46 protein-coding genes and 1 riboswitch are annotated in these 54613 nt (G+C 67.1%); of the genes, 21 read left to right on the forward strand and 25 right to left on the reverse strand.

The window, feature by feature from the left end; all coding sequences use genetic code 11:
* Positions 1–165: 165 nt before the first annotated feature.
* The 22 genes from ileS to ACIBW7_RS27235 form a co-directional block, all read right to left on the reverse strand.
* Positions 166–3297, reverse strand: coding sequence for an isoleucine--tRNA ligase (ileS, locus tag ACIBW7_RS27130; protein WP_397050999.1), 3132 nt, complete (start codon positions 3295–3297; stop codon positions 166–168).
* A gap of 294 nt (positions 3298–3591) precedes the next feature.
* On the reverse strand, positions 3592–3792 hold the full coding sequence (locus tag ACIBW7_RS27135) for a hypothetical protein (protein ID WP_040688662.1): 201 nt from the start codon (positions 3790–3792) through the stop codon (positions 3592–3594).
* Between the two features lie 87 nt (positions 3793–3879).
* Positions 3880–4743 carry a DivIVA domain-containing protein gene (locus ACIBW7_RS27140; RefSeq protein WP_397051002.1) on the reverse strand — a complete coding sequence of 288 codons (864 nt, stop codon included), beginning with the start codon at positions 4741–4743 and terminating at the stop codon, positions 3880–3882.
* Positions 4744–4823: 80 nt separating this feature from the next.
* Positions 4824–5114, reverse strand: coding sequence for a YggT family protein (locus ACIBW7_RS27145; RefSeq protein WP_040688811.1), 291 nt, complete (start codon positions 5112–5114; stop codon positions 4824–4826).
* Positions 5115–5203: 89 nt separating this feature from the next.
* Positions 5204–5980 carry a cell division protein SepF gene (sepF, locus tag ACIBW7_RS27150; protein ID WP_387294952.1) on the reverse strand — a complete coding sequence of 259 codons (777 nt, stop codon included), beginning with the start codon at positions 5978–5980 and terminating at the stop codon, positions 5204–5206.
* Between the two features lie 105 nt (positions 5981–6085).
* Positions 6086–6835 carry a YggS family pyridoxal phosphate-dependent enzyme gene (locus ACIBW7_RS27155; RefSeq protein ID WP_397051004.1) on the reverse strand — a complete coding sequence of 250 codons (750 nt, stop codon included), beginning with the start codon at positions 6833–6835 and terminating at the stop codon, positions 6086–6088.
* Positions 6832–7557: a peptidoglycan editing factor PgeF gene (pgeF, locus tag ACIBW7_RS27160; protein WP_397051006.1), complete on the reverse strand. Its 726-nt coding sequence runs from the start codon at positions 7555–7557 to the stop codon at positions 6832–6834. Before pgeF ends, ACIBW7_RS27155 begins: the two co-directional genes overlap by 4 nt.
* Before the next feature lie 38 nt (positions 7558–7595).
* Positions 7596–8834 carry a cell division protein FtsZ gene (gene ftsZ, locus ACIBW7_RS27165; protein WP_397051008.1) on the reverse strand — a complete coding sequence of 413 codons (1239 nt, stop codon included), beginning with the start codon at positions 8832–8834 and terminating at the stop codon, positions 7596–7598.
* A gap of 322 nt (positions 8835–9156) precedes the next feature.
* Positions 9157–9849, reverse strand: coding sequence for a cell division protein FtsQ/DivIB (locus tag ACIBW7_RS27170; protein WP_397051010.1), 693 nt, complete (start codon positions 9847–9849; stop codon positions 9157–9159).
* Between the two features lie 6 nt (positions 9850–9855).
* Positions 9856–11295: a UDP-N-acetylmuramate--L-alanine ligase gene (gene murC, locus ACIBW7_RS27175; protein ID WP_397051641.1), complete on the reverse strand. Its 1440-nt coding sequence runs from the start codon at positions 11293–11295 to the stop codon at positions 9856–9858.
* A gap of 92 nt (positions 11296–11387) precedes the next feature.
* Positions 11388–12515 (reverse strand): undecaprenyldiphospho-muramoylpentapeptide beta-N-acetylglucosaminyltransferase, encoded by a 1128-nt coding sequence (gene murG, locus ACIBW7_RS27180; RefSeq protein ID WP_397051012.1) that lies wholly within the window; start codon positions 12513–12515, stop codon positions 11388–11390.
* Positions 12512–13990, reverse strand: coding sequence for a putative lipid II flippase FtsW (ftsW, locus tag ACIBW7_RS27185; RefSeq protein ID WP_397051014.1), 1479 nt, complete (start codon positions 13988–13990; stop codon positions 12512–12514). The genes murG and ftsW overlap by 4 nt, the downstream gene beginning before the upstream one ends.
* On the reverse strand, positions 13987–15432 hold the full coding sequence (gene murD, locus ACIBW7_RS27190; protein ID WP_397051016.1) for a UDP-N-acetylmuramoyl-L-alanine--D-glutamate ligase: 1446 nt from the start codon (positions 15430–15432) through the stop codon (positions 13987–13989). Before murD ends, ftsW begins: the two co-directional genes overlap by 4 nt.
* Before the next feature lie 49 nt (positions 15433–15481).
* A complete protein-coding gene (gene mraY, locus ACIBW7_RS27195) occupies positions 15482–16558 on the reverse strand; it encodes a phospho-N-acetylmuramoyl-pentapeptide-transferase (RefSeq protein WP_397051018.1) in 1077 nt (358 codons plus the stop codon).
* The gene (gene murF / locus ACIBW7_RS27200) at positions 16555–18147 is read right to left on the reverse strand and encodes a UDP-N-acetylmuramoyl-tripeptide--D-alanyl-D-alanine ligase (protein WP_397051020.1); all 1593 of its coding nucleotides are present in this window, start codon (positions 18145–18147) and stop codon (positions 16555–16557) included. The genes mraY and murF overlap by 4 nt, the downstream gene beginning before the upstream one ends.
* The gene (locus ACIBW7_RS27205; RefSeq protein WP_397051023.1) at positions 18144–19832 is read right to left on the reverse strand and encodes a Mur ligase family protein; all 1689 of its coding nucleotides are present in this window, start codon (positions 19830–19832) and stop codon (positions 18144–18146) included. The genes murF and ACIBW7_RS27205 overlap by 4 nt, the downstream gene beginning before the upstream one ends.
* A 113-nt stretch (positions 19833–19945) precedes the next feature.
* The gene (locus tag ACIBW7_RS27210; protein WP_397051643.1) at positions 19946–21877 is read right to left on the reverse strand and encodes a peptidoglycan D,D-transpeptidase FtsI family protein; all 1932 of its coding nucleotides are present in this window, start codon (positions 21875–21877) and stop codon (positions 19946–19948) included.
* 2 nt (positions 21878–21879) lie between these two features.
* Complete coding sequence (locus ACIBW7_RS27215; RefSeq protein ID WP_397051025.1) at positions 21880–22701, reverse strand: hypothetical protein; 822 nt, start codon at positions 22699–22701, stop codon at positions 21880–21882.
* Complete coding sequence (gene rsmH, locus ACIBW7_RS27220) at positions 22698–23675, reverse strand: 16S rRNA (cytosine(1402)-N(4))-methyltransferase RsmH (protein ID WP_397051027.1); 978 nt, start codon at positions 23673–23675, stop codon at positions 22698–22700. The genes ACIBW7_RS27215 and rsmH overlap by 4 nt, the downstream gene beginning before the upstream one ends.
* A 208-nt stretch (positions 23676–23883) precedes the next feature.
* Complete coding sequence (gene mraZ, locus ACIBW7_RS27225) at positions 23884–24315, reverse strand: division/cell wall cluster transcriptional repressor MraZ (protein ID WP_036535307.1); 432 nt, start codon at positions 24313–24315, stop codon at positions 23884–23886.
* Between the two features lie 448 nt (positions 24316–24763).
* A complete protein-coding gene (locus ACIBW7_RS27230) occupies positions 24764–25186 on the reverse strand; it encodes a DUF3040 domain-containing protein (protein WP_040688643.1) in 423 nt (140 codons plus the stop codon).
* 122 nt (positions 25187–25308) lie between these two features.
* Entirely contained in the window at positions 25309–25749 is a 441-nt protein-coding gene (locus tag ACIBW7_RS27235; protein WP_397051646.1) for an SAV_6107 family HEPN domain-containing protein, read from the reverse strand.
* A gap of 150 nt (positions 25750–25899) precedes the next feature.
* Between ACIBW7_RS27235 and ACIBW7_RS27240 the strand changes: the two genes are divergently transcribed.
* From ACIBW7_RS27240 to ACIBW7_RS27260, 5 genes are all read left to right on the forward strand, one after another.
* Positions 25900–26517 (forward strand): GNAT family N-acetyltransferase, encoded by a 618-nt coding sequence (locus tag ACIBW7_RS27240; protein WP_397051029.1) that lies wholly within the window; start codon positions 25900–25902, stop codon positions 26515–26517.
* A complete protein-coding gene (locus ACIBW7_RS27245; protein ID WP_397051031.1) occupies positions 26514–28082 on the forward strand; it encodes a phytoene desaturase family protein in 1569 nt (522 codons plus the stop codon). Before ACIBW7_RS27240 ends, ACIBW7_RS27245 begins: the two co-directional genes overlap by 4 nt.
* 467 nt (positions 28083–28549) lie before the next feature.
* A complete protein-coding gene (locus ACIBW7_RS27250; RefSeq protein ID WP_397051033.1) occupies positions 28550–29554 on the forward strand; it encodes a carotenoid biosynthesis protein in 1005 nt (334 codons plus the stop codon).
* A 27-nt stretch (positions 29555–29581) separates the two neighbouring features.
* Positions 29582–30325 carry an LppM family (lipo)protein gene (locus ACIBW7_RS27255; RefSeq protein ID WP_397051648.1) on the forward strand — a complete coding sequence of 248 codons (744 nt, stop codon included), beginning with the start codon at positions 29582–29584 and terminating at the stop codon, positions 30323–30325.
* Between the two features lie 95 nt (positions 30326–30420).
* Entirely contained in the window at positions 30421–31482 is a 1062-nt protein-coding gene (locus tag ACIBW7_RS27260; protein ID WP_397051650.1) for a glycosyltransferase, read from the forward strand.
* Between the two features lie 77 nt (positions 31483–31559).
* Here ACIBW7_RS27260 and ACIBW7_RS27265 read toward each other — a convergent pair whose 3' ends face one another.
* Complete coding sequence (locus ACIBW7_RS27265) at positions 31560–32273, reverse strand: hypothetical protein (RefSeq protein WP_397051035.1); 714 nt, start codon at positions 32271–32273, stop codon at positions 31560–31562.
* Between the two features lie 332 nt (positions 32274–32605).
* Positions 32606–32699: riboswitch (SAM riboswitch) on the forward strand.
* A 9-nt stretch (positions 32700–32708) separates the two neighbouring features.
* Between ACIBW7_RS27265 and ACIBW7_RS27270 the strand changes: the two genes are divergently transcribed.
* The 12 genes from ACIBW7_RS27270 to ACIBW7_RS27325 all read left to right on the forward strand — a co-directional run bounded on the left by ACIBW7_RS27270 (position 32709) and on the right by ACIBW7_RS27325 (position 46268).
* Positions 32709–33704, forward strand: coding sequence for an amino acid ABC transporter permease (locus ACIBW7_RS27270; RefSeq protein WP_397051037.1), 996 nt, complete (start codon positions 32709–32711; stop codon positions 33702–33704).
* The gene (locus ACIBW7_RS27275; RefSeq protein ID WP_397051039.1) at positions 33701–34486 is read left to right on the forward strand and encodes an amino acid ABC transporter ATP-binding protein; all 786 of its coding nucleotides are present in this window, start codon (positions 33701–33703) and stop codon (positions 34484–34486) included. The genes ACIBW7_RS27270 and ACIBW7_RS27275 overlap by 4 nt, the downstream gene beginning before the upstream one ends.
* A 19-nt stretch (positions 34487–34505) precedes the next feature.
* Complete coding sequence (locus ACIBW7_RS27280; protein ID WP_397051041.1) at positions 34506–35480, forward strand: ABC transporter substrate-binding protein; 975 nt, start codon at positions 34506–34508, stop codon at positions 35478–35480.
* Positions 35481–35484: 4 nt separating this feature from the next.
* Entirely contained in the window at positions 35485–36612 is a 1128-nt protein-coding gene (locus ACIBW7_RS27285) for an LLM class flavin-dependent oxidoreductase (RefSeq protein WP_397051043.1), read from the forward strand.
* Positions 36609–38228 (forward strand): ABC transporter substrate-binding protein, encoded by a 1620-nt coding sequence (locus tag ACIBW7_RS27290; protein ID WP_397051045.1) that lies wholly within the window; start codon positions 36609–36611, stop codon positions 38226–38228. Before ACIBW7_RS27285 ends, ACIBW7_RS27290 begins: the two co-directional genes overlap by 4 nt.
* A gap of 2 nt (positions 38229–38230) precedes the next feature.
* Positions 38231–39235, forward strand: coding sequence for an ABC transporter permease (locus ACIBW7_RS27295; RefSeq protein ID WP_397051047.1), 1005 nt, complete (start codon positions 38231–38233; stop codon positions 39233–39235).
* 89 nt (positions 39236–39324) lie between these two features.
* On the forward strand, positions 39325–40197 hold the full coding sequence (locus tag ACIBW7_RS27300) for an ABC transporter permease (RefSeq protein WP_397051049.1): 873 nt from the start codon (positions 39325–39327) through the stop codon (positions 40195–40197).
* Entirely contained in the window at positions 40194–41888 is a 1695-nt protein-coding gene (locus tag ACIBW7_RS27305) for a dipeptide ABC transporter ATP-binding protein (protein WP_397051052.1), read from the forward strand. The genes ACIBW7_RS27300 and ACIBW7_RS27305 overlap by 4 nt, the downstream gene beginning before the upstream one ends.
* A gap of 61 nt (positions 41889–41949) precedes the next feature.
* Complete coding sequence (locus ACIBW7_RS27310; protein ID WP_397051054.1) at positions 41950–42756, forward strand: DUF1684 domain-containing protein; 807 nt, start codon at positions 41950–41952, stop codon at positions 42754–42756.
* Positions 42753–43904 (forward strand): LLM class flavin-dependent oxidoreductase, encoded by a 1152-nt coding sequence (locus ACIBW7_RS27315; RefSeq protein ID WP_397051056.1) that lies wholly within the window; start codon positions 42753–42755, stop codon positions 43902–43904. The genes ACIBW7_RS27310 and ACIBW7_RS27315 overlap by 4 nt, the downstream gene beginning before the upstream one ends.
* 894 nt (positions 43905–44798) lie before the next feature.
* Entirely contained in the window at positions 44799–45257 is a 459-nt protein-coding gene (locus ACIBW7_RS27320) for an SRPBCC family protein (protein WP_397051058.1), read from the forward strand.
* 435 nt (positions 45258–45692) lie between these two features.
* Positions 45693–46268 carry a nuclear transport factor 2 family protein gene (locus ACIBW7_RS27325; protein WP_397051060.1) on the forward strand — a complete coding sequence of 192 codons (576 nt, stop codon included), beginning with the start codon at positions 45693–45695 and terminating at the stop codon, positions 46266–46268.
* A 552-nt stretch (positions 46269–46820) separates the two neighbouring features.
* On the opposite strand, the gene ACIBW7_RS27330 is transcribed toward ACIBW7_RS27325, so the two are convergent.
* Entirely contained in the window at positions 46821–47876 is a 1056-nt protein-coding gene (locus ACIBW7_RS27330) for a methylenetetrahydrofolate reductase (protein WP_397051062.1), read from the reverse strand.
* A gap of 177 nt (positions 47877–48053) precedes the next feature.
* On the opposite strand from ACIBW7_RS27330, the gene ACIBW7_RS27335 reads away from it, so the two are divergent.
* From ACIBW7_RS27335 to ACIBW7_RS27350, 4 genes are all read left to right on the forward strand, one after another.
* Positions 48054–49196 carry a polyprenyl synthetase family protein gene (locus ACIBW7_RS27335; RefSeq protein ID WP_397051064.1) on the forward strand — a complete coding sequence of 381 codons (1143 nt, stop codon included), beginning with the start codon at positions 48054–48056 and terminating at the stop codon, positions 49194–49196.
* A 24-nt stretch (positions 49197–49220) separates the two neighbouring features.
* Positions 49221–50804, forward strand: a complete 1584-nt coding sequence (crtI, locus tag ACIBW7_RS27340; RefSeq protein ID WP_397051066.1) for a phytoene desaturase family protein — start codon at positions 49221–49223, stop codon at positions 50802–50804.
* A 64-nt stretch (positions 50805–50868) separates the two neighbouring features.
* A complete protein-coding gene (locus ACIBW7_RS27345) occupies positions 50869–52587 on the forward strand; it encodes an alpha-(1->6)-mannopyranosyltransferase A (protein ID WP_397051068.1) in 1719 nt (572 codons plus the stop codon).
* On the forward strand, positions 52584–53522 hold the full coding sequence (locus tag ACIBW7_RS27350) for a phytoene/squalene synthase family protein (protein WP_397051070.1): 939 nt from the start codon (positions 52584–52586) through the stop codon (positions 53520–53522). The genes ACIBW7_RS27345 and ACIBW7_RS27350 overlap by 4 nt, the downstream gene beginning before the upstream one ends.
* A gap of 231 nt (positions 53523–53753) precedes the next feature.
* Here the strand turns inward: ACIBW7_RS27350 and ACIBW7_RS27355 are convergent, their stop codons facing one another.
* Entirely contained in the window at positions 53754–54122 is a 369-nt protein-coding gene (locus tag ACIBW7_RS27355; protein WP_040688576.1) for an Rv2175c family DNA-binding protein, read from the reverse strand.
* Positions 54123–54613: the final 491 nt, after the last annotated feature.

Consider the following 54613-nt stretch of genomic DNA (forward strand, 5'->3'; position numbering starts at 1 on the left):
TGGGTGGGGGGTGTTTGTGCCCCACCACAACCGCTAAACAAAATCTTGGGGTTTTTTTAAAAAAAACATATTCCGCCCGCGGGGGGGGGCCCGGGGGGGGGGGGCGCCCCCCCCCCCCCCCCCCGACTGCCGTTCGCACGACGGTGCTCCAGCCGAGCCGCCGCGTCAGACCTTCGCGATCGACACCCGCACGCCACCGACGATTTCGGCGGCATCCGCGCCCGGATCGCCGAAAGTCAGCTCGGTGGCGAGGATTTCGCCCGCGATGAGATCGCGATGGGTCTGCGCCCAGACCTGCCTATCGGCGGGCACCGCGAGCACCACGGTGATGCGATCGGATACGTCCAGCCCCAGGGACTTTCGCGTCTCCTGCAGATCGCGGATCACATCGCGGGCCCAGCCCTCGGCCTCGAGCTCCTCGGTCACCACCGAATCGAGCACGACCAAGCCGGCATTGCCGGGCAGGGCCGCGGTGGACTCCGGCTCGGCCGCGACCAGGCGCTGGGAGTACTCCTCCGGCAGCAGCTCGATGCCCGCCGCGGCGACCACACCGGCGGCGTTCTCGGACCATTCGCCCGCCTTCACCGCCTTGATCACCGTCTGCACATCCTTGCCGAGGCGCGGGCCTGCGGCGCGAGCGTTCACGACCAGCTCGAAACGGCCGTGCACGGCGACATCGGTAGTCAGGTCGACCTTCTTGACGTTCACCTCGTCAGCGATGATGTCGGCGAACGGACGCAGCCGCTCGGCATCGGGCGCGGCGATGGTGACCTCGGCCAGCGGCAGGCGCACCCGCAGATTCTGCGCCTTGCGCAGGCTCAGCACCGTCGAGCAGACCACCCGGACCTCGTCCATGGCGGCGACCAGATCCGGATCCTCCGGCAGCTCTCCCTCCTTGGGCCAGTCGGCCAGGTGCACCGACTGCTCGCCGGTCAGCCCGCGCCAGATCACCTCGGAGATCAGCGGCAGCAGCGGCGCGGCCAGCCGGGTGATGACCTCGAGCACCGTGTGCAGGGTGTCGACCGCATCCTTGTCCTCCTCCCAGAAGCGCGAACGCGACCGGCGCACATACCAATTGGTGAGCGCGTCGGCGAAGGTACGCAATTCCTCGCAGGCGCCTGCGATGTCGTAGACCTCGAGCGCCTCGGTCATCACATCCCGGGTCGCGGCCAGCTTGGCCAGGATGTAGCGGTCCAGCACATGTGGCGAATCCGTGCGCCACACACCCGTTTTCGAGGCGTAGAGCTGCAGGAAGGTCCACGCGTTCCACAGCGGGCGCAGCGCATGGCCGACCCCCTCACGGATGCCGCGCTCGGTGACGATGAGATTGCCGCCGCGCAGGATCGGCGAACTCATCAGGAACCAGCGCATCGCATCGGAACCGTCCCGGTCGAACACTTCGTTCACATCCGGGTAGTTGCCCTTGGACTTGCTCATCTTCAGTCCGTCGTCACCGAGCACGATGCCGTGCGCGGCAACGGTTTTGAAGGCCGGACTGTCGAACAGCGCGGTCGAGAGCACGTGCAGGTTGTAGAACCAGCCGCGGGTCTGCCCGTTGTACTCGACGATGAAGTCGCCCGGGAAGTGGCTGTCGAACCACTCCTTGTTCTCGAACGGGTAGTGCACCTGGGCATACGGCATCGAACCCGATTCGAACCAGCAGTCCAGCACCTCCGGCACCCGGCGCATGGTCGACTTACCGGTCGGATCATCGGGATTCGGCCGGGTCAGCTCATCGATCATCGGCCGGTGCAGATCGGTCGGGCGCACGCCGAAGTCACGCTCCAGCTCGTCGAGCGAGCCGTACACATCGGTGCGTGGGTAAGCGGGATCATCGGAGACCCACACCGGGATCGGGCTGCCCCAGTACCGGTTGCGGCTGATGTTCCAGTCTCGGGCACCCTCGAGCCACTTGCCGAACTGTCCGTCGCGGATGTGTTCGGGCACCCAGGTGATCTGCTTATTCAGCTCGACCATTCGGTCGCGGAACTTGGTCACCGCGACGAACCAGGACGGCACCGCCATGTAGATCAGCGGCTGACCGGAGCGCCAGCTGTGCGGGTAGGAGTGCTCGATCGTCTCGTGCCGCAGCAGTTTTCCGGCCGCCTTGAGATCCTTGATGATCGCCGGATTGGCGTCGAAGACCATCAGGCCCTCGTACGGCGGCACCATCGAGGTGAACTTGCCGCCCGGATCCAGCGGCTGCACGATCTCGATGCCGTTGGCGGTGGCGACATCCATATCCTCCTCACCGAAAGCCGGTGCGAGGTGCACGATTCCGGTGCCGGAGTCGGTGGTCACGTAGTCGGCGGTCAGCACGCGGTGCGCGTTGGGATGACCGAGGAAGAAGTCGAACGGCGGTGCGTAGGACAGACCCGCGAGGGCGGCACCGTCGAACTCGCCGAGCACCTCGGGCTCATTGCCGAATTCGCGGGCGTAGTGCGAGACCCGTTCGGCAGCCAGCAGGTAGCGCTTACCGTCGGTGCCGCGCACCAGCACGTAGCGCACATCCGGATGCACCGCGATCGCGAGGTTCGACGGCAGCGTCCACGGCGTGGTGGTCCAGATGAGTGCGTTCGCGCCGTCGAGTTCGTGCAGCGGATGCTCGCTCGGCACGCTCAGCACCATATCGACGGTGACGGCCGGATCCTGCCGCATCTTGTAGGCGTCGTCGAGTCGGCTTTCCTGATTCGACAGCGGGGTCTGCTCGTACCAGCTGTAGGGCAGCACCCGGAAGCCCTGGTAGATCAGGCCCTTGTCATACAGCGACTTGAACGCCCACATCACCGACTCCATGAAGTCGAGATCCAACGTCTTGTAGTCGTTGTCGAAGTCGACCCAACGGGCCTGACGCGTCACATAATTACGCCATTCCCCGGTGTAGCGCAGTACCGAGGATTTACAGGCCGCGTTGAATTCCGCGAGCCCCATGGCATCGATCTGTGATTTGTCCGTGATACCGAGCTGCTTTTCCGCTTCGATTTCCGCGGGCAGTCCGTGACAGTCCCAGCCAAAACGTCGATCGACCTGCTTGCCGCGCATCGTCTGGAAACGCGGGACCACATCCTTGACGTACCCGGTGAGTAGATGTCCATAATGTGGCAACCCGTTGGCAAACGGCGGCCCGTCGTAGAAGACGAACTCCGCTGCTCCCGAACGGTTCTCGATGCTGGCGCGGAAGGTATCGCCGGTAGCCCAGGCGTCGAGTACCCGACGCTCCAGGTCAGGGAAGGATGCCCCGCTGCCAGCGCCCAGATCGACGCGCGGGTATGCGCTGCTGGAAGGTTCGTCCGCCATCGCGGATACGTCTCCTCGTGCCGCCGCGCCGTGGCGCGTATGTGTCAGCACGGGGACGATGACGACGCCGGTTGCGTCGAAACCGCGGTACCACCCCGCTTGTCCGGGCGGTGCGCCGATCCGCGCGACCAACCAGGACCTCTCGTTTCGAGCTGTGACGGGCTCACCCGTTCGGTTCTACTGAGTGCGGCCAGCGCACCGTTCTTCCGAAGACTCCCCGGTGATGGCCGGATCTACGCCGATTACATGTTTGATTCTAACCAGGACGGTCAAACCAGTTTGTCGGGCCCACGATTACCGTTTGGCATGCCGACCAGGTGGCGGCGCGGCATCGCCATCGGAGCTGCGCATAGAAAGCGCGCTCACCAGCAACAGCACAGCGCCCACGATACAGATGAGGATGCACCCCCATGCCCACAGCACCGACCCGGTGGTCAGCGCGGCCACTAGCAGGGCGAACCCGATCGCCGCAAGGACGAGCGTCAAGACGAGCATATTGACCCCCTAGGCATGCCAGGCGGCTCGGCGTACCTCTAGCTACTTGAACAGCAACTACAGCAGAGATATCTCTCTACTACGAGATTACTTGGCGCCCTTGGCGAACGAGGCGGGAGCGAGATTGTTCGCGGTATTGGCGTCGACGAAGGCCTCGCCGCCGTCCACCGGCACCGCCGAGCCACGGTTCTCCAACTCCTCGAGCTGGGACTCCAGATACGACTTCAGCCGCACGCGGTATTCCCGCTCGAAGGTCTTGAGCTGCTCGATCCGGCTCTCCAGCACGCTGCGCTGCTGGGTGATGGTGGCCATGATCTCGGTGTGCTTGCGCTCGGCATCGGCCTGCAGCGCATCGGCCTTCTCCTTGGCCTGCCGTAGCTGGTTGTCCGAACGGGTCTGGGCGTCCGACAGCATCGCGTCCGACTTCTGCCGCGCATCGGCGATCATCGCTTCCGAGCGGGTTCGCGCATCACCGACCAGGCGTTCGGAATTGGCCCGCGCATTCGAAAGCAGGTTCTCCGCTTCGAGCTTCGCATCGCTGGTCAGCCGGTCCGCCATCTCCTGGGCGAGACTGAGCACCTTGGCCGCCTGCAGGTTCGCATCGGCGCTCGGCGCATCCTTGGCTACCGGTGCCGCGACCGGCATCGGAGGCGGCGGCGGGGCCTGCTGCACCGGCGGCTTGATGGGCTCGGGTGGGGGCGGCGGCGCTTGCTGGACCGGCCCTTTCACTGCGGCGGCATTGGCCGGACCGCGATTCTTCTTGGCGTCGGCCAGTTCCGCATCGAGTTCGGCAACCCGCTGGCGCAGGTCAGCGTTCTCCTCGATCAGACGCGAGAGCTCCTGCTCCACGAGATCCAGGAAGGCATCTACTTCATCCTCGTTGTAGCCGCGCTTCCCGATCGGCGGTTTGCTGAACGCGACGTTGTGCACATCGGCTGGGGTCAGCGGCATGGAAGGATCCCTTCGCGCGTCTTTTGGAGATCTAGCAGATCTAGCAAGCTATCTTCTCGGTTCATTCTGTCACACCAGGGCTACCCGTCGGCGTGGCCGCCCACAAACGTCATCGAGATGAAGACGACGAAAAGCAGGACCATAATCGACAGATCCAGCCGAATTCCTCCCAATGACACCGGTGGTATCAGCCGCCTCAGGAGTTTCACCGGAGGATCGGTGATCGTGAAGATCACCTCGAGGATGACGACGACGAAGCCGCTCGGGCGCCAGTCTCGGGCAAAGCTGCGGATGAACTCAACGATCACTCGGCTGATCAACAACAGCCAGAAGATGAACAGTACGAAGTACAGCACCGCAAACAAGGCCACGACCTCACTCTGCCCCAAAATCCGCGTCGCGCAAAATGACCACACCGCCCCATACGCAACGGGTCTAACAGAACCCCCGGATCACAGCGCTATTTCTGGTTGTAGAAGCCGGTTTCGGCGATCCTGCGACGTTCTTCGGCCGAGACATCGACATCGGCCGGTGAGAGCAGGAACACTTTGGTCGCGACCTTGTCGAATGAGCCACGCAGCGCGAATGCGAGGCCGGCGGCGAAGTCGACCAGCCGCTTTGCGTCGGCATTGCTCAGATCGACCAGGTCCATGATCACCGGATTGCCCTCGCGGAAGCGCTCACCGATGATGCGGGCCTCGCTGTAGTCGCGCGGGCGCAGCGTCGTGATCTTGGACAAGGGACCTCCGTCCTCGAAGATCCCCGGCCGGCGGGCGGGCGCGGGCTCGGGGCGCACGCGCTCCTCCAGTCGCCGCTCCTCGGCCTCGGGATCGACGGCGAGCGCACCCCTGGTGGCTCCCCGCAGCATCGGCGCATTACCGCCCGCGCGGAATCGGGACGCGCCAGGCGCGGCATCGATCCTGGTGGGACGCGGCCGCGCGTCATAGCGGTCGTCCACATAGGGCTCGTCGACATAATCGTCGCGCCGAGACACCGGGTATCCCGCCTTGTACGGCGACTTGTACGCCGGCTCAGGGTAATCCGGCTCATCGTCGTAACGGTCTTCGGCATAGCGGTCCGCGCCGTAACCGGCGCGCTCGGAATAGTCACGGGGCCGGGGACGACGTGAGCCGCGCTCGTCCACACCCCGGGGGGCCGGCTCGGCGACATAGTCGTCTTCGTAATCCTCGAGCGGAACCATGCCGAAGTACGCCTTGAACTTGTGCAGCGTGCTCATTTCATAGACCTTCCTTCGGCCCCGGTGGCGGCCGGGTGTTGAAGTCTTGCTCAGTCCTCTCCAGTCCCAGCATATGTGTCGAATGTGACTGATGAGGTTTCTTTGCTACGCCGAGGTTATCGGTCGAGCGCCCATCAAGGCGGTACCGACACGCACACAGGTAGAACCGTGTTCGATCGCCGATTCCAGATCACCCGACATGCCAGCGGAGAGTTCGGTCGCTTCCGGATGGTCCGCGCGGATCAGCGAGTACAAATGTGCAAGGCGTGCAAAAGCATCGTCGGGAACGGCGTCGAGCGGGGGAATCGCCATCAGGCCCGCGAGCTGCAGTCCCGGCGCGGTGGCTACCCGATCGGCCAGTGCCGCAAGATCTTCCGGAGCGACGCCACCGCGACCCGGATCCTCGTCCAGGCTAACCTGTATCAAGACGCGAACCGGTTCGCCGCGCTCCTCAGTGTCCAAGGCAGCCCGCGCCGCGGTGTCAAGGGCCGTTGCCAAGCGTTCGCTGTCGACCGAGTGCACCGCATGTGCCCAGCGCGCGACGATCCGAGCCTTGTTGCGCTGCAGCCGACCGATCATGTGCCAGCGCACATCCGCGAGGTCGGCCAGTTCGGCGACCTTCGCGGTGGCCTCCTGCTCTCTGGACTCGCCGAATTCCCTGCAGCCCAAGCGATGCAGGATGGCGATATCGGTGGCCGGGAAGAACTTCGTCACGGGCAGCAGCCGCACCGAGTCCGGATCACGCCCGGCCGCATGACAAGCCGCGCCGATTCGCTTGTTCAGATCGGCGAGATTCGCCGCGAGTTCGGCGGTCCGGCCGTCCATGGCCTCGGCCGCAATGGATTCCGTACTCATGCGTCCGCCTGTATCCAGATGACACCGGCCATGCGCCCGGTCGGTGCGCCGCGGCGATGACTGAACAGCGTCTTGTCCTCGATCGTGCAGCGCGGATCGGTGGCCACCCCGCCGATTCCAGCTTCGGTGAGCTGCCTGTTGATTCCGGCGCGCAGGTCGAGTCCGGGTGTGCCGCGCACGGTGGTCGTCGCACTGCCGGGCAGATGCGCCTCGACATCGGCGCGCATCGCGGCGGGCACCTCGTATTGACGGCCCGATGCGGCCGGACCGAGGAAGGCGCCGATCCGCTCGATGCGGGCGCCGGCCGAAACCATCGCGTCCAATACCCGCGGCACGATGCCGATGCGCGCACCGATTCGCCCGGCGTGCACGGCCGCGATCACCCCTGCTTCGTCGTCGGACAGCAGGATCGGTACGCAGTCCGCGGTGAGCACCACCAATGCCAGCCCCGGCACGGTCGTCACCAATGCGTCGGTGGCGGGCACCGGCGCATCCCGTGGCCCATCGATGATTTCGACATTGCGCCCGTGGATCTGTTCCATCCACACGAGCCGATCCGGTGTCAGGCCGATACCCTCGGCCAGCCGGTCCCGGTTCCGCTGAACGGTCGCCGGGTCGTCCCCCACATGATCCCCGAGATTGAACGAATCGTATGGCGGCGCCGAGAAACCGCCCGCTCTGGTGGTCGTCACTCGTCGAACGGTCAATGTCGGCGCTGTCATACCTCCGAGCCTAGTAGCGCTCGGAGGGTTGAGCCTTCCTACCGACGCATGAACGACGGCACGTCGACATCGTCGTCGTCATCGGAATCCGGCGGCTCGATATGCGAGCGCGTATTGTGCGTTGCCGTCGGCTCGGCCAGCGTGCGGGCCCGCTCGGAATCCCGGTAGCTGGGCACCGCACCCCGAGTGGAGCTGGTTTGACCTGCGGTGGAAGCGGTTTCGGCACGCGAGGCGGCGGCGATCTCACTGGTCCGGCTGGTCTGGCCGATCTCACCGGCCCGGCCCGAACCGATCGCGCCGCGGCCCGCCTCGAAGGTGCGCCTGGCCGGACCGCCGCCGTCGAAACCGGCCGCGATCACCGTGACGCGAACCTCATCGCCGAGGGAATCGTCGATGACGGTACCGAAGATGATATTCGCCTCGATATGTGCCGCCTCCTGCACCAGCGAGGCCGCCTCGTTGATCTCGAACAGACCCAGATCCGAACCGCCCGCGATCGAGAGCAGTACGCCGTGCGCACCGTCCATCGATGCCTCGAGCAGTGGCGAATTGATCGCCGATTCGGCGGCCTTGACCGAACGGCCCTCGCCGCGCGCCGAGCCGATGCCCATCAAAGCGCTGCCCGCGCCGGACATCACGCTCTTCACGTCGGCGAAGTCGACGTTGATCAGACCCGGGGTGGTGATCAGGTCGGTAATGCCCTGCACACCGTTGAGCAGCACCTCATCGGCGGAGCGGAAGGCGTCCATCAGGCTGACCGCCGCATCGCCGAGCTGCAGCAGCCGATCGTTCGGGATGACGATGAGCGTGTCGCAGGATTCGCGCAGCAGGTTGATGCCCACTTCGGCCTGGTTGCCACGGCGCTTGCCCTCGAACGAGAACGGCCTGGTGACCACACCGATGGTGAGCGCACCGAGTTTGCGCGCGATGCTCGCGACGACGGGTGCGCCACCGGTACCGGTGCCGCCGCCCTCACCCGCGGTGACGAAGACCATGTCGGCGCCCTTGAGCACCTCTTCGATCTCGTCCTTGTGATCCTCGGCGGCCTTGCGACCGACCTCCGGGTCGGCACCGGCGCCGAGACCGCGCGTGAGCTCACGGCCGACGTCGAGTTTGACGTCGGCATCGCTCATCAGCAGCGCTTGCGCGTCGGTGTTGACCGCGATGAACTCGACTCCCTTGAGTCCCTGTTCGATCATCCGGTTGACGGCATTCACGCCGCCGCCGCCGATACCGACGACCTTGATCACAGCAAGGTAGTTGTGCGGGGGCGTCATGGGCTCTCGCCTTCCTTCGATCTAAAGTCTGTCGTTTTCGGGTTCTCGACATTCGGCCTGTGACAGTCCGGGCAAACTCTAAACCTCAACCACAGGGTTAGCGTTATGTCAAGTATCCGACTGCTGCGGAACGCTATTCGCAGCCGCCGCGATAGACGCGCAGGCGCGCCGAAACGACTGACAGAATCTTGTGTGATCCCTCTCGTCTCGCCGCGCAACACGTCGTATCGTGAACGGTTGCCCCCGAACCCCCGGTCTCGCTGGGCTGTTCCCACTGCGGTCACAGTTCCATCGAAAAACCCCTGGGCACAATGGGTATCGATCACTTTACCGTGACCAGATTCGGACTCGAAACATCGAACACCGTTCCATCGCGGGTCAACAGCGGCATCACCACGGCCGCCTTGCGTTCCGCGTCATTAGTTCCTCCCCACAGTACCGCGCGGCCGTCGCGCAGGTTCAGCGAAATATCCGAAATCGACCGCGCGACAACCTCGTCCACTTGCACGACCAGCGCCGCAGGCAGCACCGACAGAACCGAGGCCGCGGCCCGGGTGACCGGATCGTCGCCGCCGGGATGTTCGGTGGTGAGCTTCGGAACGCCGATGGGCGTGTCTTCGATCGCGAACTCCACACCCTCCGCATCAAGCAGATGCGCGCCTTGCGGACTGTCCCAGAACAGTACTGGCGTGCGCTCCACGACCGTCACCTTGACGGTGGACGGAAAGACGCGTTGCACCCGTGCGGTGCGGACTTTCGGAAGGCTCGCCACCCGCCTGGCCATCGCATCGGTGTCGATGCGCAGCATCGATCGGCCGGACGGGATCTCGAGTTTGTCGTGCACCTGTTCCTCGGGCACCGCGACCAAACCGTCGACCTCGACCGTGCTCGCCGAAAGCACCGGGGTGAACCAAGCCAGTACAACGACAACGGTAAGGACGCACACGCCGAGCAAACTCCACAGACGCAGGCGACCCCGGTGTGCCCGGTCGAACCAGTCACCCGCGGTTCGCATGGCGGGTCACCGCCCGTATTGCGGACGAGCTCGCAGCCCATCGAGAATCTGGCTGCCGAGCATCGTCACATCGCCCGCGCCCATGGTGATCACCACATCGCCGGGCAGTGCCAGGCCCGCGACCTGACGACCGACCCGCGACATATCCGGCTGGTAGTGCACGGGTTTGGTAACGGCTTGTGCGACGAGTGCGCCGTTGACGCCGGGCAGCGGCTTCTCCCGCGCACCGAAGACATCGAGCACGACAACCTCGTCGGCAAGGCTCAGCGCCGCGCCGAAATCCTGGGCGAAGGTGGCGGTGCGGCTGTAGAGGTGGGGTTGGAACACCACGATGACCCGGCCCTGTCGGGAGCGCGCACCGTCGCGGGCCTCCTGCTGCACCAGCTCCGCGGCCGCGCCGAGTACCGCGCGCACCTCGGTCGGGTGGTGGGCGTAATCGTCGAAGACGCGCACCCCGTTTTCCCGGCCCACGAACTGGAACCGGCGATGCACACCGCCGAAACCCTCCAGCCCCTGGATGATTTCGTCCATATCCGCACCGGCGGCGCGTGCGGCGAGCAGCGCGGCCAGCGCGTTGAGCGCCATATGCCGACCGGGCACTGCGAGTCGCAGGGTGCGCGGCGCGGCCTCATCGGCGAGCTGGAACTGGGCCAGCCCGCCGACATCGCGCGGCTCCCAACTGTGCAGCCGCACGCCCACCGGCACCGGCGCGTCGGACAGCTCGCCCGACCCGTAGCCGAGCACCCGAACGTTCTTCTCCGCCAATCGCGCACCGACCCGCTCGGCCAGCGCCCGCGAACCGGGATCGTCCAGACACACCACCAGCAGCCCGCCGGGGCCGAGACGGTCGGCGAAATCATCGAATACCTGGACATAGGCCTCATCGGAGCCGAAGAAGTCCAGGTGATCGGATTCGATATTGGTGACCACGGCGACATCCGGGTCGTATTGCAGCAGCGAGCCATCGCTCTCGTCGGCCTCGGCGACAAAGATCTCGCCGGTGCCGTGGTGGGCATTGGTGCCCGCCTCGTTGAGTTCACCGCCGACCGCGAAGGACGGATCGAATCCGCAGTGCTGCAACGACACGATCAGCATGGAGGTGGTGGAGGTCTTGCCGTGCGTGCCCGAGACCAGCAGCGTGCGATGTCCCTGCATCAGTGAGGCGAGCACGGCGGGACGCAACAGCACCGGAATATCGCGCCGATTCGCCTCGACCAGTTCGGGATTGGTCTTCGGGATGGCCGCGTACGTGGTGACCACCGCGGTCGGGCCGCCGGGCAGCAGATCGAGGGCGCTGGCATCGTGACCGATGCGCACCTGCGCGCCGCGGGCCCGCAGCGCGAGTACACCGCGACTCTCCTTGGCATCCGAGCCGGAGACCGAGCCACCGCGCGAGAGCAGGATGCGGGCGATGCCGGACATGCCCGCCCCGCCGATCCCGACCATATGCACGCGCGCCAATTCCGGCGGCAGCGCCGAACGCACCTCGTCGGCGCCGGATTCGACTGCCCCGGATTCGGTGGCATCGGTTCCCGGGGTCACCGGCCGCTCACCTCGACGACAATGCGCGCCAGTTCGTCGGCGGCGTCGCGGTGTCCGGCGCCTGCGGCGGACAGGCTCATCTCGATCAGCCGTGCGTGGTCGGTCAGCAAAGGTATCACCTCGTCGATCACGTATTTTGGGGTCAGCTCGGCATCGGGAACGATTCTGCCACCCCCCTGACGGACGATCGGCCTGGCATTGAGTTCCTGCTCACCGTTGCCGTGCGGCAGCGGTACATAGAACGCGGGCAGACCGACCGCCGATACCTCGGCGACGGTCATCGCGCCGGAGCGGCAGACGACCGCGTCGGCGGCGGCATAGGCCAGGTCCATCCGGGAAAGATACGGCACGGCGATATACCGCGCCCCACCCTCATCCGATTCCGCGACCTCGAGGGTGTTCTTGGGTCCGTGCGCGTGCAGCACCGAGACGCCCGCCGCGGCCAGCTGTGGCGCCGCGCCGGAGATCGCCTTGTTCAACGAGACCGCCCCCTGCGAGCCACCGAAGACGAGCAGGACCGGCCCCTCGGCGGGCAGGCCGAAATGCGCACGGGCCTCGGCCTGCAATGCGGCCCGATCCAGCGACGTAATGGACCCGCGCACCGGAATGCCGATGACCTCGGCCTTGGGCAGACCCGAACCTGGGACGGCGGCAAGCACTCTGGCCGCGCGCCTGGCACCGACCTTATTGGCGATGCCCGCCTTGGCATTCGCCTCGTGTACCACCACCGGCACCGCGCGCCTGCGGCCGAGCGCGCCACGGCCCGCGGCGAGATAGGCGGGCAGTGCGACATAGCCGCCGAAGCCGACGATCACATCGGCCTCGACCGCATCGATGACCGCCCTGGTCTTGGCCACCGAGGCGCGGACACGACCGGGCAGCCGCAACAGATCCGCGCTCGGCTTGCGCGGCAACGGCACCGGCGGGATCAACTCCAGCGGATAGCCGCGCTCGGGCACCAGTTTGGTCTCGAGTCCGCGTTCGGTGCCGAGTGCGGTGACCCGGATCGAATCGTCGAGTCGCCGCAGCGCGTCGGCGACGGCCAGCGCGGGCTCGATATGTCCCGCGGTACCACCGCCCGCGACGATCACCGACAGTGGTTTGCGGGGTCGCTCCGCACTCACCTGGATCTTCCCCGATCTCTCGCATGGTTTATCGGATAGCTCGGCTCCCATGCCCTGGTCGCCCGCAGCGAACTCGTTCCCCGGCTCTCGGGCACGCTCCGCCGACCGGATTCGGACTGGCTGCGCCGCCCCTGCGGCAGTGCGGCGCGCGCCCGGTCGGCCTTGGCCCGTTCGGCCCGTGCCCGCTGTTCGGCCGCCTTGGCCTTGGCCGCGGCCGAGCGTGCACGTGCCGCGTCCGCCTTCGCCGGTGAGTACACCTCCGGCTTGGGCAGTCGCAGCAGTCGGCTGAATCTGCCGTCCTGTCCGGCCTGCAGCGCCGAAATCGCCTCGGGCTCGTGCCGGGCCGCATTGGCGATGATGCCGAACATGAACAGGGTGATCGCCAGCGACGAACCGCCCGCCGAAACCAGCGGCAGCTGCAGACCGGTCACCGGGAGCAGGTTGACCACATAGCCGATGTTGATCAGCGCTTGGCCGGTGATCCAGGTAGTCGCGGTCGCGGTGAGCAGCCGCAAGAACGGATCGACCGAACGGCTCGCGATGCGCAGGCCGGTGTAGACGAACAGTGCGAACAGGCCCAAAACCAGTGCGCAGCCGAGGAATCCGAGTTCCTCGCCGATGATGGCGAAGATGAAGTCGTTGTGCGCGTTCGGCAGGTACTGCCATTTGGCACGGCTCTGGCCGAGGCCGCGACCCCAGATCCCGCCGTCGGCCAGCGAGTACAGCGCCTGGCGCGCTTGGTAATTGATGCCCTGCGGATCGTCGCCCGGATTGAAGAAGGCGCGCATCCGATCCGAGCGATAACCGGCGGACAGCGCGAGTATGCCCGCGGCGATCATGCCCGAAATCGCGATGGTGATGAACAGCCGCACCGGCAGCCCGCCGAACCACAGCAGTGCGGCGAGCACGATGCCCAGCGCGATGGTGGTCGACAGATTCGGCTCGAGCACGACGAGCAGACACACCAGCAGACCGGCAGGCACCAGCGGCACCAGAATGTCTTTCAAGCCGGCCTGTTCCGACCGGCGCGAGGCGAGCAGATGCGCACCCCACACCACCAGCGTCACCTTCACGATCTCCGACGGCTGCACCGAGACCGGCCCGAGGAAGAACCAGCGCCGCGCACCCTGCACCTCGGAACCGATGCCGGGAATCAGCACCAGCAACAGCGCCAGCACCGAGATCGCGAACAGCGGAAACGACCATTGCCGCAGTCGGCGCAACGAAATCCGCAGTGCCAGATAGAACAGCACCGCACCGATCGCGGCGAACATGGCCTGCTGGATGAACAGCGAATACGCCGACCCGCCGTCGACATACGCCTCGACGCTCGATGCCGACAACACCATGACCAGACCGAGCACGGTCAGCAGTGTCGCGATCGTGACGACGAGATGGAACGACGCGAGCGGACGCGCCAGCCAGGCGCCGAACTTGGTGGCCGCCAGCCGATTCCGCCGGGTCGTCTCGGTCATAGATGCCGCCCGATGTCACCGTCTTCCAGCGCGGCCACCGCCGCGGCGAAACTGCGCCCGCGGTGGGTGTAGTCGGCGAACATATCCAAGGAGGCCGCGGCCGGAGCCAGCAGTACGGTGTCCCCCGGACGGGCGAGCCGGGCCGCGGCGCGCACGGCCTGCGCCATCACGGCATCGGCGCTCGCCGCCCCATCTATCCCAGCGTCACCCATCCCTGCATGGTCTCCCGCGCGGACCTCGACAACCGGGACCTCGGGCGCGTGTCGCGCCAATGCGGCCGCGATCACCGGCGCGTCGGCCCCGATCAGCACGGCGGCGACAAGGCGATCGGCGATCTCCTCGACCAGATCCTCGACCGACGCACCCTTCAACTGGCCACCGGCGATCCAGACCACTTGCGGATGACCGAGAATCGATGAGCGGGCGGCGTGCGGGTTGGTGGCCTTGGAGTCATCGATGAATTCGACACCGGACACCTCGCGCACGAAGGCGGCCCGGTGCGGACCGACCTTGTGCTCGATGAGACCTTCCCGCACGAATTGCGGTGCCACATCGATGGCCCTGGTCAGCGCGGCGGCGGCGAGTGCATCGGCCACACCGGCGGGCCCCTTGGGGCTGATATCGCCGACCTCGGCCAGGATGGCGGCCTTGGTGAAGGCGCGGTCGAGCAGTTTGCCGTCCACGACACCGAGTTCGCCGTCGGCGGGTACGCCGATCCGGAAGCCGACCGTCCGGCGCGCCTTACTGCGCCGGGCCAGCGAGGCGGCCACCGGATCGTCGAGTCCGACAACACCGACGCGGCCGTAGAGCGCCCTGGACTTGGCGGCGGCGTAAGCATCGAGGCCGCCGTGCCAATCCAGGTGATCCTCGGCCACATTCAGCACCACACCTGCCTCGGGCCGCACCGAAGGCGCCCAATGCAATTGGAACGAGGACAGCTCGACCGCCAGCACCTGCGGACCGGGATTGCGGCGCAGCGCATCCAGGATCGGCAGCCCGATATTGCCGCAGGCGACACTGGCGATACCGGCCGCGCGCAGGATCGAATGCACCATCGAGGTGGTGGTGGTCTTGCCGTTGGTACCGGTCACCACCAGCCATTTGCGGACCGGACCGTAGATCCTGGCCTGATCGACCCACCAGGCGAATTCGACATCGCCCCAGACCGGGGTGCCCTCGGTCACCGCGGCGGCGAGCACCGGCGAATCCGGCCGCCAGCCCGGACTGGTGATGACCAATGCGAAGCGGCTCCAGTCCGCGGTTTCCAGTTCGGCGCAGGTCGCGATGTCCAGACCGAGCCCGGCCGCCTCGGCCAATGCGGCGGCGCCGCCGTCGGTAACCACCGGACGCGCGCCGATATCGCGCAGCGGTTCGATCAACGAGCGACCCGAGACACCCCATCCGGCCACCAGAACGTCACGGCCACGCAGGAATTCGAGCATAGGCCCCGGTGTTCGCAGGGCCCGCGGAGAATGTTCGACCATCGCTACTTCACCCGACCGCTGAGAGATATTCGCTGTAGAACAGGCCGAGTCCGACCGCCGACGCCATCGCCGCCAACAACCAGAACCGAATGATCACCGTAGTCTCGGCCCACTTGCTGAGTTCGAAGTGATGATGGAACGGCGCCATCTTGAATAGCCGGTTGCGGGTTGTGCGGTACACCGCGACCTGCAGCACCACCGAGGCGGTTTCCGCGACGAACAGCGCACCGATCACGACCATCAGCAGTTCGGTGCGGGTCGTGATGGACAGGCCGGCGAGCATGCCGCCCAGGGCCAGCGAACCGGTATCGCCCATGAAGATCTTGGCGGGCGCGGCATTCCACCACAGGAAGCCGACACACGCGGCGGCGGCCGAGGCGCAGACCAGTGCCAGGTCCAGCGGATCGCGCACGTTGTAGCAGCCCGCCTCCGGGATCGTCGCGCAGGCATTGCGGTACTGCCAGAACGTGATGACCACGTAGGCGCCGAGCACCAGGCTCATCGAACCCGCGGCCAGGCCGTCCAGGCCGTCGGTCAGATTCACCGCATTCGACCAGGCCACGACCAGCAGACAGACCCAGCACAGGAAGATGATCACGCCCATCGATACCGTGGTGATATCGCGGACATAGGACAGATGTTTGCTCGCCGGAGTCAACCCGTTGCCGCCGCGGAACTGCAAGGCGAGGATGCCGAACAGGACTGCGGCGCTGATCTGACCGACGTACTTGCCCGCGGCCGACAGACCGAGATTGCGCTGCTTGCGCAGCTTGATGAAGTCGTCGAGGAAGCCGACCACACCGAGTGCGGTGGTCAGCCCGAGCACCAGAATGCCCGAGGCGGAGGGTCCATCGGCGTCGTAGCCGATGCCGATCAGATGTGAGCCGAGGTAGCCGGCCCACATACCGACCAGGATCGCCACACCGCCCATGGTCGGGGTGCCGCGCTTGGCCTGATGACTGGCCGGACCGTCGACCCGGATCTCCTGCCCGAAGCCCTGCCTGGCGAAGATGCGTATCAACAGCGGCGTCAGCAGGATGGAGACCGCAAGCGCGATCCCAGCCGCGAACAGAATCTGCCTCATCCAAGCGCCTCCGTGCTACCCCGACTTGTTCCCGCACGTTCCGCGCTGGTCAAATGTTCGGCGACCGCCCACAGTCCGACCGCCTTGGACGCCTTGACCAGCACCACATCGCCCGGCTCGACCTCGTTGTCGAGCAGCGCGATGGCCGCGCCGATATCGGGCACGAGGATCGACTCCTCGCCCCACGAGCCTTCCATTACCGCGCCCTGGTGCATCGCGTGGGATGGCCTTCCGGTCCCGACCACGATCAGCCGGGAGACATCCAGGCGCACCGCGAGGCGGCCGATCCGGTCGTGTTCGATGACGGATTCCTCGCCGAGTTCACCCATTTCGCCGAGTACGGCCCAGCTGCGGCGGGGGGTGTCGCCCGCACGTGACATGGTCACCAACGCCTTGAGGGCGGCGCGTACCGAATCCGGATTGGCGTTGTAGGAGTCGTTGACGACGGTGATGCCGTCGGCGGTGGTCCGCACATCCATGCGGCGGGCCGATGCGGCATGCGCGCCGCCGAGTGCCTGCGCAACGGTGTCGAGGTCCGCACCGCATTCGAGTGCGACGGCGGCGGCGGACAGCGCATTGCCGACCTGGTGTTCGCCGTGCACGGCCAGCCGCACCGGGATGCTGCCCTTACTTGTGTGCAGCGTGAAGCCCGCGCGTGCCTCGGCATCGAGATGCACATCGGTGGCGCGGATGTCGGCATTGCCCGCCTGGCCGACCGTCACCACGCGGGCCTGGGTGCGTGCGGCCATCGCGGCCACCTGCGGATCGTCGGCATTGAGCACCGCCAGCCCCGTGGACGGCAGTGCCTCGACGAGTTCGCCCTTGGTCTGCGCGATCGCCTCGCGACTGCCGAACTCACCGAGATGGGCGGTGCCGACATTGAGCACGACACCGATCTTCGGCGGCGCGACCTGCGCGAGCGCGGCGATATGGCCGGGACCGCGCGCAGACAGTTCCAGCACCAGGAAGCGGGTGTCGGCATCGGCGCGCAGCGCGGTCCACGGATGGCCGAGTTCGTTATTGAACGATCCGGGCGGCGCGACGACCGGGCCCAGCGGCGTGAGCACGGCCGCGAGCAGGTCCTTGGTCGAGGTCTTGCCCGAGGAGCCGGTCACCCCGATCACGGTGAGTCCGCCTGCCGCAGTGTTGGATTTGCCGCGCTCACGGGGTCCTGTGTGGTCACGCTCCGCTGCCGCCTCCGAGCCCGTCGCTCCCACGGCGGAAAGACGTTCGACGCTCACCCGGGCGAGCGTAGCGAGCGCGGCCAGCACCGCGGCTCCCGACCCATCCGAATCACCGGCCAGTGCAACAGATTTCGCGGGCACGGTACCCGGGCTGGGAGCCACCACGATCGCGGGCACGCCCACCGGACGGGCCGCGAGCACCGCGACCGCACCGGCGTCCACGGCAGCCTTCGCATAGTCGTGACCGTCGGCCTGCTCACCGGGCAGGGCCAGGAAAAGATCCCCGGAACCGATTCGGCGCGAATCGAATTCGACCGAACCCGTTACCGTCACCTCCGGGTCGGGGGCGTCGTGCAGCGTGCCGCCGACGACCTCCGCGATCTCCCGCAGCGTCATCTCGATCATGAAACCGTCAAGTCCTCCGCGTCCGACCCCTGCGGACTCTGCTCAGTGTTGTCGTCCTGCGGGCCCCGCTCCCGTCGCTCCAACGCCGCCGCGAGCACCTCGCGGTCGTCGAACGGATGCTTCACACCCTGGATCTCCTGCCCTGCCTCATGTCCCTTACCTGCCACCAGCACCACGTCACCGGGACGGGCCCAGTCGACGGCGGCGGCGATGGCCGCGGCACGGTCCCCGATTTCGCGTACTTCACCGCGTTCGGCCTCCGGGACCGCCAGCGCGCCTAGGCGCAGCGCGGCGCGGATCGCGGCCGGATCCTCGCTGCGCGGATTGTCGTCGGTGATGATCAGCAGATCGGCGCCGCGCGCACCGGCCGCACCCATCAGCGGGCGCTTACCCGCGTCCCGGTCCCCGCCCGCGCCGACGACCACGGCCAGCCGACCACCGGTATCGGCCGCGGTATCTGATTTGCGGCGCTCGCGGTGCCCTGCGTGGTTACGCTCCGCCTCCGGGCCCGTCGCTCCCGCCGCGAGATGACCGCGCAGCGTGGCGATCACCGACTCCACCGCGGCGGGCTTGTGCGCGTAGTCGACGATGGCCAGGAAGTCCTGTCCGCGCTCGACCCGCTGCATCCGGCCCGGTACGTCGACGGTGGCCAGTGCGGGCGCGGCGACGGCGGGCTCGACTCCAGCGGCGGCGCACACCGCGACCGCGAGCAGTCCGTTGGCGACGTTGTAGCGGCCCGGAAGCCGCAGGCGCACATCGACATTCGCCCCCGGTCCGGCCGCGGTGAATTCCTGCTCAGCGCCGTGCGCGGATACCTCGCCAGTGAGCTGCCACGTGCCGGAACCGGTGGTGGATACGGTGATCGGAGCCGTGAGATCGGCGGCGAGGCGCCGTCCCCATTCGTCATCGACGCAGATGACCGAAGTGCGTGCGGCGACCGGCGACTCCGATTCGAAAAGCCTGCGCTTGGCGGCGAAGTAATCCTCGAAGTCGGCGTGGAAGTCCAGGTGGTCCTGGGAGAGATTGGTGAACGCGCCAACCGCGAAGCGCACACCGTCGACCCGGCCCAGCGCCAGCGCGTGGCTGGAAACCTCCATCACGACCGCATCCACACCCTGCTCGACCATCAGCGCGAACATGGCGTGCAGCTGCGGCGCCTCGGGCGTGGTCAACGCGCTCGGCACGCGGCGACCGCCGATCCTGGTCTCGATGGTGCCGATGAGCGCCGTGGACAGGCCGCCGGCGGCCAGCCCGGCCTCCACCAGATACGCAGTGGTCGTCTTGCCCGAGGTGCCGGTAATACCGACGATGCGCAGCCGCTCGGACGGATTGCCGTAGAGCGCGCCCGACAGCTCGCCGAGCACCGACCTGGGTTGCTCGCGCACCAGTACCGGCACGCCGAGCTCACCGGCCAGTTCGGCGCCCGCGGGGTCGGTGAAGACCGCGACCGCGCCCCGTTCGACGGCGTCGCGCGCGAAACGGGCGCCGTGCGCCTGCGCGCCCGGCAGTGCGGCGAACAGATCCCCCGGCTGCACCGCATGCGAGCGCTGCTCGATGCCGGTGACCTGGATCTGCGCGAGGTCGGCTCGCGAGGAGCCGGCACCGGTCATGGCCAGTACGGTGGACAACGACGTCGACCGCGGATGGGTCGGCCGGAGCACGTGCTGGCTGGACTGCGCGGGCACAGGGCTCCTCTCGGGAATCGGCACGGACGGGACTGGGTGGATCTATAGGAAAGGCGGGAACGTCGAGTCAGGTTACCGACGTCGGCTCACGGCCGGGCAACGCGGCTCCAATCTTATGAAGCCTGCAGAACGAACCGTCGCGACGGCTCGGGTGAAGGGGGGATCCGGTCGCGCTGCAGCGCCCAAGAGGCGATGTTGTGGAACAACGGCGCCACCGACCCGCCACCGCTGCCGTCGGAGCTGCGAATCGGCGCGTCGAGCATCAGGCCGATGACGTAGCGCGGGTTGTCCGCGGGAGCCATACCGGCGAAAGTGATGTAGAACGACGAGGTCGAATAGCAGCGGCAGCTCGGGTCGACCTTCTGCGCGGTGCCGGTCTTGCCCGCCACCTGATAGCCATCGATCGCGGCGGACGCGCCGGTGCCCATCTGCACACCCATCGGATCGCGCTGCACGACCGCCTGGAACATGGTGCGCAGCGTTGCCGCGGTCTGTTCGCTCACCACGCGCACGCCGTCGGGCTGCGGCTCCTCGGTGCGAGTGCCGTCCGGCGCGGTCTCGGACTTGACGATGCGCGGCGGAATCCGCACGCCGCCATTGGCAATGGCCTGGTACATCCCGGTCATCTGCAGGTTCGTCATCGAAAGGCCCTGTCCGATGGGCAGGTTCGCGAAGGTACCGCCGGACCACTGGTCGCGCGCAGGCACCTGGCCCGGGCTCTCACCGGGCAGTCCGACACCGGTGCGCTGGCCGAGGCCGAAGCGGTTGACCATATCCGCGAACCGGTCCTCGCCGACCCGCTGCGCCAGCATCAATGTGCCGACATTCGAGGACTTACCGAAGATGCCGGTGGTGGTGTACGGCAAAGTGCTGTGCTCCCAGGCGTCGTGCACGGTGACGCCCGACATCCGGATCTCGCCGGGCACTTGCAGCACCTCGTCGGGATTGGTCAAGCCGTATTCGATGGCCGCGGCCGCGGTCACGATCTTGTTGACCGAACCGGGTTCGAAGGGATCCTGCACCGCGGGGTTCTGCATCTCGGCATTGCCCCAATGCTGCGGTCCCAGCGCCGGGTTGAAGGTGTTGTCATTCGACATCGCCAGCACCTGGCCGGTTTTCGCATCCAGCACGACGGCCGAGGCCGCATTCGCGCCGGACATCTCCTTGGCCTGCTGCACCTGCTGCTGCACGTAGTACTGCAGATCCGAGTCCAGGGTCAGCTGGACCGAGTAGCCGTTCACCGCCGGCTGCTTATCGCGCCAGCTGCCCGGAATGACCGCACCGTCGGAACCGCGGTCGTAGGTCTGCGAGCCGTCGGTACCCGCCAGCAGCGAGTCCAGCGACGATTCGAGCCCCATCTGGCCGTGTCCGTCCCAGCCGGTGGTGCCGAGCACATTGGCCGCCAGCGAGCCGCCCGGATAATCGCGCACGTCCTGGCGCTCGGCGCCGACCTCGGGAAATTGCACCTTGATATCGGAGGCGATGCGCGGATCGACATTGCGGGCGAGATAGACGAACGCTGTATCGCTCTTCAGCTTGTCCAGCAGCGCCGATTCGGCGGGCGCGTCCTTGCCGATCTTGTCGTGAATGGTCTTGGCAATCGCTTTGAGCCGCTCATCGGGATCCGGAGCCTTGGCCGACTTCTCCTTCGCATCGGCGAGTTGTTTGCGCACGACCACCGGCTGGAAGGTCAGCGCCTGGGCGCTCAGCGTGATCGCGAGGGATTTCCCGTTGCGATCGGTGATCGGTCCACGGGTGGCGTACTCGGGCTCGCGGGTGGTGCGCTGGCTGGCCGCCTGCGCGGACAGGCTGGGCGCGGAAATACTCTGCACCCAGAGCAATTGCAGCGCGACGACCGCCAGCGCGATCAGCATGATCACCCGGCCGACGCCGAGACGCAGACGCAGACGCAGCGGACGATCCGGGGCGGCCGCCCGCGGTCTGGATGCGGTTGCCGTCCTCGACGTTCCGGCCGCTCTGGTAGAGCCCGCCTTGGATGCCGACGGCCCGCGGCGCTGACGCGACGCGGGCTTGGTCTGCCGCATGCTCATCGGGCGCCCTCGTCAGGGGTGAGCGCTGGTTGGGGCGTCTCGGGCTGCGGCGCTTGGGCTTGCGCCGGTACGGGCTGCGGAGTTTCCGGTTGCGGTGTCTCCACCGGAGCCTGCGCGGCCGGGCTCGGCGTCGGCGTCGGCGCCGGGCTCGCCAGTGTTGGGCTGGTCGTCGGACTCGCCTGTCCCGCAACAGCATTCGCGGGCTGACCGGTATTCGGCTGGGCGGGCGGCGCGGTCGGCGTGGTCGTCACCGGAACCAATCGTTCACCGCGGGCCTGGGCATTGCCCGTCGGCGGGACGGTGGGCGTGCCAGGCGAGCTGTTCAGCGGCGGCACCGGTGCGCCCTGCGCGGGCGTCGGCTTACCGATCACCGTCACCCCGCCATCCGGTCCGATCACCAGCCGGGCCGGATCCTTGGCCGGGATCATTCCGAGTTCGCGGGCCCGGGCGGCGAGTTCGGGCGCGGAGTCGGCGGCCTCGACCTCGCGCTGCAGCGCCGCGCGCTCGTCGGCGAGCTTGCGGTTGGTCGCCCTGGCATCGCCGAGCTGATAGCTGTCCTCCGCCGAACGGGTGGTGAGCAGCAGCGTGAGCGCGAGACCGCAGCCGAGCAGCGCAATGATGGCCGCCACGAACGGAATTCGCGAAGCCATCGCCGATGCGCGTTGCTTCGGCAAATCGTGCTGGTCCCCCGACTGCTCGGCCCGCATCCGGCGCTTGGCGTAGGCCCGTTGTGCGGCACCGGATTTCACCCGCTCGGCGGCCTGAACCCGGCGGGCGATCCGGCCCGGCGCCTCGACGGTACGCGTGCGCACACTCATGCTGTCCCCTCCTGGATTCTCTCCGCCGCGCGCATCCGCACGGGCGCCGCCCTCGGGTTCTCTTCGATCTCTTGTTCGGTCGCCTTCTCGGCGCCCCGGGTCAGCAACTTGAATTCCGGTCCCATACCGGGCAATTCGACCGGCAGGTCGACCGGGGTCCGCGATGTCGTGCGCGGCGCCAACTCCTGTTTGACCACCCGATCCTCGAGCGACTGATACGACATGATCACGATCCGGCCGCCGACCCGCAGCGAGTCCAGGGCGGCCGGCAGGGCGGCGCGCAACGAGTCGAGCTCGCCGTTCACCTCTACCCGCAGCGCCTGGAAGGTCCGCTTGGCCGGATGACCGCCCGTCCGCCTGGTGGCGGCCGGAATTGTGGCATAAAGCAATTCGACCAATTCGGCACTCGTGCGAAACGGCTTCTGCTGCCGACGGCGCAGCACCGCGGATGCGATTTTGCCCGCGAAGCGTTCCTCGCCATAGGTTTTCAGCACGCGCGCCAGATCACCGTGGCTGTAGGTGTTGAGCACATCCGCGGCGGTGATGCCGGTGGTCGGATCCATCCGCATATCCAGTGGCGCGTCGACGGAGTAGGCGAAGCCGCGCTCGGCCTCGTCGAGTTGCATCGAGGACACACCGAGATCCATCAGGATGGCGCTCACCGAACCGGTGGTCGGCAATCGGGCCTGCTCCAGGGCAGCCGCGATTCCGTCATATCGGATGTGTACCAAGGTGATTCGGTCCGCGAACGGCGCCAATCGTGCGCCGGCCAATGCCAGCGCATTGGTATCGCGATCGAGTCCGACGAGATGGATATTCGGGTAGGTCCGCAGGAAGTGTTCGGCGTGTCCGCCCAAACCCAATGTGGCGTCGACATATACCGCGCCGGGTTCGGCGAGTGCCGGACCGAGCAGCGCGTCGGCCCGCTGGAGCAGAACCGGAACATGGCGAGGACCGTCCTGTTCACGGTTCACCTCGACCTCCCGGAATCCTGCCTCGCGTCGTCGCGCATCGAGCCGTGTCAGTGGGATCACTCGCTGCGGGGTCGCCTTGTTACACAGCTACTTTCGAAAATACGAATGCCGCGGGGTCTCTGACCGGAGCCTCGGCACCTGGCGTCGGGGAAGTACGTCAGGGTCCGCGCGTCCGGGCAGAGGCCGCGTGGCACTCGTTCGCTCAGGGCTAGAAGATTCCGCCCAGCGACTCGTCTCTCGCTTGCGCGTAGTCCTCCTCGTGCTCGGCGAGGTAGGACTCCCACGCCTGCTTATCCCATATCTCGAGGAAGTCGACCGATCCGATCACCACGCAATCCCGCGAAAGGTTCGCGTAGCGACGATGATCGGCCGACAACACGATCCGGCCCTGGGCGTCCGGACGCTGTTCGTCCGTACCGGCCGCGAGTGCCCGGACGAACGCGCGCGCCTGTGGATTGCTTCGAGATGCCGCCGCGGCTCGCCGTGCGAGAGCGGTGAACTCTTCCTTGGGATATACGGCAAGGCTGTGGTCCTGACCCTTCGTGACCATCAACCCTCCCGCCAGATCGTCTCGAAACTTCGCAGGCAACGTCAGTCGCCCCTTGTCATCCAACCGAGGTGTATAGGTACCGAGAAACAACCCGCTACCTCCCGGATCAACCCCGTGGTACGGGGAGCACGATCACCTCGGATGTATGCCCTTCCTCTTGTGCGCGCTCCACATTACCCCACTTTCCCCCACTTTCAATCGAAACTCGGGGTGATCTGGCTCCCCGCGTCGTCGATTACGCAGGTCATCCCAGCTATCACGGCGGTGGAGAACTTTTTCCGTGTTCTGACGACACGCGCCGCACGGCGAGACAAGCGCCCGACAACTACCAGCAAACGCCCTGGTTCCCCAGGTTTCGGCCGGTCACGGAGCGGCGCGGAGGTGGGCGGTGGGAGGTTGTGGGGGAAGATCGTGGGGCGTTGTGGGGAACCGCGCACGGCGAGCATTCAGCAGCCAGGTGGTTCACGCATGAGAGCGCGCCGCCGCACCTGTTCGGTGCGGCGGCGCGTTCGATATGTCGATGTCGGCTACGGGCGCGCTACTCCTGATCGAAGCGGCGGCGGAACCGATCCTCCATGCGCTCGGAGAAACCACCGGACTTGCGCTGTCGCCCACGTCCGCCCGATCCGCCACTCGCGCCACCGGATTGGGCATTGCCCGACCGGTCGCCCTTGGCGATGCCCTTGGAACTGCCGAGCAGCAGCAGCACGCCTGCGGCGAACATCACGATGAATCCGATCAGGCTGATGATCGGAAAGTCGCCGAGCTTCACCGGAGCGGCGATGCCTGCGACAAGTAGAAACAGACCAAGGACGAACAGGGCCGCGGCCTGGAGTCTGCGACGACTCGAGGTCGAGCGAAGGCGTCCGCCGCGGACGGACGACGCGAACTTCGGATCCTCAGCATAGAGCGCGCTCTCGATCTGTTCGAGCATGCGCTGCTCGTGCTCGGAGAGTGGCACGGTACCTCCCCCGGCACTAGGACGTGGCTGTCGCCTCCGGGTAGGCGACAGATAACCAAGGTCGGTTATCTGCCACCAATGATACGAGTTCGATCAGTGCCGTACCACCTACTCGCCGATAACTAAGCGGTCATACCGCCGGACCAGCCCGGCGCAGGGCGCAATCGAGCCCCGGCATTCAGCAGATCTTCGACGTCGTGGAGGAATGCGCCCACCCGCGAATAGAACTCGTCGGCCTGCTGATCATCCACATCGCGATCCAGCCCCGCCTCCAGCGCGGCCCTGATCTCCGAACGGGCGCTGAAGTAGTCGGCCCACATGAAGAATTCGGGCGCAGCGCGCTGCATCAGCACCCAGGCATTGCGCGAGCGCGCCCGCGGCGCGGCGTCCGCCCCGGTGAACGCGAGCACGGCCCCGGCACCGCGCAGCGCGGCGAGATACGCGGTCCGAAAACGTTCACGCGGGTCGCGCTCTCCTGCCGCCTGCATCAGCAAGCCGTCCGCCCGCTGCAGCAGCTTGCCCGCCTTGCCGGGTTGCCCCGGGTGTTCGATCCGACCAGACATCAGCCGTCCCTCCGAGTCGCTCACCTGGCCTATCCTGGGCGCGAATGCCGAGTTCCCAGCACCGCGGGGATCGAACAGGTATTCGAACGTTTGAATTGAGATTGAATATAGGGACACCCACCGACAACTTTCCGCGGACCGACGAGAGCCATGACAGCCGTCAAGCCCAAACACACCCCCGCCAACGCCCCTGTCGTCATCGACCTCTCCGTCGCGGCGCTGCGCTCCCGGCTGCACGACGCGCTTGCGGTGTACGTCGCGGCGATGGAATATCCGCACGGCACCGAACACCATCGCGCACCGATGTGGACCGAGCACACCACCCGCGTCGGCTGGCAGGGCGTGGCCGCCGTCGTCCCGGATGATTCCGGGCAGATCGACCTGCGGACCGCGCCGATCGTGGCCATCGCCTACGGCTATCGCGGCGCCGCCCACCAATGGTGGCATCAGCAGGTACACAGCGGGATGCGGCGCTCGGGCTGGCCGGAACATTCTGCGCGCGAACTGCTTTCGGACTATTTCGAACTGACCGAATTGCACGTGCATCCGGCGGCGCAGGGTCGCGGCATCGGCGGCGAACTGCTGACGCGGCTGCTGGCGAATCGAACCGAGAGCGCGGTACTGCTGTCCACACCGGAAGTGCAGGGCGAGGCCAACCGCGCCTGGAAGCTGTACCGACGGCTCGGATTCACCGATGTGATCCGGAATTTCGTCTTTGCCGGGGATACCAGGCCGTTCGCGATCCTGGGACGGCGGCTGCCTCTGTGACCGTTGTGGTCGTCGGGTCGGGCCATAACGCGCTCGTCGCGGCTTGCTATCTGGCGCGGGCCGGGGAGCGGGTGGAGGTGCTGGAGCGCGACGAGGTGCTCGGCGGCGCGGTGTCGACGGTCGAACGCTTTCCCGGTCATCTGGTCGATCGCGGATCGTCGGCGCACATCATGGTGCGCCATACCGGAATCATCGAGGAACTGGAGCTGTCGCGCTTCGGGCTGCGCTATATCGATTGTGATCCTTGGGGTTTCACACCCGCCGGACCGGATGGCAGCGCGCCGATCGTGTTCCATCGTGATCTCGATCGGACCTGTGCCGGAATCGCGGAGGTCTGCGGTGCGCGGGATGCGGCGGCCTATCGGCGCTTCGTCGAGGTCTGGGGGCCGCGGTCGGCCCGGGTTATGCGGGCGTTCGGCGGTGCGCCGACGCCTGGCCGGCTGCTGCGTTCGTTCTGGGGGCTTGACGCGCGCGATGGCGGAAGTGCGTTGTCGCGGGAGTTCCTGCAGACCGGCGACACCCTGCTGGACGGTTACTTCGACGATGAGCGGCTCAAGGCGTCGCTGGCCTGGTTCGGTGCGCAGTCCGGGCCGCCGATGTCGGAACCGGGGACCGCGCCGATGGTCGGATTCGCCGCGCTGATGCATACGCTGCCGCCGGGACGGGCGGTGGGAGGAAGTGGGGCGCTGACAACGGCGCTGGTCGCGCGGCTGCGCGCCGACGGCGGAGTGGTTTCGGCGAGCGATGCGGTCACCGCGCTGCGGCAGGTCGGTGCGGGCTGGCAGGTGCGCACGGCGTCGGGACGAAGTCTGCACGCGGACACCGTGATCGCGGGCGCCCATGTGCTGACCACGCTGGACCTGCTGCGGGACGGCGGATTCGACGATGCGGTGCTCGACGACTGGCAGCGGCGGATCCGGGTCGGGCCCGGTATCGGCATGGTGGTGCGGCTCGCGACCTCCGCGCTGCCGCAGTATCCCGGTAGTTCGACCGCCGAGTCCGCCAATGGTCTGCAGTTCCTCGTCTCCGATCGGCGGCAGCTGCGCCGGGCGCACGGTGCGGCGCTGGCCGGTGATCTGCCACCGCGTCCGGTGGTGCTGGCCATGAGTTTCAGTGCGCTGGATCCGAGCATCGCACCGACCGGTGAGCATCAACTCTCGCTGTGGGCGCAGTGGCATCCGTACGAGCTGTCCGACGGGAGCGACTGGGCCGTGCACGCGGAGTCGGAGGCCGATCGAATCATCTCCGAAGTCGACTCCTACGCACCGGGTTTCGGGGCGAGTGTGCTGCGGCGGTATGTGCAGACGCCGGTCGATCTGGAGCGCGAGCTCGGTTTGCGCGGCGGAAATGTGATGCATGTGGAGATGTCACTGGATCAGATGATGCTGTGGCGGCCGCTGCCGGAGTTGTCCGGGCAGCGAGTGCCGGGCGCGCCCGGGTTGTATCTCACCGGGGCGTCGACGCATCCGGGTGGCGGGGTGTCCGGAGCGAGCGGGCGCAGCGCGGCGCAATTGGTACTGCGCGATCGACGACGCAACCGGTTTCCCCTGCTGCGCAGACGATGACGGACCCCACCGGGCCGGCCGTGCCGGAGCCGGACGAGCGGCCCACATCAGGGACGGAAAGCCCTGTTCCGGAGACCACCAGGCGAGCCGGGTCCGCCCGCGCAACGGATTCCGACGTCCATGGTCCGGCGAGTCCGGAAGCCACCCGGCGAGCCGAGCGCTCCGGCGCAACGGATTCCGACATCCAGAGTCCGGCCGGTCCAGAAGCCACCCGGCGAGCCGAGCACTCCGGCGTAACGGATTCCAACGTCCACGGTCCAGCGAAGCCAGAGACTACCGGATGGGCGGAATCCTCCAACACAACGGATTCCGACATCCATAGTCCGGCCAGTCCAGAAGCCACCCGGCGAGCCGAGTCCTCTGAGGCAACGGACTCCGAGGTCCGCGGTGCTGACGGGAACCCGGCAAGTCGGCGCGGCGCAGGTCGGCGCTCGCGGTCGGCGTCAGCCTTTCGATGGACGCCGCGGTTGCTGGCGCCCGTGGTCCCGGCGGTGCTGCTCGTGCTCGTGCAGATCAGTTATCCGCTTGCCTCGGGCGTCGCTCGCGATCGGGTGACCGTCGCGGTCGTGCTGTTGTCGGCGGGGACGGCGCTGGTGCACGCGGTGGCGACGCGCGGCATCAGGTACGCGTTGGGGTTCGTCGTGATTGTCTCCGGGCTCGGACTGGTTGCCGAAATCATCGGTACCGCAACGGGTTTCCCATTCGGTTGTTATGAGTATGCCGACGGCAGATCGGGGCCGGCGGTGGCGGGGGTGCCGTTGGTGGTCGCGCTGGCCTGGACCGGTGGGCTGTATCCGGTGTGGGTGGTCGCCGGATTGTTGACTCGGCGGTGGGCCGGGCGGGTTGTCTCGACCGCGGTCGGGGCTGTGGGTTGGGATCTGTTCCTCGATCCGCAGATGGTGGCGGATGGGCAGTGGACTTGGGGTGCCGCCGGTCGGGGGCTGCCCGGGCTCGATGAGATTCCGTACACCAACTATCTGGGGTGGTTCGCGGTGGCGCTGGTGATGGCGTTGCTGCTGACCGGCTTGGATCATGTCCTGGGGACGGCGAGTGCGAATACGTTCGCGCCCGCGGCAGAGCGCATGCTGTCGACAGCGCGGACACCGGCGGCAGTCCCCGAGGCCGCGGAGGGTGGAACACCGGCGCTGGAGTTGGGAACGCCTGACCCGATCAGTCCGGAGCACAGATCCCGAGAGCCGGTATCCCCGATCTCGGCAGACGCGGTGGTCCCGGTGGCGGTGTTCATGTGGACCTGGCTCGGGTCGACGCTCGCGCACGCGGTGTTCCTCGATCTGCCGTATTCGGCCTGGTACGGGTGCGTCGGGCTGGGGGTGCTCGGCGTGCCACTGCTGGTGCGGTCGGTCGCGGCCCCGGCGGGGCTGAAGCGATGCGGACCGGCTGTCCGATACTTCGGTCGGCGTGCGTTCCGCCCGTCGCGTGGCAATTCGGGGCGACCGCCTGGCACGATGTGAGCCGTGCAGCCGAGTCCTCTCACCGCGATGCCCGACACATCGGTTCTACCGCCACGTTCGCCCCGGCCCGGAGCGCGGGTGGCCGCGGTAGTACTGCTGGCCGCGATGCTGGTGCCCATGCTCGCGGGCTGCCTGCGGGTCCAGGTATCGATGGGTGTGTCGTCCAATGACCGGGTCTCCGGTCGGATCGTGGCCGCGGTGGTGCCCGCGGACGCCAACGACAAGGGTCCGCAGTTGAAGGCGCCCGATTCGCTGGCCGCGAAGGTGCGGGTCGAGCCGTACAGCCAGGACGGCTATGTCGGCAGCAAGGTGTTCTTCGAGGATCTGTCCTTCGGTGAGGTCGGCCAGCTCGGCGCGCTCTCCGATCAGACCCAGGGCATGTTCAACCTATCGTTCCAGCGCACCGGCGACCTGGTCAGCCTCAACGGCCGGGTCGATCTGAAATCCGTTCCGCCGCACGGTTCGGATGTGCAGTTCACCGTGGCTTTCCCGGCCCGCGTCGCCAAGACCAACGGCAATCGCGAGGACGACTCGACCGTCTCCTGGAAACTGCCGCCCGGCGATGTTTCTACCGTGCGCGCCGAGGTCAGCTACGCGGACCCGAATACCCGCTCCTTCGCGGGCTGGGCAGGCATCGTCGGCGGTATCACCCTCGCCGTCGCCGCCATCATCGCCGCCATCGCCTATATGGATCGCAACCCGGCACCGCCCGGTGCACCGGAAACCAACTTCTCACCGAGCAATCTGTGGCGTTCGCTGACCCGCCGCTGACGCGAACCCTACGCGCGGGCGCGGCGATCGCCGCGTGGACGGGCGCGGGTATCGCGCTGTTCGGTTGTGGGACCGCGTTATTCAATCGCGTGACGATGCGCAGGCTCTCGGCCGGACCGAATACGGTGATCGAGCCGGTGTCGGTGTGCATCCCGGCACGCGATGAGGCACAGCGACTGCCCGAGCTGATCGATGATCTCCGTGGCCAGGTGGGCGTGCCGCGACTGCGGGTGCTGATTCTCGACGACGCGTCGTCGGACGGGACCGAAGCGGCCGCGCTCGACGCGATTGCGGGCGATGCGCGCTTCACGGTGTTCCGCTCCGAGGCCGAACCCGCACCCGGATGGACCGGGAAGGCCGCGGCCTGCGCGCGACTGGCCGAGTTGGCGGATGCCACGGTGCTGATCTTTCTCGATGCCGATGTGCGACTGGCGCCGAATGCGATCGCCGCGGCGACCGCCGAATTGCGCCGCAGCCGAGCCGCATTGTTGTCACCGTGGCCGTACCAGGTGACCGAATCGCTGGCCGAGGCGCTGGTGCAGCCGCTGCTGTGCTGGTCGTGGGCGACGAGCCTGCCGATCACCGCCGCCAATCGCAGCCTGCGCCCCTCGACAGCCGTGGCCTGCGGCCAGTTCTTGGTGTTCGACGCCACCGCCTACCACGCCATCGGCGGGCATGCCGCGGTCGCCGCGAGCCCGACCGAGGACCTGGATATTGCTCGCGCACTCCGTCGCTCGGGTCGCCGGACCGCGCTGGTCGCGGCAGGGCGGGCGGCGAGCACCCGAATGTATCGTGGCGCAGCCGAACTGGAGATCGGTTACAACCGCTGGCTGTGGTCCGCCTACGGCGGCACGACAATCGGCGGTGCGGCAGTGGGAGCTGTTGCGACACTGGCCTACTGGGCGCCCCCACTGGCCGCGATCGGCGGCCGAGGCTCCGTACGCACCGCCGGTCTCATCGGCTACGGCGCCGCGGTCGCCAGCCGCCTGCTCGCGCGCTCACTGGAACGCGGCACCACGACCCGCACGGACGCCCTTGCGGCCCTGGCACATCCGATCTCCATCGACGCCTACCTCCGGCTCTGGACCCGCTCCCGCCGCGCCCACCGCACCGGCACATTGACCTGGAAGACCCGCCCCCTCGCGCCCAACCGCTGATCAAGATCAGGTGGAATCTGTGGCAGCATCACCCGAGAAGACCCGCCACCAGTTCCACCTGATCTTGATCGGACCGCTCAGCGCACCGAGGTGAGTCCTATGGTCGGGAGGAAGAAGCAGGACTTGGTGCCGTTGTCCACGGTGCCGAAGACTGCGGCGAGTACAGTGCCGGATCCGGTGTCGACCGGAACCGCGCGCACCCCACCGACCGGGAATACGGCGACGAAGTCTTGGATGGCGCGTTCGGCCAGTGGCCTTACCTCGGCGGGGATTTCGGCGGGCACCATCGTGCGGACCACATCGGACATCGATCCCATGGCGGTGATGCCGCTGCGGCCGTTGGCCAGGTTGACCCAGGCGACGTTCATGCCCGAAGCATTCGTGCCGTCCGGGCCGAGGCCGTAGGGGACGAAGGTGAACATGACTTGGCCCGCCTTGACGGCGCTCGGGTCGAGTCCCGGAATGGCCACCGTGGTTTTGGGCCACGGCCCCGGGACTGCGCCCGCAACCGCGGGAACCAGACCGAGGCTGCCGGTGTCGGAGCAGAACGGCGCGACCGCCGGGTAGAGGAACGGGTCGATGCCCAACGTGCGCAGCGCCTCTACGACGGCTCGATAACCGGCGAACAGATCACCGGGTGCGGCCTGGGCGGGGGGTGCGGTCGCGGCCGGAACGGCTGGTGCGGGCATCGGCGCCGGACCCGCGGCGGCGATGCCGGGGACGGCGAGAGTCAGCGCGGCCGTACCGGTCGCGATGGCGGTTAGCGTGGTCAGACGGCGCAGCAGGGTCACGGCAGACCTCCTCATCGTCGGGCACGAATCGAGGTCCGAGAGTACTCCGGCAAACCTTCGCAACAGCGTCTATTCCGGCGGTCGACACATTCGCGCCGCGCGTTCCGATGGGCCGCCGCGGCGATCCGAAGGTGGGAAATTCGGACGAAGAGCACACGGAAAACCGGGTCCGAAATGCCACGATCCACTGCTCGACCGGGACAATAGTGCCTGCTCACGACCACACAAACAAGGTCTGCGCTCACGCTGATTCGTACCCTTGTGCCGGACTTCGCCTGCTTCGCATGATATTTCGGCTAGGCCCATTGACCGACCCGTGCTCGGCGTCGGACACACCATCCAGAGCGACCGAGAGACCTGGCTCGTCGACGTCGCAGCAACCCCCCGGTCACCGGGTGCGGGTGCTTCCGCCGGGAACGATGGAGGAACCGAAATATGAGCGCGTCCGTCGCATCCGATACTCCGGTATCGGATGTCCCGATACCGGCTGCACCCACCGCCACCGTAGGCACTACCGGCGCACCGGCGATCGCCAAGTCCTGGCACCCGTGGCGCTGGGTCATCAGCGCCATCGCGCTCGTGCTACTCGCGCAGTTCGTCCACGGACTGGCCACCAATCCGGGCTGGGATTGGTCGACATTCGCCAAGTACTTCACCGCGAAATCGGTGCTGTCGGCGCTGAAGGTCACCCTGGAGCTGACCCTGTGGGGCACGGCGCTGGGATTCCTGATCGGTACGGCATTGGCGATCGCCCGACTGTCGAATAATCCGGTGCTGCGGGTGATCTCGTGGGTCTATATCTGGGCGTTCCGCTCGATTCCGCTGATCGTGCAGCTGCTGTTCTGGTTCAACATCGCCTACCTGTACCACAAGCTCTCGCTCGGAATCCCGTTCGGCCCTTCCTTTCTCACCTTCGAGGTGAACGGGGTGATCAGCGGATTCACCGCGGCCGTCATCGGACTCGCATTGCATCAGGCGGCGTATGCGGCCGAGATCATCCGGGCCGGGTATATCTCGGTCGATCCTGGGCAGCTGGAAGCAGCCGCGGCACTGGGTATTCCGCGGGTACGGCAGTTCCGTACGGTCATCGTCCCGCAGGCCATGCGCTCGATCCTGCCGAATGCGACCAATGAAGTGATCAGCCTGTTCAAGGGCACCTCGATCGTGTCGGTCATGGCGATCGCGGAACTCTTCTACCAGGTCCAGGTGATCTACGGCCGCAACGGCCGGGTGGTGCCGCTGCTCATGGTGGCCACCGTCTGGTACATCGTGCTGACCACGATTCTGTCGGTGGTGCAGTTCTATATCGAACGCCACTACGCCAAGGGCGCGCACCGCACGCCCCCGCCGACACCGGTGCAGAAGGTCTGGCGCAGGCTGCGCGAAATCGCCGAAGCCGGTTCCGCCGCACCGCGCGGAGCGACCCGATGAGCGCACCGGTAGAAGTGGGCCGGGCTCCTGCGGTCGAGGTGCGCGGCGTGCGAAAGTCCTACGGCGGCACCGAGGTACTTGCCGGCATCGACCTGACCGTACGGGCCGGTGAAGTCGTCACCGTGATCGGACCGTCCGGCTCCGGCAAGTCGACGCTGCTTCGGGTGGTCAACCATCTGGAGTCGCTGGATGCGGGCACCGTGCACATCGACGGCGAACTGATCGGATATCGGCTGCGTCGTAATAAGTTGCATGCGCTATCGGACCGCGACGTGCGCAAACAGCGATCGCATATCGGCTTCGTCTTCCAGCAGTTCAATCTCTTCCCGCATCTGACGGTGCTCGACAATGTCACGCTCGCACCGATTTCCGCGCAGCGTCGGCCGCGTACGGAAATCGAGGCCGAGGCACGCCAATTGCTCGAGCGGGTCGGCATCGGCGAGCTGACCGACGCCTATCCGCGGCGGCTGTCCGGCGGACAACAGCAGCGCGTGGCCATCGCACGCGCATTGGCGCTGCGACCGCCGGTGATCCTCTTCGACGAACCCACCTCCGCGCTGGATCCGGAACTCGTCGGCGAAGTCCTCGATGTGATCCGCGATCTCGCCGACGGCGGGACCGCGCTGGTGATCGTCACCCACGAAATCGGCTTCGCCCGTGAGGTCGCCGACACCGTCGTATTCCTCGACGGCGGCGTGATCGTCGAACAAGGTCCGCCCGCCGCCGTACTCGACAACCCGCAACACCCGCGCACCCGCGCATTTCTGTCCCGAGTCCGCTGAGCGCGGTGCGCGCTCCCCGATGAACAGGTATCCGATGAAGCTCTCTGCCCTGGTCGGCTTGGCCGCCACGGTCGCCTTGCTGGCCACCGGCTGCGGCACCGATCCGGACGCGGAAAACTCCGCGCAGCCCGCCGGTTCGCTCACCTTCGACCTCTCCCCCGGCCAGTCCGGCCGGATCCACGCGCCCAAGGTCGATGCCATTGCCGCCGAACTGCCGCAGGCCATTCGCGACCGCGGCACACTGGTCGTCACCGGATCCGGCGGTGCCGCACCGCCATTGCGGTTCTACGCCACCGACGATAAGACCATCGTCGGGTCCGAAATCGATTTCGCCTCGCTCATCGCGGACGTCCTCGGGCTGAAACTCGTCGCGCAGGTGGCCGACTGGTCGCAGAACTTCGTGCGGGTCGACTCCGGCGAGGCCGATGTCTTCATCTCCAACGTCACCGTGACCGAGGAGCGCAAGGAGAAGTACGACTTCGCGACTTACCGCAATGACACCGTCGCGCTGGAGATCCCGAAGCAGAGCACGCTCGATTACAAGGATCGTAAGAGTCTGGCGGGCAAGCGGATCGGCGTCGGCAGCGGCACCAATCAGGAGCAGCTGCTGGTGAAGTGGAACGAGCAGAATATCGCCGAGGGCCTGGCCCCGATCGATATCGCCTACTTCCAGCAGGTCACCGACTATTACCTGGCGCTGGCCTCGCAACGTTTGGACGGCTACATCGGCCCGAACCCGTCCGCGATCTACCACAGCACCACCGCGAATCAGACCCGTATCGTCGCGACCTTCTCCGGCGCCGGTGACGCATTGCAAGGCGAGATCGGTGTGCTCACCAAGAAGGACAACGGGCTGATCGGCCCCATCAACAAGGCCATCAACAACGCCATCCAGACCGGCACCTACCAGCAGGTAATCGATCGCTGGGGATTGAAGACCGAGACCGTGCCGAGTTCGCGGATCAATCCGCCCGGCCTACCGAAGAAGTCGTGATCGCATGAAGTTCCTGCTCTTCACCCTCGTCTCCCGGGTACCGGATCCGAATACCGGTCGGTTACCCGAGACCAGGGAGCGACTCCTCGATGTCATCGGCCAAGCCCGCACCGCCGAGGAACTCGGCTACGACGGGTTCGCCGTCGGCGAGCGGCACGAGGATCCGTTCCTCTCGGCCGCACCGCCGGTGATCCTGTCCCATATCGCCGCGGTCACCTCGCGGATCAGTCTGTTCACCGCCGTCACCACGCTGAGTCTGTTGGATCCGGTGCGCGCGTTCGAGGACTATTCGACGCTGGACAATCTCTCCGGCGGCCGCCTCGAACTGATCATCGGCAAGGGCAACGGCGCGGCCCAGGCGAAGTTGTACCACGTCACCACCGAGGACCAGTGGGATCGCAATCGCGAAGGCTACGAACTGTTCCGGGCGCTGTGGGACAGCGACACCGTGACCTGGTCGGGCCGATTCCGTCCGGAACTGGTCGAGGCCAAGGCGTTACCGCGCCCCTGGCAGCCGCGGATCCGCATCTGGCATGGCAGCGCCACCAGCCGCGATTCGGTGGAACTCGCCGCGCGTCACGGTGACCCGCTGTTCTCCGCGAATGTCACCAATCCGATCGAACCGTATGCCGAACTGGTGCGCCACTATCGGGAGCGCTGGGAGCACTACGGGCACGATCCGGCCGACGCCCTGGTGGGCGCGGGCACCGCGGGATTTCATGTGGCGCGCACGTCACAGCAGGCCCTCGATGTCTATCGCCCGCTCTTCGAGGCTCGACTGGCATTGGCGCGCAAGCTCGGGCTGCCCATCGTCTTCGAGACGCTCGACGATTTCGTCGCGCGCAGTTCGGCGCTGGTCGGCAGCCCGGAGCAGGTGATCGACAAGGTTGGTCGTCAGCACGAGGCCTTCGGGCACGAGGTGATCCACCTGTCTGCCGAACGCGACGGCCGCACCGAATCGCAACATCGCGCCGGCCTCGAACTCTTCCAGGCCGAGGTCGCACCCGAACTACGCCGACGCATTCCGAGCCGACCACTGGCCACCGCCCCCAACACCGCACGTCCCACCGACTACGACATCGATTCCCGCGGCGAACTCGTCCGCACCGAAACATCTGGAGTACCACAGTGATCCGTCCCCGCCACCGACTCGCGGCCGTGGCCGCCGCCGTCACCGCGGCCGCGAGTCTCGCCGCCTGCGGCAGTGATTCGGCCACCGGCGGCGCTGACGCGGGCCCACCGCAGCCGGGCGGCGCACTGCGCTATGGCCTTTCGCAGGCGCCGACCTGCTCGGATCCGGCGCAGTCCGGCACCAATCAGACGCTGTACGTGACCCGCCAGATCGTGGATTCGCTGACCGATCAGGATCCGAAGACCGGTGAGATCAAGCCGTGGCTGGCCAAGAACTGGGAGATCTCCCCCGACGCCAAGGTGTTCACCTTCCACCTCGCCGACGGCGTCACCTTCAGCGATGGCACCCCGCTCACCGCGGATTCGGTGCGCAACACCTTCGATTCGGTGATCAAACTCGGCGCGGCCAAGACCCCGCTCGGCTCCAGTTACCTCACCAACTACGTCGGCACCACCGCGGTCGACAAGCTCACGGCGCGGGTCGAATTCAACAAGCCCAATGCCCAGTTCCTGCAGGCATCCTCGACCGCGCAGCTCGGCATTCAGGGCGATGCCACCACGGCCAAGCCTGCCGATCAGCGCTGCCTGGGCGACAATGTCGGCAGCGGTCCGTTCACCTATGTGTCTTGGCGCCAGGATGCCTCGGCGACCCTGGCCAAGCGCGCCGGATACCGCTGGGGTTCGGCGGTCTTCGCCCATCAGGGTGAGGCGTATCTGGACAAGATCGAGTTCACGGTCGTGCCCGAATCCGGTGTTCGCACCGGCAGTCTCATCTCCGGCCAGCTCGACGCCGTCAGCGACGCACTGCCGCAGGACGCACCGCAGATCGAGGCCGCAAGCGGGCAGGTGCTGAGCACCGCGAATCCCGGTGTGCCGTTCGGCTTCCAGACCAATGTCACCCGCGGGCCGCTGCGCGATGCCGCGGTCCGCCAGGCGCTGCTGCCCGCGATCGACCGGAAACAGCTGGTGGACACCGTACTCGGCCCGCAGTTCAAACCCGCCACCAGCACCTTGGCCAGCAGTACGCCCGGCTACCAGGATCTTTCGGCCCGGCTGAGCTACGACCCGGCCAAGGCGCGCAGCATCCTGGACCAGGCGGGCTGGACGCCAGGTGGTGATGGTATCCGCGCGAAGAATGGTGAGCGCCTGTCCTTCTCGGTGCTCTTCAGTCAGGCGTTCGCGGGCAATCAGGCCATCCTGGAGCTGGTGCAGCAGCAGCTGCGTCAGGTGGGCGTCGAGCTGAAGCTCGATCTGGTGTCGGGCCCGGAGAGCACGGCTCGACAGAACGTCAAGGATTTCGACACCACCTACTACAACACCACCCGCGCCGACGGCGACATTCTGCGCACCTCCTTCAGTGTCGATGGCCGCAATCTCAATGCCCGCGACCGCATCCCGGCACTGGACGATGTGCTCGACGGTCAACTCAGTGCCTCGAATACCGCCGCACGCACCGCACTGATCCGCTCCGCGCAACAGGCAGTACTCGATGCGGGGCTGTGGATTCCGACGGTCGAACTGTCGCAGGCCATCGGTGCGGCACAGAGCGTGCAGGATCTGAAGTTCGAGGCCTCCGCGCGGCTGCAGTTCTTCGATACCTGGTTGAGCGGGCGGTAGTCATGGCTCGGTATGTGGTTGTGCGGGTCCTGCAGGCGATATGGGTACTGTGGGCGGCCTTCACCATTTCGTTCGTGGTGCTCTACCTGCTGCCCGCCGACCCGGTCTCCATCGCGGCCGACGGCGCGGGTGCCGGCACCCCGATCGACAAGGCCGCGATCGCCGAACTGCAGGCGCGCTACGGACTGGATCGTCCGCTCTGGGAACAGTATTGGACCGCGCTGACCCACGCGCTGACCGGCGACCTCGGCCACTCCATCGCCACCGGCCAGCCGGTCACCAGCGCACTGGGTGACGCACTGCCGAATACACTCGGATTGGCAGGTCTGGCACTGCTCTTCGCGGTGCTCGGCGGGGTGAGCGTGGCCTTCGCGGCGACCTATGTCCGCCGCCCGTGGTTGCGCGACGCGCTCAGCTCACTGCCCTCGCTCGGGGTTTCGGTGCCGACATTCTGGACCGGACTGCTACTGCTGCAGCTCTTCTCGTTCCACTGGCGGCTCGCTCCGGCCTTCGGCGGACACGGTTTCAAGGGCACGGTGCTGCCCGCACTCACCCTCGCCATCCCGATCGGTGCGGTGCTGGCCCAAGTGCTCGCCGCCGGGCTGGCGTCGACCTGGCGTCAGCCGTTCGTCGATGTGGCACTGGCCAAGGGTGGCTCGCGTGGTTGGGTATTGCGCAGACATGTGCTGCGTCCGGCCAGCGTGCCGACGTTCACCATTGCCGGGGTGCTGGTCGGCAATATGCTCGCCGGTTCTGTGGTGGTGGAGACCGTTTTCGCCCGGCAGGGCGTGGGTCGACTGACCCAGACCTCGGTACTGGCCCAGGACATTCCGGTGGTGCAGGGCATCGTGCTGCTCACCTCGACGGTCTTCGTCACCGTGAATCTGGCGGTGGATCTGCTGTATCCGCTGCTCGATCCGCGCATCGCCGGTCGATCCCGCCGTGCGACAACCGATTCCGAGACCGCCTCGATCGATCCCGCCGAGGAGGTGGTTGTCCGTGCCTGAGCCACTCGTCGCCCACGCTGGCGCCACGCCCGGCTCTCGCGTCAGCGGCATCGCGCCGTGGCCTGACCGTCGACAGCGGGTGACCGATCATGGTTGATGTCGCCGATGAGGCGCGGCGGATCGCGCTACCCGGACTCCACCGACCGGCCCTGCGATGGAAGTCGCTGCGCGGCAATATTGTAGTGATCCTGTCCGGCGCCGTCGCGGTGCTGGCGCTCGGCTGGGCGCTGTTCCCTTCGGTTTTCGCCAGCGGTGATCCGCTGAGCGGTGTGCCCGCACAGAAATTCCAGGGCCCGAGTGCCCGACACTGGTTCGGCACCGACAATCTCGGGCGCGACCTGTACACCCGGATGGTGCACGGCGCGGGACTCTCGCTCACCGCCACCCTCTCCGCGGTCGCCATCGCCCTGATCGCCGGGTCGATACTCGGGCTGCTGTCGGGATCGCTCGGCGGCTTCGTCGACACCGTCATCATGCGGTTCGTCGATGTGCTGCTGTCGATTCCGTCGCTGCTGCTATCGCTCGCGCTGGTCACCGCGCTGGGCTTCGGTACCCGCAATGTGGCCGTCGCGGTGGGTGTTTCGCTGATCGCCAATTTCGCACGGGTCATGCGCTCAGAGGTGCTTCGGGTGCGGCAGGCGCCGTATGTGGAGGCGGCACACGCTTGCGGGGTCCGCTGGTACACGGTGCTGGCCCGGCATGTCCTACCGAACTCGTATCAGCCGGTAATCGCCCTGGCCGCAGTCGAATTCGGGATGGCGGTGCTCTCGGTCTCGGCGCTGAGCTTCCTCGGCTACGGCGCGAAACCCCCCACCCCCGAATGGGGCTCACTGATATCGGAGGGACGCAATTTCCTCGCCACGGCTTGGTGGATGACCACCCTGCCCGGCCTGGTGATCATCGTCGTCGTCCTCTCGGCCCAACGCCTCGGCCGCGCCGTAGGAAGGAGTCACAGCGCATGAGTGAGTGCATTACGTCCGCCGATCCGACGGACGGCACGCCACATATCCGCGACGTCACAAATGGACCGGATGGGTCGGCAGCAGCGCTGTTGCGCATCGATGGCCTGCACGTGCGCTACGCCTCCGACAGTGGCGATGTCGCCGCACTCAGAGGCGTATCCCTCACCGTCGCCCGTGGCGAGGTCGTCGCGCTGGTCGGCGAATCCGGTTCCGGCAAGTCGACTCTCGCGCAATCGGTGATCGGGTTGCTCGGGCCCAATGCCGAGATCACCGGCGGGACCATCACCTTCGACGGAGAGACGGTGGATACCGGATCCGAGCGGGCGCTGCGGCGGATTCGCGGTGCACGGATCGGATTCGTACCGCAAGATCCGGGACTGTCGCTGAATCCGGTGCGACGCGTGGGTGATCAGGTCGCCGAGGCGCTGCTCGTGCACGGACTCGCCGATCGCCGCGATGCGACCGCACGGGCGATCGAATTGCTCGCCGATGCGGGACTGGACCTGCCGGAGTTACGGGTGGCGCAATATCCGCACGAACTGTCCGGCGGCCAGCGGCAGCGGGTGCTGATCGCGGCGGCGCTCATCGCCGGACCGGAACTGGTGATCGCCGATGAGCCGACCAGTGCGCTCGACGCCACGGTGGCGCGGCGGGTGCTCGACAAACTCGCCGCGCAGACGGCGGCACGCGGCACGGCGGTGCTGCTGATCACCCACGATCTGGCGATCGCGGCCGAGCGGGCCGATCGGATCGTGGTGCTGAGCGGCGGGGAAATCGTAGAAACCGGGCCGACCGCGACGGTGCTCGCCGAACCGCGTCATCCGTACACGAAGCGATTGCTCGCCGCCTCGCCGAGTCTGGCCCCGTTCGACGGGTTCCGCACGCCGCGGGTGAGCTCCGGTCCGCCGCTGCTCACGGTGCGGGATGTGCACAAGCGGTTCCGCGCACCGGCCGGTGGTTCGGTCACCGCGGTGGCGGGTGTCGGATTCGAACTCGGTCGCGGCGAAACCCTGTCGCTCGTCGGCGAATCCGGCTCCGGCAAGTCCACCACCGCGCGAATCGCCTTGCGGCTCACCGAACCCGATAGCGGCGCGATCACGTTCGACGGGCAAGACCTGACCGCTGTGAAAGGTGGCCGGCTGCGCGACCTGCGCCAGCGCTTCCAGGTGGTCTACCAAAATCCCTACGGCTCACTGGATCCGCGCTGGCGGGTCGGCTCGATCGTCGAGGAACCGCTGCGGGCCTATGCCGTCGGCGACCGCAAGGCCAGGCAGGAGCGGGTACGTGAACTGCTGAGCCAGGTCGCGCTGCCGGAGAACTTCGCCCAGCGTCGCCCAGCGGAACTGTCCGGCGGACAACGCCAACGCGTGGCCATCGCCCGCGCCCTCGCCCTGAACCCCGAGCTGCTCGTACTCGACGAACCGGTCTCGGCACTCGACGCCTCGGTCCAGGCCCAGATCCTGGAACTACTGGACCGCCTGCAAAGCGAACTCGGACTGAGCTACCTGTTCATCTCGCACGACCTCGCCGTGGTCCGCCGCATCAGCGACCGCGTCGCGGTCATGCGCGATGGACGCATTGTCGAATCCGGCTCCACCGCCGACATTTTCGACAACCCACAGCACGAGTACACCCGAGAACTGCTGTCGGCCATTCCCACACCGCACGTCACCGCACCAGGGGCGGCCTGATGACCGGCACCCGACTACGCCATTCCCATCGCAACCGCACACTCGAAGGAGTCAGAGCGTCATGACGACCAGCATCACCAGTCTTTTCGAAACCGAGTGGGCGCATTGGCATCACGCCAGGGAAGAGCAGTTGCGCGATCCGCTCGGGTTCCTGAGCCTGACCGGATTGCATTGGCTCACCGACCAACCCGAGCGCATCCCCGATGTTCCCGGCACCTGGTGGGTCACCGACGACAAGGTGTTCATCACCGCCCAGCCCGCCGACCGCCTGCGGTTCGAGGGCACCGACATCGCGGGCGTACAGATCGTCACACCGGCCGAAGGCGCGCCGGGACTCCACGTGCTGCACGAGAATCGGGTCCTCGAGGTGATTCGCCGCAGCGGCCGCTACGCCGTACGCGTGCACGACCCGGCCGCACCCACATTGCTGCGCTACGAGGGCATCCCGACCTATGCCCCTGACCAGCACTGGGTGGTCGAGGGTCGCTTCGAACCGTTCGACGAACCGCGCACGATCACCACCGGCGCCGTCATCGACGGACTCGAGCATCACCACACCGCCTCGGGCACCATCGAATTCAGCATCGGCGAGGTCACCGAGCGCGTCATCGCCTTCGGCGAACCGTCCAGCCTGCGGGTGCTGTTCACCGACGCCACCAGCGGCGTCACCACCTACCCGGCGGCCCGCTCGCTGGCCGTCGAGGCACCCGATGCCGATGGGACCGTGCGTCTCGATTTCAACCGGGCGGCCAATCTGCCCTGCGCCTTCACCGATTTCGCCACCTGCCCGCTGGCTCCCGCGGAAAACCGGCTGCGGGTGGCCATCGAAGCGGGCGAACAGCATCCGCGCCTAGGACGGTCCGCATGACGATCCCGCTTTCCATCCTCGATCTGGCCCCGATCAGCGCCGGATCCACCGCACAGCAGGCCCTGCGCAACACCATCGATCTGGCCCAGCACGCCGAGCAGTGGGGGTACCGCCGCTACTGGCTGGCCGAACATCATTTCGTCTCGGTGGCGAGTTCCTCCTCCATCACACTGATCGGCCTGGTCGCCGCGGCCACCACCCGGATTCGCGTCGGCTCCGCGGCGGTTCAGGTGGGCCACCACACCTCGGCATCTATCGTCGAGGCGTTCGGCACCATCGACGCCCTCTACCCGGGACGGCTCGACCTGGGCCTGGGCCGATCAGGCCATCGGCGCACCCAGTTCGGCGCACAGCCCGCGCATCCGAAGGGCGGTCACCCGGTCGTCGATACCGTGACCGGGCGCACCGAGGTCCGCGACGGCGTGGTGGTTCCGCCGCCGTTCGATCCCGGACGGATCACCGACAGGTCCAGGTTCATCGCGTCGCTCGGCGCACTGCAACAGCAGGGCGCGCAGGCACCGGACTTCCCGGACCAGGTCGACGAGGTGCGCGCCCTGCTCAACGGGACCTACAAGAGCGCCGAAGGCATTGCGCTGCACGCGGTCCCGGGTGAGGGCGCACAGGTCGAGCTGTGGTTGTTCGGCAGTACGGCCAGCGAAAGCGCCGAATTGGCAGGCAAACTCGGTCTGCCCTTCGCCGCGGCCTATCACGTCTCCCCGGGCACCGCCCTGGATGCGGTCGCGGCCTATCGAGCGGCCTTCCGCCCCTCGGCCGACCTCGCCGAGCCGTATGTGGTGATCTCCGCGGACGTGGTCGTCGCCCCCGACGACGCGCGCGCCCAACATCTGGCCGCTACCTACGGTCACTGGGTGCACAGCATCCGCAGCGGTGCGGGCGCCGCCGACTACCTCGATCCGGATACCGCCACCCCGCTGACACCGGAGCAGCGCCGACTGGTCGACGACCGCCTTGCCACCCAATTCGTCGGCAGCCCGCGCACCGTCGTCGAACGCCTGCAGGCCCTACAGCGAGTCACCGGCGCGAACGAACTCCTCGTCACCAGCATCACCCACCGCCACGAGGACCGCCTCGAATCCCACCGCCTCCTCGCCGATACCTGGGGCCTACGAGCGGCCCGCGCCGCCTGAACCAACGCCGAGGGGAGTCGAATGGTCGCTCCTGACTGCCTGCTGCTAGAGCCGCCATTCGACTACCTCGGTGATTTCTTCTCGACTGCTGAGGAAGCACGCGGCATGGAGATGCCTGCGCAACAACTGGTTTCGCAAGAGCATGGGCAACTCCATGTACGCACATCGCACTTGCTTGCGATTGGCATCGTTGTCAAGAGCGGACGGGGTTGGAGGTAGTTGGTGGATCTCTGCTAGGCCAATCCTGGACCGGGTGGCACTTGGTCGGGATCGAATCCCATCCCGATGTCGATACCGTATCGCCAGGACCACTGGACGTCAGTGAGTAACTCGGCGCCCTGCCGTACGGCGGCCTCGAAGTCCAGCGGTACCGGTTGGTCGTGTCGGGCCGCGACCTCGGCGACATCGACTGCGAAGAACGCCCCGGGATCACTTGGGCTGCAACATAGTTCATCATCAATCCGAGCTGGCATGCGGTCGTGAACACCGGTCGTACATCTGGTGCCGGACGGCCTACTCGACGGCGTGGGGCGGGTTGTCGCGCGAGGGCTTCGGCCGATACCGTCGCTCACCCGGCTGCTCGCGGCGCTGGTGTATCCGTTGGGCTCGACGCCCATCAGCCGCTCGCCCGGCCGGCAACCGCCGTGACCTCTTCGTGACATTGGGGTGGGCAGCCTGGCCGTAGACGGGTAGCGTCCTGACCTGCGACAGCCCCCCGGCGGCAAAGGCGCCGCCGGGGGCTGTTGTCCAGTCCAGCGGGCTCCTCTCCTCCGCTGTTTCCGCAAGTGACCGGGCATGCGCAAAAGCGTGGCGCGACATGGCAGCGCAGACTTCTGACTTCGGTTTGATCGTCTACCGGGTGGAGCGTACGCATTCGTGCCACGATCGAATGCCATGCACTTCGAGATCACCGTCGATATCGACGCGAGCCCCGAAACGGTTTGGCGAATCCTCACGGACATCGAAACCTGGCCGGAATGGACTGAATCCATGCGCAGTGTGCGACGGCTGGACAGCGGCAAGTTCACCACAGGCAGCCGAGCCGAGGTCCGCCAGCCTCGGCTGCTCGCGACCATCTGGACAGTCACCGAACTGATCCCAGGCAGAAGTTTCACCTGGCGTGCGACAAGTCCGGGTGTCACCACTACCGCCAGCCATGAGGTGATCGACCGGACCGGTTTGGTGACCGTCCGCCTCGTCATCGACCAGGCAGGATCGCTCGCGCGGCTTTTCGGGCGGGCGACTGCGCGCCTTACCCGGCGCTACCTCGAGTTGGAATCCCACGGTTTGAAGCAGCGCGCCGAATCGGGACGAGAGGAACATCCTCTAGACGCGCGACCCAACGATCTATGAGGGGGACAGACCAAGTAAGCCCGAAAGCGGCAGGCCGCGGGTCAGCGACCCGTGTGCCATGACGGGTCGTGGTGGTGAGTGCTTGCTGGCCGCGCGGACGGGGCTGCTTCGGGTGTCGCAGGCCGGGGCGGCCGGATCCGACCGTGTCGCGGACAATCGCCGGGCTGGCCGCCGAGTCGACGCGGTGGATCGCATTGTCGAGCGCTCGGACTTCCGGCGTGATCGTCGCGGCGTTGACCGTCTGGGCGAACTGCTGGAGGTTCACGCGACCGCTTCCCAGGGCCAAGCCGTGGCCGAGGCGGCCGCTGTATTCGGCGTGCGTTTCGGCTTCGTCACGGGTGGTGAACTCGTGGACCGGTGGGACGCCGTTCGGATCAATCGCGGTCCACGGTCCGTTATCGTCGGGTACGGGCGATACAACTCGAAGAGGAGCGCATGTCAGAAACCGAGGATCGGGTTGCGATCGCGGACCTCATCGCGGCATGGATCCACCGAGACAATCACGATTCCGACAAGCTGGCCGCAACCTTCCACGACGACGCCACGATCTCGGTCTCCTGGTTCACCGGCACCGTGAATGACTTCCTCAGCGCGAACCCGCTGGGCACGGCCAACAGCATGCTCGGCAAACACTTCGTCGGCTATCCCTACATGACAGTCGGGAAAGATCGGGCTCTGGCGGAGACCAACGTGATGATCCCGTGCGACGGTGTTCAGGTCGGCTTCGGATGTACGGTGCACGCACGGTTCTTCGACAGGATCTCGCGTCGCGACGGTTTATGGCGCATCGAACAGCGCAACGCGATCTACGACGTCGCCGACATCACCTTCCCCGATGGCCCGGTCGAGATCGACCGCGACGCACTAGCCCATTATCCCAGGGAGTACGCCGCGTTCGCCTACTTTATGGACAAGTTAGGCGTGACCTTCACCGAGATACTCCCGACCCGTGGCAGTGAAAAGGAAGCCGCCATCAAAGAATCCGGACAGCAGTGGCTGAACGGAAACTGATCTCCTCACTTGGGCTCCAGCGGGCCACACCCCGAGGAACGCACGGCACCCGGTGGGAGGCAAACCAATTAGAGAGCCACACCAAAATTGACGGTGGGCAGCCGCGAGAGAGCACCCCACCGAGCACCTGAACCAGATCCTGGCCGGGATCTGATCCTGACACCAGTCTCTAACTAGCCGCATATCGGTCGTTCGGGAACGAAGCGTTCGCCCATCGACAGCACAACAACCTGTTCCGCTTCTGTTCCGAAGTCGGTGGTCCCACGACTGGCAACGCGGTGGTCCCAAAACAGGGGTGGCAAACGACAGAACGCGCCGCACCCATCCTCCGTCTTCCCCCTACACCCCGCCTCCTACGCTGGGCCCGGCCCGACCGGGCGAGACCAACACACCGCATCATTCAGCACCGCCCTACACACACGTCGGCCGGATTCTTGACGACTAGATGGCAATTGGCCACAGAACGCACGGCACTGTCGGCCCAATGACCAGCGGCGATGCGTTTAGAGAGCACACTGGTAACTCGTCGGGTACGCCCAACACCCGACCCCTCTATCTAACTGTCGGCTGTGATGCCACAGGTGCGGCTCCCGCGACCGGCACAAGGCTCGGGAAACTGGGCGCGGCGGTTACGCCGTAGCCGAGGTTGGTGAGGACCTCACCGGTGGCCTTGGCGAAGTTCAGCGTGATGAAGTGCAGGCAGGGCGCGCCCTCATCGATGAGGCGCTGGCCCATTTCGGTGGCGATTTCGATGCCGACCTCGCGGACCGCGGCATTGTTCTCCACCGGTCCGTCACCGGCGGCCTTGCGCAGGCGCTCCATGACCGCGGGCGGCAGGGGACGTCCGCACAGTTCCTCGGCTCGTGCCACCGTGCGCAGCGAAGTGATGGGCATCAGCTCCGGAATGATCGGCTTCGCGCCCTCGATCGGGTCGAAGGCCGCGATGCGATCGCGCAGGCGCAGATAGTGCTCGACGTCGAAGAACATCTGGGTGATCGAATACTCCGCGCCCGCACGCAGTTTCGCGGCCAGGTACGCGGTGTCGTGCTCCAGATCCGGGGAGCGGTGGTGGCCCTGTGGGAACGAGGCGACGCCGACATGGAAGTCACCGAGGTCGCGCACGATGCGCACCAATTCCTCGGCGTAGGCCACACCATCGGGATGTTTGCGCCATTCGCCCAGCGGATCGCCTGGCGGGTCGCCGCGCAGCACGAGGATATTGCGAATGCCCGAATCGGCGTACGCGCCGACCAGTGAGCGCAGTTCGGCGACGCTGTGCTCGACGGCGGTCAGATGCGCGACCGGCAGCAAGGTGGTCTCCTCGGCCAGCGCGCCGGTGATCCGCACGGTGCGGTCGCGCGTGGTACCGCCGGCGCCGTAGGTCATCGAGACGAAGGCCGGATGCATGCGCTCGAAGGTGCGCGCCGCGCGCCACAGCCGCGCCTCGCCCGCGGCGTCACGCGGCGGATTGAACTCCACCGAGAAGGGCACCGACCCGCCGGAATGGGTCCGCAGACTCTGTACAACCGAGGGTGTTCCAGAGACGATCGGTGGCGTCGGGGACGGCCGGCCAGGGGTCGAACGTCCCCGCACGTTATCGAAAGTCACCGGTTCAGTGTAGTGGTGGGCCGTCACCGGGCCGTCAGGTCGTCGCAACCGTACGCGTATCCTGCGAGCAGGCGACACGCTCGCCATCGCCGGAACGACACGCGCGACGGTCACCGTCCGGCACCGAAGTACCTATAGCGCCCACGATCCACCGCGCGCACCAGCACCCGCACGACCTTGGAGGCTCCCCTGTCCGCCGGAACCGGTATCCAGACGCCTCACCCCACCCCGCCCGCGAACCACCCGCCGGGCACGCCCGGATTCGTCGCGGCGGTCGAGGACGCGCTCAAAGCCTTCTTCCTCACCCGACGACCCATCGTCGAACCGCTCGGTCCGGTCTTCGTCCAGGCGGCGGACGCGCTCGAACTGTTCGTGCTGCGCGGCGGTAAGCGCACCCGTCCGGCCTTCGCCTGGACCGGCTGGCTCGGCGCGGGCGGCGATCCCACCGGCCCGCACGCCGCCGCGGTCCTGAACGCCTGTGCCGCACTGGAATTGGTGCAGGCCTGCGCGCTGGTCCACGACGACATCATCGACTCCTCGCGCACCCGCCGCCGCTTCCCCACCGTGCACGTCGACTTCGAACAGCGCCACCGCGACCACGGCTGGGCCGGTGATGCCGAACATTTCGGCACCTCGGTCGCCATCCTGGTCGGCGATCTGGCGCTGGCCTGGGCCGATGACATGGTGCACAGCGCCGGACTCGACGCCGCCGCCCTCGGCCGCTTCGCACCGGTCTGGGCGCTGATGCGCACCGAGGTGCTCGGCGGGCAACTGCTCGATATCCACGGCGAATCGGCGGGTGACGAATCGGTCGCGGCGGCGCTGCGCATCAACCGCTACAAGACGGCGGCCTACACCGTGGAGCGCCCGCTGCACCTGGGTGCGGCACTCGCCGACGCCGATCCGCACCTGATCGAGGCCTACCGGACCTTCGGTACCGACATCGGCATCGCCTTCCAGCTGCGCGACGATCTGCTCGGCGTCTTCGGTGACCCCGCGGTCACCGGAAAGCCCTCCGGCGACGACCTGCGCGAGGGCAAGCGCACCGTCCTGGTCGCCGAGGCGCTGCAGCGCGCCGACGCCACCGACCCGGGCGCCGCCGACCTGCTGCGCACCAGCATCGGCACCGATCTGACTACGGACCAGGTCGAGCGGTTGCGCGCGGTGATCACCGAACTCGGCGCGGTCGACGAGGTGGAGCGCCGCATCACCGAACTCACCGAACAGGGCCTGGCCGCACTGGCCTCGAGTACCGCTACGCCCGATGCCAAGGAGCGATTGCGCGCCATGGCCCTGGCCGCGACGAGTCGCACGCACTAGCCGCGACCGCGCGAGGAGATCCACATGAAAACCGTTGCGGGACCGACCGATCGCGTCGTGGTGGTGGGCGCGGGCCTATCCGGCCTCGCCGCTGCCCTGTATCTGACCGGGGCCGGGCGCACCGTCACCCTGCTGGAACGGGCCGATCATCCCGGCGGCCGAGTCGGCTTCTACCGCGGCCCCGACTACGAAATCGACTCCGGCGCAACGGTACTCACCTTGCCGGAGCTGATCGCCGATGCCCTCGCCGCCGTCGGCGCTACCCCCGAAACCTGCACTCCGCCACTGCGCATCCACCAACTCGCCCCCAGCTATCACGCCCGCTTCGCCGACGATTCCACCATTCGCGTCTACGCCGATCCCGAGGCTATGGCCATCGAGGTGGCCCGTGTCTGCGGCGAGGACGAGGCACTGCGCTACCGACGGTTGCGCAGCTGGCTCGCGGAGATCTACCAGGCCGAATTCACCGAGTTCATGGATACGAACTTCGATTCGCCGCTCGATATGGTCCGCTACCCGGCCAAGCGCAGCGCGCTGGCCACACTCGTGCGTCTGGGCGGATTCGGCAGGCTCGGCCCGCGCGTCTCCCATTTCCTGCGCGATACCCGCCTGGCCCGACTGTTCACCTTCCAGGCGCTCTACGCGGGCATGGCCCCGGCGAAGGCACTGGCCGTATACGGTGCGATCCCGCATATGGATACCTCACTCGGCGTCTACTTCCCCGAGGGCGGTATGCGCGCCATCACCGCCGCACTCGCCGACGCCTTCACCGCGGCCGGCGGCGCACTCGAGCTGAACACCGAGGTCACCGGGATCGAATACACGGGCGGCCGGGCCAGGCAGGTCCGCACCGCGAACGGCCGCACCTTCGACTGCGACGCCGTGGTGCTCACCACCGACCTCGGCGCACTCGAGCGCTTCGGCGTGCGCCGTCGTCGTCGCCTGCGCGCCGCACCGTCCGCCGTCGTCGCACACGGCACCATCCCCGCCGCGATCGCCCAGACCTGGCCGATCCAGGCCCACCACACCATCGATTTCGGCGACGCCTGGGACCGAACCTTCGACGAGATCGCCGCCCGACCCGGCCGCGGGCGCCTGATGAGCGACCCGTCATTGCTGCTCACCCGGCCCGCGCTGACCGATCCGACGCTCTACATCGACCGCGCCGACGGCAGGCACGAGCCGTTCTCGCTGCTCGCCCCCTGCCCCAACCTCGACGCCGCACCGCTGAACTGGGACCGACTCGGCCCCTCATACCTGCGTGAACTCCTGAATGTGTTGGAAGAACGCGGATATCACGGCATCGCCGCACACTTCACTGTCGATCATCTCGACACACCCGGCACCTGGCGCGATCAGGGCATGCTTGCGGGCACACCCTTCTCCGCCGCCCATCTGTTCCGGCAAACCGGCCCATTTCGTCCGCGCAATTTTTCCGGCGACAGCGACAACGTGGTTATCGCCGGTTGTGGCACCACTCCGGGCGTCGGCGTGCCGACCACCTTGCTGTCCGGAAAACTGGCGGCAAACCGAATTATCGGCACCGCGCGACCCACTCGAGATGAATCCCCACGCACCAGCGGGATAGTGTTCCCGGCGAGCCGATAAACTGACGGCCGACCTATTCGCCTGCGGTTGCGACCGCCGACCACTCCGGGGGGACCGACACCACATGCATCCCCCTGAGACGACAGCCCCCGCGCCCACCGACAACTCGATCACCGCGACCGAAGACGAGGCACGTCCGTCGATCGCCCCGGCGCGCCAGGCACCCCCTGCCGTCGGCGATCACGGGCTCCGGGTCTGGCTGCGGACCACCGCCGACTTCGCCCGCAGCCCCGAGGGACATTCGGCGCTGCTCGGTTTCTTCGGGGCGCTGATGATCACCTTCGGCGGATTCGGCGCGGGCAGCGTCCGCAAGCGCGATCCGCTGCTCGAGGCGATGCATCTGTCCTGGCTGCGATTCGGGCACGGCTATGTGCTGTCCACCATGGTCATCTGGGTCGGTGTGCTGCTGATGATCACCGCGTGGGTGCGCCTGGGCCGCACCACGATCGGATTCGGCGACCGGCCCGACGCCGGGGTCACGCTGAACGAACTGCGCGCGATCGTCGGCATCTGGATCTTCCCGCTGCTGTTCGCGGTGCCGATGTTCAGCCGGGACGCGTATTCGTATCTGGCCCAGGGCGCACTGCTACGCGACGGCTTCGACCCATACGTCTCTCCGCCGGTCGCCAATCCCGGTGTGCTGCTGGACAATGTGAGCCCTGTCTGGACCACCACCACCGCGCCGTACGGTCCGATCTTCCTGCTGCTCGGCAATGCGATCACCGCGATCACCGGCGATAATGTGATCGCGGGCACCATCGCGCTGCGGCTGGTCATGCTGCCGGGACTGGCGTTGATGATGTGGGCGGTGCCGTATCTGACCAAACATCTCGGCGGTAAGCCGACGGTCGCGTTGTGGCTGGCGGTGCTCAACCCGCTGGTGCTGATCCACCTCATCGGCGGTGTGCACAACGAAATGCTCATGGTCGGGCTCATGTGCGCGGGTATCGCACTGGTACTGGAGCGCCATCATGTGGCGGGCATCGTGGTCGTCGCCATCGGCGTCGCCATCAAGGCGACCGCCGGTGTCGCACTTCCGTTCCTGGTGTGGATCTGGATGCTGCACGAACGTGAACGCCGAGCACTGCAACGCGCCGCACAATCACCGGGCGCGACCCAACACGTCGAAAGCGAGGCCGAACCCGCGCGACCGAGCGCGGAAGTGCCGCATCCGGCACTGATGTTCGCCAAGATCGCCGGACTCGGCTTGAGCGTGTTCGCGGTGGTCTTCGTGGCCGCCTCGGCCATCGCCGGGGTCGGCATCGGCTGGCTGACCGCGCTGTCGGGCTCGAAGAAGATCATCAACTGGCTCTCGTTGCCGACGATCATGGCGCATATGGTCCGCTGGGTGACGCCGTTCCAGATGGATCCGGTGCTCGCGGTGACCCGCGCACTCTGCGCACTGGCGCTGATCGCCGTGCTGGCGTGGACCTGGTGGCGGTTCCGGCACAGCGAGCGCGAGGCGGTCTTCGGCATCCTCATCGCCTTCGTCGCCATCGTCATCCTCTCGCCCGCCGCACTGCCCTGGTACTACTCCTGGCCGCTGGCGCTGGCCGCCGGGTTCGCGCTGTCCACCACCACGCTGATGGTGCTGGTCGGGCTGTGTACCTGGTTGATGCTGGTCTTCCAGCCGGACGGCTCGATCGGGCTCTACAGCTTCGGGCACGTGGCCGCCGCGACATTCGCGGCCGTGGTCGCGGCCCTGTCACTGCGGCGGGTCGACCCGTTGCGATTGCGTGCCACCCCACCGGAGAGCAATCCGGTCGCCGTCACCCGGTCATGATCGAGGCCGCGCTACCCACCCGCGGCTCGGAACTGGCCGCGGCATACCGCGTCTGCCGTGCGATCGCCGCCGAACACGGACGCACCTATTTCCTCGCCACCCGCCTGCTGTCCGCACCACGAAGACCCGCGGTGCACGCGCTGTACGCCTTCGCGCGAATGGTCGACGACATCGTCGATCACCCGACGCACGACGCCGAACACGGCCCCGCGGGCGAACTCGATCTGGTCGAGAAGCAACTGCGCGTCGCATTGGAACAGGCAACGCCTCCTACCGACCGGCGCACCCAGGTACTGGCCGCACTGGCCGACACCATCCAGCGCTACGACATTGCGCCCCAGCACTTCTGGACCTTCCTGGACTCCATGCGCATGGATGTGCCGGGAACCGCGCACTTCCGTGCCGACTACACCACCATGACCGAACTGCGCGACTACATGCGCGGTTCCGCGGCGGCGATCGGTCTGCAGCTGCTGCCGGTACTCGGCACGGTCGTCCCGGTAGGCGAGGCCGAACCCGCCGCCGCCGCGCTCGGCGAAGCCTTTCAGCTCACCAACTTCCTGCGCGATATCGCCGAGGATCTGGACCGGGGCCGGATCTACCTCCCCACCGACGAACTCGCGGCCTTCGGCGTGGAAGCGGACCTGCTGGCCCACTGCCACCGCATCGGCCACACCGACCAGCGGGTGCGCCGCGCCCTGGCCCACCTGATCGCGATCAACCGCGACCTCTACCGTTTCGCGAATCCTGGCATCGACCTACTCGACCCACGGGTGCGCCCCGCCATCCGCACCGCGAGCACGCTCTACTCCGGCATTCTCGATGAAATCGAACACTCCGACTACGCGGTGTTCGCGCGCCGCGCCGTGGTCCCGCGCCACCGACGTCTGCGTGTCGCGGCGATCGAGTTCACCTCCGCGGCCCTGCGGCACTGAGACTCGATCGCAACTGAGCCACTCACGTAGCCAGCACGGTGCGAGTCTTACGAGCGAGGAGTTCGCGGCCCGTCTCGCGTCCGAGTCGTCGAAGCGCATGCGCCGCAGGCGCGAGTCTCCATGGCTCGGACGCGAGGCCCACCCGTCGCCCGACCAACCACCCCTCATCGAATCGCGCCGCGATGCTCACATTCCGGGCCGCGAACACGCCGCGCCCGCGCGGCTGAAAATTCAGAAGGGCTCGGCTGCCGCACGGCGCAGGACCTCGCGCGCGAGCGGGCCGTGCAATGCGTCGACGGGCTTACCGGGCAGGCTCTCGTCGTCGGTGAAGATCCACTCCAGGATCTCCTCGTCGGTGTACTTGGCGTCTTTCATGACGGTGATCAGCCCCGGCAGCGACTTCACGATCGCGCCGGTATCGTCGAAGAATCGCTCGGGCACGCCGGCCACGCCATCGCGGCGCAGGGCGAGCAACTGGTGGTCGCGCAGCATCTGATGCACTCGGGTCACCACGAGCCCGAGCTTGTCGGCCACCTCGGGCAGCGGGATCACCGCCTCCGACTGGGGAAGAACATCGTCACTGCAAGGAAATGCACTCACCCGGATAACGGTAGACGGTCCCGCGCCGCGTAGCTCGAGACACCCTGGACCGTTCCCGCATGATTCGCCCCGACGAGTCCGCCCCTGCCAGCCACGAACCATCGGTTTGCACACACAAACCAACCACAACGGAGCGAGTCCTACGAGCGACCCGTTCGCGGCCCGTCTCACGTCCGAGCCGTCGAAGCGCATACGACACAGGCACAGGTCCGCCTGCCCGGCGCGCGCCCATCAAGCGCCGAGCAATCCACCATCAGCGACCACCACGGAGCGAGTCTTACGAGCAACCCGTTCGCGGCCCGTCTCACGTCCGAGCCGTCGAAGCGCATACGACACAGGCACAGGTCCGCCTGCCCGGCGCGCGCCCATCAGGCGCCGAGCAATCCACCATCAGCGACCACCACGGAGCGAGTCTTACGAGCGACCGTTCGCGGCCCGTCTCGCGTCCGAGTCGTCGAAGCGCATGCGACGAAGTCGCGAGTCTCGACGAC

It is taken from the genome of Nocardia sp. NPDC049526 (genome assembly GCF_044465765.1).
Taxonomy (GTDB): domain Bacteria; phylum Actinomycetota; class Actinomycetes; order Mycobacteriales; family Mycobacteriaceae; genus Nocardia.

Excerpts from the sequence above, each read along its gene's own strand:
- ileS (WP_397050999.1), bottom strand. The coding sequence starts at position 3,297 with ATGGCGGACGAACCTTCCAGCAGCGCATACCCGCGCGTCGATCTGGGC.
- ACIBW7_RS27135 (WP_040688662.1), bottom strand. The coding sequence starts at position 3,792 with ATGCTCGTCTTGACGCTCGTCCTTGCGGCGATCGGGTTCGCCCTGCTA.
- ACIBW7_RS27140 (WP_397051002.1), bottom strand. The coding sequence starts at position 4,743 with ATGCCGCTGACCCCAGCCGATGTGCACAACGTCGCGTTCAGCAAACCG.
- sepF (WP_387294952.1), bottom strand. The coding sequence starts at position 5,980 with ATGAGCACGCTGCACAAGTTCAAGGCGTACTTCGGCATGGTTCCGCTC.
- ACIBW7_RS27155 (WP_397051004.1), bottom strand. The coding sequence starts at position 6,835 with ATGAGTACGGAATCCATTGCGGCCGAGGCCATGGACGGCCGGACCGCC.
- pgeF (WP_397051006.1), bottom strand. The coding sequence starts at position 7,557 with ATGACAGCGCCGACATTGACCGTTCGACGAGTGACGACCACCAGAGCG.
- ftsZ (WP_397051008.1), bottom strand. The coding sequence starts at position 8,834 with ATGACGCCCCCGCACAACTACCTTGCTGTGATCAAGGTCGTCGGTATC.
- ACIBW7_RS27170 (WP_397051010.1), bottom strand. The coding sequence starts at position 9,849 with ATGCGAACCGCGGGTGACTGGTTCGACCGGGCACACCGGGGTCGCCTG.
- murC (WP_397051641.1), bottom strand. The coding sequence starts at position 11,295 with ATGGTCGGGATCGGCGGGGCGGGCATGTCCGGCATCGCCCGCATCCTG.
- ftsW (WP_397051014.1), bottom strand. The coding sequence starts at position 13,990 with ATGACCGAGACGACCCGGCGGAATCGGCTGGCGGCCACCAAGTTCGGC.
- murD (WP_397051016.1), bottom strand. The coding sequence starts at position 15,432 with ATGCTCGAATTCCTGCGTGGCCGTGACGTTCTGGTGGCCGGATGGGGT.
- mraY (WP_397051018.1), bottom strand. The coding sequence starts at position 16,558 with ATGAGGCAGATTCTGTTCGCGGCTGGGATCGCGCTTGCGGTCTCCATC.
- murF (WP_397051020.1), bottom strand. The coding sequence starts at position 18,147 with ATGATCGAGATGACGCTGCGGGAGATCGCGGAGGTCGTCGGCGGCACG.
- ACIBW7_RS27210 (WP_397051643.1), bottom strand. The coding sequence starts at position 21,877 with ATGCGGCAGACCAAGCCCGCGTCGCGTCAGCGCCGCGGGCCGTCGGCA.
- ACIBW7_RS27215 (WP_397051025.1), bottom strand. The coding sequence starts at position 22,701 with ATGAGTGTGCGCACGCGTACCGTCGAGGCGCCGGGCCGGATCGCCCGC.
- ACIBW7_RS27235 (WP_397051646.1), bottom strand. The coding sequence starts at position 25,749 with ATGTCTGGTCGGATCGAACACCCGGGGCAACCCGGCAAGGCGGGCAAG.
- ACIBW7_RS27240 (WP_397051029.1), top strand. The coding sequence starts at position 25,900 with ATGACAGCCGTCAAGCCCAAACACACCCCCGCCAACGCCCCTGTCGTC.
- ACIBW7_RS27255 (WP_397051648.1), top strand. The coding sequence starts at position 29,582 with ATGCCCGACACATCGGTTCTACCGCCACGTTCGCCCCGGCCCGGAGCG.
- ACIBW7_RS27260 (WP_397051650.1), top strand. The coding sequence starts at position 30,421 with ATGCGCAGGCTCTCGGCCGGACCGAATACGGTGATCGAGCCGGTGTCG.
- ACIBW7_RS27270 (WP_397051037.1), top strand. The coding sequence starts at position 32,709 with ATGAGCGCGTCCGTCGCATCCGATACTCCGGTATCGGATGTCCCGATA.
- ACIBW7_RS27275 (WP_397051039.1), top strand. The coding sequence starts at position 33,701 with ATGAGCGCACCGGTAGAAGTGGGCCGGGCTCCTGCGGTCGAGGTGCGC.
- ACIBW7_RS27280 (WP_397051041.1), top strand. The coding sequence starts at position 34,506 with ATGAACAGGTATCCGATGAAGCTCTCTGCCCTGGTCGGCTTGGCCGCC.
- ACIBW7_RS27285 (WP_397051043.1), top strand. The coding sequence starts at position 35,485 with ATGAAGTTCCTGCTCTTCACCCTCGTCTCCCGGGTACCGGATCCGAAT.
- ACIBW7_RS27295 (WP_397051047.1), top strand. The coding sequence starts at position 38,231 with ATGGCTCGGTATGTGGTTGTGCGGGTCCTGCAGGCGATATGGGTACTG.
- ACIBW7_RS27300 (WP_397051049.1), top strand. The coding sequence starts at position 39,325 with ATGGTTGATGTCGCCGATGAGGCGCGGCGGATCGCGCTACCCGGACTC.
- ACIBW7_RS27305 (WP_397051052.1), top strand. The coding sequence starts at position 40,194 with ATGAGTGAGTGCATTACGTCCGCCGATCCGACGGACGGCACGCCACAT.
- ACIBW7_RS27310 (WP_397051054.1), top strand. The coding sequence starts at position 41,950 with ATGACGACCAGCATCACCAGTCTTTTCGAAACCGAGTGGGCGCATTGG.
- ACIBW7_RS27315 (WP_397051056.1), top strand. The coding sequence starts at position 42,753 with ATGACGATCCCGCTTTCCATCCTCGATCTGGCCCCGATCAGCGCCGGA.
- ACIBW7_RS27320 (WP_397051058.1), top strand. The coding sequence starts at position 44,799 with ATGCACTTCGAGATCACCGTCGATATCGACGCGAGCCCCGAAACGGTT.
- ACIBW7_RS27325 (WP_397051060.1), top strand. The coding sequence starts at position 45,693 with ATGTCAGAAACCGAGGATCGGGTTGCGATCGCGGACCTCATCGCGGCA.
- crtI (WP_397051066.1), top strand. The coding sequence starts at position 49,221 with ATGAAAACCGTTGCGGGACCGACCGATCGCGTCGTGGTGGTGGGCGCG.
- ACIBW7_RS27345 (WP_397051068.1), top strand. The coding sequence starts at position 50,869 with ATGCATCCCCCTGAGACGACAGCCCCCGCGCCCACCGACAACTCGATC.
- ACIBW7_RS27350 (WP_397051070.1), top strand. The coding sequence starts at position 52,584 with ATGATCGAGGCCGCGCTACCCACCCGCGGCTCGGAACTGGCCGCGGCA.